This window comes from Actinokineospora spheciospongiae, from assembly GCF_000564855.1.
GTDB lineage: Bacteria > Actinomycetota > Actinomycetes > Mycobacteriales > Pseudonocardiaceae > Actinokineospora > Actinokineospora spheciospongiae.
This window is the reverse complement of the sequence record NZ_AYXG01000070.1, coordinates 1-51,423: the sequence shown is the minus strand read 5'-3', so window position 1 is coordinate 51,423 and position 51,423 is coordinate 1. Positions and strand designations below refer to the sequence as shown.

Genomic DNA, 51,423 nt, shown 5'->3' with positions numbered 1-51,423 from the left:
GCAGGCTTGCACATGATCGCCACCCCCGGCCAAACACATCCACCCACCCGGGCAGAGCCGTAGCCGGGCCGCCGGTTGCGAGGGTGATCGGCCCAAGCACATCTGCCCACCCGGGCAGTTGGGTCGTCGGGCAGGCGGTTTTTGGGGTGGCTGGGGCGGCGGTTTGTGGGGTGGTCAACTTGCTTGTGCGGACAGGCTTGGGGGCCTCGTCTTGTGCGGGTGCGGCGTGACCGCAGGGTCGCGGGCGGTCCGTGGACCGCCCGCGACCTGTTTGTCTACAGTGGAATGTTGCTGTGCTTGCGGGGGGCGACCGCCTCCCGCTTGGTGCGCAGGGCGCGCAGCGCGCGGGTGATGGCCACCCTGGTCTCGCTCGGGGCGATGACGTCGTCGATGCAGCCGCGTTCGGCCGCCACGTAGGGGCTGGTGAGGGTGTCCTCGTAGGCCTCGGTGAAGGTGCGGCGGGCGTCGTCGGGGTCGGGGGCGGACATGATCTCCTTGCGGAAGAGCATGTCCACGCCGCCCTGGGCGCCCATGACGCCGATCTGGGCGACCGGCCAGGCGAAGCAGACGTCGGCGCCGAGTTCCTTCGAGCCCATGACCGCGTAGCCGCCGCCGAAGGCCTTGCGGGTGATGACGGTGACCTTGGGGACGGTGGACTCGATGTAGGCGAAGCCGAGCTTGGCGCCGCGGCGGATGATGCCCGCGTGCTCCTGCACCGCCCCCGGCAGGAAGCCGGGGACGTCGACCAGGGTGATGATGGGGATGTTGAAGGCGTCGCAGAAGCGGACGAACCTGGCCGCCTTCTCCGCGGCGTCGATGTCGAGCGAGCCGGCCAGGTGCAGCGGCTGGTTGGCCACGACGCCGACGCTGGTGCCCTCCACCCTGGCGAAGCCGCACAGGATGTTGGGGGCGAAGGCGGGGTGGACCTCCAGGAAGTCGCCGTCGTCGACCACGCGTTCCACGACCTCGCGCATGTCGTAGCCGTGTTCGGGGGCGTCGGGGATGAGGGCGTCGAGTTCGGCGTCGGTGTCGGTGGTGGTCAGGTCGGTGGTGGCGGCGTAGGTGGGGGACTCGTCGAGGTTGTTGGCGGGCAGGAACGCCAGCAGGTCGCGGACGTAGGCGATCGCGTCGGCCTCGTCGGTGGCCAGGTAGTGGGCGTTGCCGGTCTGGGCGCTGTGGACCTTGCCGCCGCCGAGGGCCTCCAGGCTGATCCGCTCGCCGGTGACCTTGCGGATGACCTCCGGGCCGGTGACGAACATGTGCGAGGTCTTGTCCACCATGACCACGAAGTCGGTGGCCGCCGGGGTGTAGACCGCGCCACCCGCGCAGACGCCCATGATCAGCGAGATCTGCGGGATGACCCCGGAGGCGCGCACGACCCGGCGGGCGACCTGGCCGTAGGCCGACAGCGACAGCACGCCCTCCTGGATGCGGGCGCCGCTGGAGTCGTTGATGCCGATGACCGGGCAGCCGGTCTGCACCGCGAGGTCGAGGATCTTGCCGACCTTGGTGCCGAACATCTCCCCCACGCTGCCGTTGAACGACGTCACGTCCTGGGCGTACACGCACACCTGGCGGCCGTCGACCGTGCCGTAACCGGTGACCACGCCGTCGCCCGCCGGGCGGTTGGCGTCGATGCCGAAGTTGGTGGAGCGGTGCCGGACGAACGCGTCGGTCTCCACGAACGAGTCGGGGTCCAGCAGCAGGTCGATGCGCTCGCGGGCGGTCAGCTTGCCCAGCACGTGCTGGCGCTTCGCCGCGCGCGGCGAACCGGGCTGGCGGGCCACCTGGCGGCGCCTGCGGAACTCGGCGATCCGCTCCGCGGTGCCCGCCCGCCTCGGCACCACCGGTTCCGGCGGTTCGGGTGCCTGCGCCGGGGCGGGCGGCGGCGCGAGCACCGCCGCCCGCTCCTGGTCGGACACGCCCGCGGTCACGTCGGCATCCCCGCCAGGACCCGCGACTGGGCGGCGCGGGTGGCGAACTCGGCCACCTGCCACCCGATCTTGCGCAACTGCACGTCGCACTGGGCGCGGGCCGCCTCGCCGCCGTCGCCCGGGGCGGGCGGGGAGGTGTTGACGGTGATGCCCAGCGGGGTGGGCCAGCCGCGCAGGGCGTGCACGATCGAGCGCAGCGCCGACAGGGTGGCCCCGCCCGCCTGCCAGCCAGCCGCGGTGACGAAGCAGCCCACGGCGCGGCCGTCGAGGTAGGCGCGCTCCCGGTCGGCGAGGTGTTCGAGGTGGTCGAGGGCGTTCTTGACCATCGCCGACACCCCGCCGTGGTAGGCGGGGCTGGCCAGCAGCACCCCGTTGGCGCGGCCGACGGTCTCCACCAGGTCCAGCACGCCGGGGTCGGTGGGCGCCGCGCCGGGGCGGAACATCGGCAGCGCGGCCAGGAACTCCCCGCCGAACAGGCGGACCTCGCAGCCCGCCGCCTCGGGGCTGCTCAGCGCGGTGAGCAGGGCCCGCTCGGTGCTGGAGCCGGGGCGGCCGGTGCCGCCGATGGCGACCACCAGCGGGCGGGGCCTGGTCTCGGTGGTGCTCACGCGCCGCTCCTCAGGCTGGCCGGGCGCATGTCGGTCCACACCCGCTCGATGTGGTCCAGGCAGTCCTGCCGGGGACCGGTGAAGCCCTCCGCGCGCCAGCCCGCGGGCAGCGCCAGGCCGTCCTCCCACACCGAGTACTGCTCTTCACCGTTGACGACCACGTGGAACGCGGTGGACATGCTCTTCTCCTCGATCGGCTCGGGCGCGGTCACTTGCGGGTGTCCTTGACGACCTTGCCGCCCTTGACCACGAGCCGGACGCGGCTGGGGTCGTCGAACAGCTCGGGTTCGGTGAGCGGGTCGAAGTCGACGGCGATGACGTCGGCGAACTTGCCGACCTCGACCGAGCCGATCTTGTCGGCGACCCGCATGATCTCGGCGTTGACCGAGGTGGCGGACTGGATCGCGCCCATCGGGCCGAGCACCTTGGCCTTGAGCGCGAGTTCCAGGCCGCGGCGGTCCTGCTTGGGGCCGATGAGGTCGGAGCCGGAGCCGACCGGGATGCCCGCGGCGGTGGCCAGGCGGATCGCCTCGACCATCCCCTCCATGGTGCCGCAGACGCGCTCGCGGATCTGCGGCGGCAGGCCGTGGGCGTCGAAGTCGTCGGTGAGGACCTGGGCGATGGCCAGCGTGGGCACCAGGGCGACCCCGGCGGCGGCCATCTGCGCGGCGGTGGCCTCGTCGATGCCGGTGCCGTGCTCGACGCACTTCACCCCGGCCTTGACCGCGTTCTGGATGCCGTACTTGTTGTGCGCGTGCACGGTGACGTAGGTGTGCCTGGCGTTGGCCTCCTCCACCGCGACGGCGATCTCCTCGATGGAGAACTGGGTGTCGTCGAGGTCGTCGGCGATGGACACCACACCGCCGGTGACGGCCATCTTCAGGAAGGTCGCGCCCTGGCGGAAGCACTCGCGGGCGGCCTTGCGCACCTCGTCGCGGCCGTCGGAGATGCGGCCGACCGCGGTCAGGCCGCGCACCCGGAACGCGAAGGACTCGTCCGGGGCCTGGAACGGCGAGCCGAGGTGCCCGTGCCCGCCGCACTGCACCAGCGGCGAGGCCGAGGCCCACAGCCGCGGCCCTGGCACCATGCCCTTGCCGACGGTGCGCAGGATGCCGTGGTCGATGCCGCCGCAGTCGCGCACGGCGGTGAACCCCGCCTCCACGGTCTGGCGCAGGGTGCGGAAGATGTCGGCGGCGCGCTCGGCGACCGACAGCTCGTTGTTGAGCACCGCGCGCATCTCGCTGGCGTGTCCCATGTGGACGTGCGCGTCGATCAGGCCGGGCAGCAGGGTCAGCCCGGACAGGTCGACCAGGTCGGCGTCGGCGGGGGCGTCGGCGGTGGAGCCGACCGCGGTGATCCGGTCGTCGGTGACGACGACCGCGCTGTTGGCGGTCGGGTCGCCGCCGAGGCCGTCGATGAGCGTGGCACCGGTGAGCAGCATGGACATGTGGGTCAGACCCCCGTGGTGGTGGCGGGAACGGGCGGCAGGAGCCTGCCCCGGACGAAGTAGTCGAGCATCCTGCGGAAGTACTCGGGGTCGAGCGCGGGCGGGCGGGCCAGGTCGGGCGGGAGCACGGTGAGCACGTTGCCGCAGTCCATGACCGGCATGTCCCGGTCGGGCGTCTCGCCGATCATCGCCATGAGCGGGGCGAGGGCGTTGTCCTCGCCGTCGCGGTCGACGTGCTCGACCAGGGTGGTGCGCCACCGGTCGAACGGGACCAGTTCGACGTCGTGGCCGAAGCGGCGGATCTCCTCGAACAGGACGTTCCACTCCAGCGGCTTCGGGTCGATGGCGTGGTAGTTGCGGCCCAGGCCCCCGGGTCGCAGCGACAGCTCCACGATCATCCGCACCAGGTGGTCGACCGTGCCGACCGACAGCGCGTACCGGCGGCTGGGCGCCAGGCCGAGCTGCACGCAGCCCTGGATGACCTTGGTGACGTAGTCGTCGGCGTTGGTGGCGCCGCTGCGGCTGTCGGCGAGCACCCCGCCCGCGCGGTAGACCGACACCGGGATGCCGCGCGAGCGGGCGATGTCGACCAGGCCCTCGGCGACCCACTTGCTCTGGCTGTAGGAGGTGTCGTGGCCGATGGGCGGGGGCAGCGGGTCGTTCTCGGAGATGACCCTGGCGTCGGTGAGGAATGCCCCGGCCAGCACCGCCAGGGTGGACACGTGGTGCACCGGCTTGAGCCGCACGGTGGTGGCGAAGCGCAGCACCTCCTGCGTCCCCAGCACGTTGGAGGCCTTGAGCGCCCGGTACGGCCGGACGAAGTTGACCCACGCGCCGCAGTGGTGCACCGCGTCGACCTGGCCCGCCAGTTCGGTGAACCGCTCCTGCCCCAGGCCCAGCAGCGGCTTGGACAGGTCGCCGACGACGACCTTGAGCCTGCTCTGCCAGGGTCCGGTGAGCCCGAACGAGTCGAGCTTGGCCCGCACCCGCTCCAGCCCGGCGGCCTCGTCGGCGGCGCGGACCAGGCAGTGCACGGTCGCCTTGGTGCGCTGCAGCAGCTCCGCGCAGAGGAAAGCGCCGACGAAGCCGGTGGCCCCGGTCAGCAGGATTGCCTTGGGGTCCTCTGTGGACATGGGGGCGAGGCCGTCGGTGGTGATCGACTCGTCGAGCACCACCTCGTCCTCCAGCACCGGGCCGGTGCCCACGGGCCTGCCGTCGCCCAGGCCCAGCGCCCGGTCGACCAGCGCGGCCATGGCGGCCACGGTGGGCGCGGACATGACGTCGCGGGCGGTCAGCGAGGTGGCGCCCATCCGGCGCAGCTCCTTGGTGACCTGGGTGACCATCAGCGAGTGCGCGCCCAGGTCGAAGAAGTCGTCCTCCACCCCGACCGACTCCACGCCGAGCAGGTCGCACCAGATCTCGGCGACCTTGCGCTCACGGTCGGTGCGCGGTTGTAGGCGGTTGTCTGCGCCGTTCTCGCCAAGGGCTTCATCACCCAGGACTTCCTCGACCGCGGCGGCGACCGCCGCGACGACGTTCTCCTGGAGGCGACCGGCCTCGACCCAGTGCCGCTTGCCCTCGAACGGGTAGGTCGGCAGCGGGACGCGGGACGGCTCGGCCTCGCCGTGGAAGGCCACCCAGTCGACCGGCACGTTGGCCTGCCACAGGCGGCCCACGGCGGTGACCAGGTGCGCCAGGTCCGGCAGGGTGTCGCGGGCCAGGCCCATGGTGGACACCGCGACCGGGGCGGGGGCGATCCGCTGCCCGGCGGCCAGCGAGGTCAGCGCCTTGCCGGGGCCGACCTCCAGCAGCACCCGGTTCGAGGTGGCCAGCACCTCGCGCACCCCGTCGGCGAAGCGCACCGGCTGCCGCAGGTGCCTGCCCCAGAAGTGCGGGTCGGTGGCCTGTTCGTCGGTGATCCAGGTGCCGGTGGCGCTGGAGACGAACGGAATCCGCGGCGGGTTGAGCGCCAGCGCGGAGACCTTGGCGACGAACTCGTCGAGGAACGGCTCCACCATCCACGAGTGGCTGGCCACCGGCACGCTGACCTTGCGGCAGTCGATGTCCTTGGCGCGCAGCTCCCTGGTGAACGCGGCGATGTCCTCGTCCGGTCCGGCGACCACGGTCAGGTCCGGGGAGTTGACCGCCGACACCGAGATCCGCTCCGGCAGCAGCGGCTCCACCTCGGCCTCGGGGAGCTGGATGACCAGCATCTTCCCCGGCGCCATGCGGGCGAACAGCTCACCGCGGGCCAGGGTGATCTCCAGCGCGTCGGCCAGGCTGAACACGCCCGCCAGGCAGGCCGCGACGTACTCGCCGAGGCTGTGCCCGATCATCGCGGCGGGGGTGATCCCCCAGGCCATGAGCTGCTTGGCCAGGGCGTACTCGACGACGAACAGCGAGGACACCACCCCGGCACCCTGGTCGCGGCCCATCATCACCCCGCCGCCGCTGACGCCCTTGCCCTCCAGCGGGGCGAACGCCGACGGGAACAGCAGCCTGCGCAGGTCGAAGCCCAGGCGGGGTTCCAGCAGGCGGGCGCACTCGTCGACCTCGGCGCGGAACACCGCTTCGCTGCGGTAGATGTCGAGCCCCATGTCCGGGTGCTGCATCCCGCCGCCGGGGAAGGCGAACACGGCCTCGCGCGGCCCGTCGGTGGCGGCCCGGGTGTCGAGCCGGTTGGCTTCCTCGCCGCGCAGCGCGCGGACCGCGTCGGCGGTGTCGGCGCACACGGCGAAGCGCCGGGTGTCGAAGCCGCGGCGGCCCGCCTGGAGGGTGAACGCCACGTCGGCGAGCGGCACCCGGGCGCCGTCGCCGTCGAGGTGCGCGGCGAGCCGGTCGGTGGCGGCGTCGAGCGCGGTGCGGGTGCGCGCCGACAGCGGCAGGAGCTGCCACGGCCGGGCCGGGCGGGCGGCGGGTGCCTCCGGCCCCTCCTCCAGCACCACGTGGGCGTTGGTGCCGCCGACGCCGAAGGAGCTGACGCCCGCGCGCCGGGGGTGCTCGGAGTTGTCCCAGTCGGCGGCCTCGGCGGGCACGTAGAACGGGGTGCGCTCCAGGCCCAGCAGCGGGTTGGGCGCGGTGAAGCCCGCGTTCGGCGGGATCTGCGCGTGGTGCACCGCGAGCGCGGCGCGCATCAGCCCGGCGATGCCCGCCGCCGCGTCGAGGTGGCCGATGTTGGCCTTGACCGAGCCGATGGCGCAGTAGCCGGTGGCCTCGGTGTCGAACGCCTGGGTCAGCGCGGTGATCTCGATCGGGTCGCCGACCTGGGTGGCGGTGCCGTGCGCCTCGACGTAGCCGATGGTGCCCGGGTCGACGTCGGCCACCACGTGCGCGGCCGTGATCACCCGGGCCTGGCCCTCCACGCTCGGCGCGGCGAACCCGGCCTTGAGCTGCGAGCCGTCGTTGTTGACCGCGCTGCCGCGGATGACCGCGTAGACGTGGTCGCGGTCGGCCACGGCGTCGGAGAGCCTGCGCAGCACCAGGGTCACCGCGCCGTTGCCGGGGACGGTGCCCTTGGCGTCGGCGTCGAACGGGCGGCAGTGCCCGTCCGGGCTGAACAGCCCGGAGTCGGCCACCGGGTAGCCGGTCTTGAGCGGCACGTTGATCGACACGCCGCCGACGACCGCGGCGTCGCACTCGTAGTTGAGCAGCGACTGGCAGGCCAGGTGGGTGGCGACCAGGGAGGTCGAGCACGCGGTCTGCACGGTCATCGCCGGGCCGGTCAGGTCCAGCAGGTGCGCGATGCGGGTGGCGAGGAAGTCCTTGTCGTTGAACATCCGGGCCAGCGGCGCCATCGGCGAGCGCTGGAACCTCGGGTTCGTGGCCAGGTTCGCCATCTGGTACTTGTTCATGAAGGTGCCCGCGAACACCCCGACGGTGCCGCCGAAGTCGGCCGGGTCGTGCCCGCTGTCCTCCACCGCCGCCCAGGCGGTCTCGCACAGCACCCGGTGCTGCGGGTCCATCGTCTCGGCCTCACCGGCGTTGAAGCCGAAGAATGCGGCGTCGAACCGGTCGGCGCCCTCGACGTGCCCGGAGGCGGGCACGTAGTCGGGGTCGTCCAGGGTCTCCGGGGCGGTGCCCGCGGCGATCAGCTCGTCGCGGCCGAACCGGGTGATGGACTCGATGCCGTCGCGCATCGCCCGCCAGAAGTCCGGCGGGGTGGTGGCGCCGGGCACCCGGCACGCCATCCCGATGATCGCAATGGGTTCCAGGCCGTCGTCCGGTTCCCCGGTGGGCTGGTTGGTGTCGCTCACTGACCGCTCCGCTTCCCGCGCGCCTTGGCCCGGCGGCCGAGCGCCGCCGCGCGCCGCCCCGCCGCCTGCCGTGCCTCGTCCAGTTCCGTCGACGGTCCCGCGTCCTCGGCGAGCGCCGTGGTCAGCGCGCGCACGGTCGGGAACCGGAAGATGTCCACCAGCGACAGCCGGTCGCCGAGGACGGCCACCAGCCGCATCCGCAGTTGGACGGCGAGCAGCGAGTTGCCGCCGCTGTCGAAGAAGTTCTCGTCCAGGCCGACCCGCGGCGCCGACAGCACGTCGGCGAACACCTCGGCCGTCGCCCGTTCCCGGTCGGTCTCCGGCGCCTGGTAGGCCACCGTCCGCTTCTGCTCGGGGTCGGGCAGCCTGGCCCGGTCGACCTTGCCGTTCGGGGTGAGCGGCAGCTCGTCGAGCAGCACCACCGCGGCCGGGATCATGTAGTCCGGCAGCGACTTGGCCAGGAACGCCTTGACCGAGGTGTCGGTGAGCGCCTGCGCCGCCCCGGGCACCGGCACGCAGTAGGCCACCAGGTGCCGGGCCGCCTCGGTGCCGCGCACGGTGGTGACCGCGGCGCGCACGTCGGGGTGGGCGCGCACGGCGTCCTCGATCTCGCCGAGTTCGATCCGGTGGCCGTGCAGCTTCACCTGGTGGTCGAGCCTGCCCAGGAACTCCAGCTCGCCGGTGCGCCGCCTGCGCACCAGGTCGCCGGTGCGGTAGAGCCGGGCGCCGGGCGCCGCGCCGAACGGGTCGGGGATGAAGCGCTCGGCGGTCAGCGCCGGGCGGCCGAGGTAGCCGCGGGCGATGCTCTCGCCGCCGATCAGCAGCTCACCGGGCACGCCGATCGGGGTGGGGCGCAGGTGCGCGTCGACGACGTAGGCGCTGACCCCGGCCAGCGGCGAGCCGATGACGACCGGCTCGGTGTCGGAGACCTCCCAGGTGGTGGCCCACACGGTGGCCTCGGTGGGGCCGTACATGTTGTGCGCGCCCGCGCTCGGCAGCGTTGCCAGCTTCTCCGCCAGCGGTCCGGGCAGCGCCTCGCCGCCGACCAGGATGCGGCGCAGCCCGCCCAGCGCGGAACGGGAGTCGTCGTCCTCGACGAGCATCGCCGCCAGCGACGGGGTGCACTGCAGGTGGGTGACGCCGTGGCGGCGTAGCTGCGCGGGCACCGGCTCGTCGGCCGCGGCCTTGCGCGCCCGGTCCTCGCTGACCTCCTTGGCGACCGCGAGCTGGTCGAGGGAGTCGAGCACCGCGTCGTGCCCCACGCCGAAGTCCACCAGGCAGGCCACCTCGTCGACACCGATCAGCTTGAGCCGGTCGACGATGTCGGCGCAGTGCTCGGGGGTGCCGAGCAGGCCGGAGGTCTCGAAGAAGCGGTCGAACGCCTGCGCCACCAGGGCGTCCAGCTCGTCCTCCGGCAGCTTCTTGAGGTCGACGTCCTTGCCCATCGCCTGGCCCAGGCCGGAGAGCAGGTCGAAGGAGGACTTGATGTAGGCCGACAGCGGCTCGCGGACGATCTCGCGCACGGCGTCGACGTCGGTGCCGACGTAGGAGTGCAGCATGACCGTGACCTGGCCGTCGCCGGGGTGCCCGCTCTCCCGCCACGCCTGCCGGTAGAGCGCGATCTTGTGCGAGAGCTGTTCGATGGAGTGGCCGAGCAGGTGGGTCAGCAGGCCCGCGCCCGCCTCACCCGCCATCTGGAAGGTCTCCGGGCTGCGCGCGCTGGTCACCCAGACCGGCAGGTCGGCCTGCACCGGGCGGGGGAACACCTTGACCGACGTCTCGGCGTCGACGCCGTTGCGGCGCCGGGCCTCGCCGCCGCGCCAGAGCGCGCGCAGCTCGGCCAACCGGTCCATCATGATCTTCTTGCGGTCGGCGTAGTTGTCCGGGGCGAGCACGAAGTCGTTGGGCTGCCAGCCCGAGGCGATCGACATGCCGACCCGGCCGCCGGAGATGTTGTCCACCACCGACCACTCCTCGGCGACGCGGAGCGGGTCGTGCAGCGGCAGCACCACCGACCCGGCGCGCACGGCCACGTTCTCGGTGACGGCCGCGACGGCGGCGGCGGTCACCGACGGGTTCGGGTAGAGCCCGCCGAACTCGTGGAAGTGCCGCTCCGGGGTCCACACGGCGGTGAACCCGTTGCGGTCGGCGAACTTCGCGCCCTCCATCAGCAGGCGGTAGCGGTCCTCCGGGGAACCGCCCTTGTCGCCGCCGAAGTAGAACAGGCTGAAGTCCATCCTGCGGGTCTGCACCGACGCGGGCACCGGCGCGGAGTCGGCCGCGGTGGTCGCCGTGGGCTCGTCGCCGCGCACGACCACGCGGTAGCCGCGGGCCAGCGTCCACAGCAGCTCCAGCACGGAGATGTCGAAGGACATGCTGGTGACCGCGAGCCAGGTGCCGGGGGCGTCGCCGCCGAGGACGCGGTCCATGCCGGTGAAGAAGTTGAGCGCGTTGCGGTGCGAGAGCACGACGCCCTTGGGCTTGCCGGTCGACCCGGAGGTGTAGATCAGGTACGCCATGTCGTGCTGCGAACCGCGCCCGGCGGCGGGCACGCTGTCCACCGCGGTCTGCTCGTCGTCGAGGCGGACCACGGTGGCGGGCAGCGCGGTGAGCCGCCGGGCCAGGCCGCCGCGGGTCACCAGGACGGGGGCCTGGGAGTCCACGACCATGAACGCCACCCGGTCCGGCGGGTAGCCGGGGTCCAGCGGCAGGTAGCCGCCGCCCGCCTTGAGGATCGCCAGCAGGGTGATCACCAGGTCCGGCGAGCGGTCCAGGTACACCCCGACCGGCACGTTCGGGCCGACGCTGTGCGCGCGCAGCCGGGCGGCCAGCGCCTCGGCCCGCTCGTCGACCTGCCGGTAGGTCAGTGCGTCCGTAGGCGCCTGGTCGGCGCCGAGCAGCGCGGGGGCGTCCGGGGTGCGGGCGGCCTGCGCGGCGATCAGCTCGTGGACCAGCTCGTCGCCGATCGGGGCTCCGGTGGGGTTCCAGTCGACCAGCACCCGGTCGAGGTCCACCTCGGTCAGCACCGGGAGGCGGCCGACGGGCTGCTCCGGGTCGGCGACCGCTGCCGCCAGCAGGGTCTGGAAGTGCTCGCCGAGCTGGTGGGCGGTGTCCTCGGTGAACAGGTCGGTGCAGTACTCCAGCCGGAAGCCGAGCCGGTCGGCGGAGTTGGTCATGCTCAGCGTCAGGTCGAACTTCGCCGTGGCGGTGTCGCCGGGGACCATGACGACCTCGCAGCCGGGCAGCCGCAGCCCGGCGCCCGCGTCGACGTCGTGGTAGCTGAACATGAGCTGGAACAGCGGGTTGTGCGCGGGGTCGCGGCTGGGGTGCAGCTCCTCGACCAGCTTCTCGAACGGCAGGTCCTGGTTGGCCATGGTGGCCCGGGACTCCTCGCGGACCCTGGCCACCAGCTCGGCGAACGTGGGGTTCCCGGACAGGTCGACCCGGTGCACGACGGTGTTGGCGAAGAAGCCCACCAGGTGCTGGATCTCCGCCCGCGAGCGGGCCGAGGCCGGGGAGCCGACGATGGCCTCCGCCGACCCGGTGTAGGCGTGCACCAGCGCGGAGAACGCGGCCAGCAGCACCGCGAACGGGGTCGCCGCGCTCGCCCTGGCCAGCTCGGCGACCGCCGCGGCGACCTCGGGGGCGACGGTGAAGTCCAGGTGCGCGCCCGCGTGGGTCTGCGACGGCGGCCGGGGCAGGTCGGTGGGCAGGGTGGCCAGCGCCGGGGCGCCCGCCAGCTTCTCCCGCCAGTAGCCCAGCGCCTCCTGCAACGGCTCCCCGGTCAGCCTGCCGACCTGCCACTCGGCGAAGCCCGCGTACTGCGTGGGCAGCTCCGGCAGCACCGGCTCCTCGCCCGCCAGCCGGGCCCGGTACAGCTCGGACAGCTCGGCGTCGAGCAGGCCCAGCGACCAGCCGTCGCACACGATGTGGTGCAGCGTCAGGCAGAACCAGTGCTCGTCGGCGCCGAGGGACAGCAGCAGCGGGCGCAGCTTGAGCCCGGAGTCCAGCGCGAACGGCGCCCGCGCCTCTGCGGCGGCCAGCTCGGCGGCCATGGCGGTCGGGTCGTCCTCGCCGGACAGGTCGCGCACCGGCACCAGCACCGGGACCGGCGGCTCGACGAACTGCCGCGGCTCGCCGTCGACGTCCTTGAACACCGTGCGCAGCACCTGGTGGCGGCGCACGACCTCGGTCAGCGCGTGCTCGAGGGCGGGCACGTCGACCGGGCCGCTGATCCGGTGCACCAGCGGCACGAGGTAGACGGCGCTGCCCGGGTCGAGCTGTTCGAGGAACCACAGCCGCTGCTGCGGGTAGGACAGCGGGTGGTGGCGGTTGGCCATCCGCTCGCGCAGCTTCGCCGCCAACTGGGCGCGCCGGTCGGGCGGCGCCGCGGTCACGTCGGTCATCGCTCGGTCTCCGTGTTCAGCTCGGTCTCGCGCAACAGTGCGTCCACTTCCTCGTCGGTCAGTTCGTCGAGCCGGTCGAGCAGCAGTTCCTCCGCGCCGGGTCCCGCGCCGATGGCGGCGGCACCGCCCCCGCCCCTGGTGGCGTCCACCCGCTCGGCGAGCCGGGCCACGGTGGGGGTGTGCAGGAAGTCGCGCAGGGCCACGTCGCAGGACCACATCTCGTTGATCCGGGCGACCAGCCGCATGGCCAGCAGCGAGTGCCCGCCCAGGGCGAAGAAGTCGTCGTGCGCGCCGACCCTGGCCAGCCCCAGCGCCGCGGCGACCAGGTCGGCCACCTCGGTCTCGGTGCCCGGTCGCGGTGCCACGAAGTCCCCGGAGGCGGGGCGCTCGTCGCCGACGGCGGGCAGCGCGCGGCGGTCGAGCTTGCCGCTGGCGGTCAGCGGCAGCTCCGGCAGCTCCACGAACACCGCGGGCACCAGGTGCGGCGGCAGCCGGTCGGCCAGGAACTCCCGCAGCGCGGTCGGGCCGAGCTGCTGCCCCGGCCGGGCCACGGTGTAGGCGACCAGGCGCTTGCCCGACGGCGGCTCGTCCACCACGACCGCGACCTGGGCCAGGCCGGGGTGCTCGCCGAGGGCCGACTCGACCTCGCCGGGCTCGATCCGGAACCCGCGGATCTTCACCTGGTCGTCGACGCGGCCGAGGAATTCGATCGTGCCGTCGCCGAGCCTGCGGACCCGGTCGCCGGTGCGGTAGAGCCGGGAGCCGTCGGCGGCGAACGGGTCGGGCAGGAACCGGTCGGCGGTCAGCGCCGGGCGGTTGGCGTAGCCGCGGGCGACGCCGGGGCCGCCCAGGAACAGCTCGCCGGGGACGCCGTCGGGCACCGGGCGCAGCCGCGCGTCGAGCACGTGCGCGGTGGTGTTGGCGATCGGCCGCCCGATCGGCACCGAGGGGGCGCCCTCGGCGACGTGCTCGATGTGGTGGCACACGGCAAAAGTGGTGGTCTCGGTCGGGCCGTAGCCGTTGACCAGCCGGTCCGGCCGCTGCGCCGGGTCCAGGGCGAGCAGCGCGCGCACCCGGCCGACGTTGAGCGCGTCGCCGCCGACCATGAGGGTGCGCAGCCCGGAGAAGCTGTCCGGGTGCCCGGCCACGACCTCGGTGAACAGCGCCGAGGTCAGGAACATCCCGGTGACCCCGCCCGCCTTGAGCGCCCGCCCGAGGCCGCCGGGGGCCAGCAGCTCGTCGGAGGGGATGACGCAGACCGCGCCGCCGTTGAGCAGCGCGCCCCACAGCTCGAAGGTCAGCGCGTCGAAGGAGGCGTCGGCGACCTGGGCGAAGCGCTCTCCCGGGCCGAAGGCGGCGAAGGTGCTGCCCTTGACCAGCCGGGCGATCGCGCGGTGCGGGACCTGCACGCCCTTGGGCCTGCCGGTGGAGCCGGAGGTGAACATGGTGTAGGCGATGGTGTCGGCGCGGGCGCCGGTCGGCCCGGTCCACGGCGCGGCTTCGGCCAGCGCGTCGGTCCACTCGTCGATGGCGAGCACCCCGGTGCGGGCGCCGAGCCGGTCGCGCAGGTCGGAGCGGGTGACGACCACCGGGGCGTCGGCGTCGGCGAGCATCCAGCGCAGCCGCTGCTGCGGGTAGCCCGGGTCCAGCGGCACGTACGCCCCGCCCGCCTTGGCCACCGCGAGGAGCACGGTCAGCAGCTCGTGGCCGCGTTCGAGCATGACGCCCACCGGGGTCTCGCGGTCCACCCCGCGTTCGCGCAGCAGGGTGGCGATGCGGCAGGCGCGGTCGTTGAGTTCGGCGTAGGTCAGCTCCACCTCGCCGTCCACGATGGCCACCGCGGTCGGGTCGGTGGCGACCTGCTCGGCGAACAGCTCGGCGATGGTGCGGTCGTCCGGGAACGGCACCCGGTCGCCGGTGGCGGCGGCGACCAGGCGGGCCTCGTCGGCGTCGGTGGTGAGCGGGAGCCGCGACGCCGGGGTGTGCGGGGCGGCGACCGCGGCGCGCAGCAGGGTCTGGAACCTCTCCACCATCAACCGCATGGTGGACTCGTCGAACAGGTCGGTCGCGTACTCCCAGATCAGGGTGATCGCGCCCGCGCTGCCGTCCAGGCCCCGGCCCGCGCGCTGTTCGGCGCGCGGGATGACCACCACGTTGATGTCGGTCTTGGCGGAGTTGTTGTGCCGCTCCTTGACCGTGCCGGTCAGGCCCGCGAACTCCAGGCTCGGCACCTGCGAGTCGTGGAAGCTGAACATGACCTGGAACAGCGGGTTGCGCGACGGGTCGTGCCGCAGCGGCAGCGCGTTGACCAGCTTGTCCAGCGGCATGTCCTGCCACTCGTTGGCCCGGCCGACGGTCTCGTGGGTGCGCCGCACCAGCTCGTCGAAGGTCGGTTCGCCGTCGAGGCGCACCCGCAGCGCCAGCGTGTTCACGATCATGCCGATGACCTGCTCGACGTCGGCGAGGCGTCGGTTGGCCACCCCGCTGCCGACGACCACGTCGTCCTGCTGGGCGTAGCGGGAGACGACCGCGGCGAACCCGGCGAGCATGGTGCTGTAGAGGGTGACGCCGCGGGCGTGGCTGTAGGCGCGCAGCGCCTGGCACAGGTCGCCGGGCAGGTCGAGGTTGAGCGCGCGCCCGGCGAAGCTCTGCGACGCCGGTCGCGGCCGGTCGGTGGGCAGGTCGAGCGCGGCCGGGGCACCGGCCAGCTCCTCGGTCCAGAACCCCAGGTAGCGGTCGAGGACGTCGCCGCGCATCCAGTCGCGCTGCCACGCCGCGAAGTCCACATAGGACACGGGCAGCTCGGGCAGCGGCGACGGCCTGCCCTCCACGGTGGCGGTGTAGAGCTCCTGCACCTCGTTGAGGTACACGCCGTAGGACCAGCCGTCGTGCACCAGGTGGTGCTCGACGTGGATCAGCGAGTGGTCGTCGGCGGCCAGCCGCACCAGGACCCAGCGGGCCAGCGGCGGCGCGACGAGGTCGAACGGGTCGGCCACGGTCTCGCGGACGATCTCCTCGGCGCGCTCCTCGCGGGCGTCCTCGGGCAGGTCGGTCAGGTCGAGCACCGGCAGCGGCACCGGCATCGGCGGGTGCACGACCTGCATCGGCCTGCCGTCGATCGGCAGGAACGCGGTGCGGTAGATCGCCTGCCTGCGCACGACCTCGTCCAGCGCGGCGCGGAGCGCCCCGACGTCGAGCGGGCCGCGCAGCCGGATGGTGGCCTGTGCGTTGTAGGCGAGGTTGCCCGGGGACAGGCTCTCCAGGAACCAGATCCGCTCCTGCGGGTGCGCCAGCGCGACCGGCTCGCCCTCGGCGACGGCGCCCGCGGTGATCGGCGGCACCACGGGGGCGTCCTCCCCGGAACCGCCCGCGTCGAGCAGGGCGGCGGTCGCGGCGACCGTGCGGGTCTCGTACAGCCTGCCCAGCGGCAGCTCCCGGCCCAGCGACGAGCGGACCCTGGCGGCGTAGCGGCCCGCGAGCAGCGAGTGGCCGCCGAGGTCGAAGAAGTCGTCGTTCACGCCGACCCTGGGCAGGCCCAGCAGCTCGACCAGGATCTCCGCGAGCGCGCGCTCGGTGGGGGTGCTCGGCTCGACGTAGTCGGCGCCCGGCTCGCGTTCGGGGGCGGGCAGCGCGGTGCGGTCGATCTTGCCGCTGGGGCTCAGCGGCATCTCCGCCAGCACGACCACCGCCGAGGGGACCATGTGCGCGGGCAGCAGGCCGCGCAGGTGCTCGACCAAGTCGGCGCCGGTGACGCCGTCGGCCACCGCGTAGCCGACCAGCCGCTCCCCCGCGCCGTCGTCGCGGACCACGACGACCGAGTCGGCGACGGCGGGGTGCGCGACCAGCTCGGCGGCGACCTCCCCCGGCTCGATCCGGAAGCCGCGCAGCTTGACCTGGTGGTCGACGCGGCCGAGGAAGTCCAGGGTGCCGTCGGCGGCCTGGACCACCCGGTCGCCGGTGCGGTAGAGCCGTTCGCCGGTGACCGGGTGGTCGATGAACTTCTCCGCGGTCAGCTCCGGGCGGTCGAGGTAGCCGCGGGCCACACCCGCGCCGCCGATCGCCAGCTCGCCCGTGGTGCCCGCGGGGACCAGGCGCCCCTGCTCGTCGAGGACGTGAGCGGTGGCGCCGGGGATGACCGTGCCGATGCCGGGCTTGCCGCCTCCGGGCACCACCTCGGCGGTGCTCGCCCACACCGTGGTCTCGGTCGGGCCGTAGGCGTTGAACATCCGGCGGCCGGGCGACCACTGCTCGGCCAGCGGCTCGGGCAGCGCCTCACCCGCGCACACCAGCACCCGCAGCTCCGGCAGCTCCGCCCGGCCGACGGTGGCCAGCACCGACGGCGGCAGCGTCACGTGGGTGACCCGGTGCGCGCGCAGGAAGTCGGCCAGGCCGGGGCCGGGGGCGATGGCGTCGCGCGGGGCCAGCAGCAGCTCCGCGCCCGAGCCCAGCGCCATGGCGATCTCGAACACCGACGCGTCGAAGCTCGTCGGCGCGAACTGGAGCACCCGCGCCCCGGGACCGGCCTCGAACAGGCCGAGCTGGGCGGCGGCGAGGTTGGCCAGGCCGCCGTGGGTGAGCTGCACGCCCTTGGGCCGACCGGTCGAGCCCGAGGTGTAGATGACGTACGCCAGGTCCTCGGGGCCGACCTCGGGGAACTCGACACCCGCCGGGTCCTCCCCCGCCGCAGGCGAGAGCACGTCGACGACGCCACCGGAGAGCACGTCGCCGGTCGGGCCGTCGGCGAGCAGCAGGCCCACCTTCGCGTCGGTGACCATGTAGCGCAGCCGCTCACCGGGGTAGGCCGGGTCCAGCGGCAGCCAGGCCGCGCCCGCGCGCAGGATGCCGAGGATCGACACCGCCAGTTCGAGCGAGGGCCGCGCCGCGACGCCGACCAGGTCGCCCCGGCGCACCCCGCGGCGCAGCAGCGCGGCGGCGAGCCGGTCCGCCCGGTCGGCCAGTTCGGCGTAGGTGAGCGCGCGGTCGCCGAACCGGACCGCGGGGGCGGTCGGGGTGGTCGCGGCGTGGTGGTGGAAGACGTCCTGGAACAGCGGGGACGACGGAGACATGTGCGTCAGTGCTCCCATGCGGTGGGCGGCAGGGTGTTCGGGGGAACGAGGACTGCTGGGTCCGGTGTGGACGGTCAGGCGAAGTGCCAGGTGGCGGCGGTGGGGCCGGTGAACACCAGCCGCGAAGTGGGGCCGAAGACCAGTTCGGCGGGCACGTCGTCGGTCCAGGCGCCGGGTTCGAGGTCGAGGTGGATCTCGGCGACCCGCTCGCGCGGCCAGTCGCCGACCCGCAGGCCGATGGTCAGGCCGGGGCCGACCAGCTCGGTGCCCTCCACGCCCTCGGTCGGCACCCAGCCGAAGGGCGCCAGGGCGGCGGCGAGCGCGGCGGCGCGGTCGGCGCCGACGAGCAGGGTCACCCCCGAGATGTCGCGCAGCAGCGACGCCGGGTCGGCCGGGCGGCCCAGCACGGCGTTGAGGTAGGCCGCGCGGCGCATCGCCCCGTCCGGCTCGGCGACCGCGCCGAGGGAGGCGAAGTACTCCGGGGTGACCTCGTTGAGGAACAGCAGCAGCGGGTTGCCCGCGCCGAGGTCGACGTTGATCAGGTGGTACCAGGGCTGCGGTTCCTCGTGCCCCTCGACCACCCGGCGGACCAGGTCGTGGTGGTGGCGCACGGTTCCGGTCGCGTCCAGCAGCGCGCGGGCCCCCGGCGAGGAACCGGGCTCCTCGAAGGAGAACACCAGCCCGCCGCTGAGCGGGGCCGAGCCGGGCATCTCCGCGCCGAACAGCTCGACCAGGGTGCTGCGCCCGGCGATGCCCAGGGTGGAGTACTGCCCCGCCACCGAGCTGTCGGCCTTCTTCACCTTGATCCGGCCGAGGCGCTCGGCCAGGAAACCGGTCTCCTCGATCGCCCGGTGGGTCTCGGCGTCGAGCAGGACCATCACGTGGTCGAGCCTGGGCACCGGTCGGTTGTCGACCGCCGCGGCCGCACGCGTCATCTTCCGATACTCCGATCGCAGTATGAGCACGAACAATATGTCCGAAAAATCACCTGGCGCCCCGTCCCGAACACCGGGCGCCGGAAGAATTTAAATCGCTTCCGACGTCGCCGCGCGCATTTGTGGCCCCGAATGATTACCGCACCCGACACCCTGGGTCGCACTGGGGATAACCCTGCACACCCCCGGGGATTCCCTGGGATTCCCCAGGTTCCGACACCAGGAGGGAGGCATTCCCTACCGTCGTTCGGCCGAAGGGTACCGCGCGTTCGCAGCAGCGGGCACCCTTCTCGGGAATTCTCACCAAGCTGCCCCACCTGCTCGACAATGATATTCCTCTTGACAGGTTCGATATCGACGTCAACCATTGCGTCGGTGTCGCCGGATCGGCGCCGAGAACATTTTCCATCACCGTTTGTCACCATTGTTATTCGTATGGTCACGAGGAGTGCCGTGCAGATCGAAATCCTGGGCACAGTCACGGTCACCGTCGACGGCGAGCAGCGCCGCATCGGGTCGCACAAGGTGCGCGCCCTGCTGGCGACGCTGGCCCTGGACGTGGGGCGGGCGATCTCGCACGGCGAGCTGGCCGACGAGCTGTGGTCCGGGCACCGGCTGGGCAACTCGCGCAACGCGATGCAGGCCCACGCCACCCGGCTGCGCAAGGTCGTCGACGGCCCGGACCGGCGGGAGAGCAGGCTGCGCGCGATGCGCAACGGCTACCTGCTCGACATCCCCGCCGAGAGCGTGGACGCCAACCGCTTCCTCGACCTCGCCGCCCGCGGCGCGGCCGACGTGCGCGCCGACCCGGAGCGCGCCATCACCGCGCTGCGCGCGGCGCTGCGGCTCTGGCGCGGCCCGGCCCTGCTGGACGCGGGCGACGGCCTGCGCTGCCGCGGCGCGGCGGCGCTGTTCGACGAGCGCAGGCTCACCGCCTGGGAGGACCTGGCCGCGGCCTGGCTCCTCGTCGGCCGCGAGCGCGACGCGGTGGCCGAGCTGAGCCAACTGGTGGAGCAGCACCCGCTGCGCGAGCGGTTCTGCGAGCTGCTGATGCTGGCGCTCTACCGCACCGGCAGGCAGTGCGAGGCGCTGGAGCTGTTCCAGCGCAACCGCCGCCACCTCGACACCGAGCTGGGCCTGGAGCCGTCGGCGGCGCTCAAGCGCCTGCACGCCGACGTCCTGGCCCAGGACCCGGGTCTGGTCCTGCCGTCGGCGATCTGGTGGTCGCAGCGCGAGTCGCTGGCCGCCAGGTGAGCCCCACGGGCTGACCCGCCGGGTCAGCCGGTCGCGGCGGCGGCGGGGGCCGCACCGGCCACCGCCGCGCCGCGCGGCGGCCGGACCATGCTGTGCAGGACGGCGGTGGCGGCGGGCTCGGGCATCCCCTCGACGTGGATGCCCGCCTCCACCTCCAGCTCGGCCACCCCGCGCCTGCTCACCCGCACCTCGGCGAGCCGGGCCATGGCCCGGATGCGGCTGCCGACCGGCACCGGCCGGTGGAAGCGCAGCGCGTCGACGCCGGTGTTGACCACCGACCCGACGCCCCGGATGGCGAACACCTCGTCGAGCAGCGCCGGGAACACCGACAGCAGGTAGTACCCGTGGGCGACGGTGCGCCCGAACGGGCCGGTGGCGGCGCGCTCGGGGTCGGTGTGAATCCACTGCCGGTCCCCGGTGGCCTCGGCGAACAGGTCCACCTCGGCCTGGGTGACCTCGTGCCAGGCGCTGACCCCCAGGTCCTCGCCCGCGGCGGCGGACAGCTCGCCCACGCCCTGGAAGATCCTCATCGCACCGCTCCGGTCTCGTGGAGTTGTCTACATGGGACTGTCCGGCACGGGGGCCGCCACCGCGGCGGGCCCGTTTCCCCCCGGACGAGCCGAATGCTAGGGCCCCGGCGCTGACCGCACGGTGACGGCGGGGTGACGGTGAGGTCGCCCCGGCACTGCGTCACCGCCGCGTCAACGCGCCGTCAGCGCCGGGGCACAGGCTGGACCCGAAACCCCGACCCTGCCCGAAGGAGGACCGACGTGGCAGCACCGCCAGCTCCGGCGCGGGCCGCGGTCCTGTGCGGCACGGGCAGCTTCCTGCCCGCGCGCCGAGTCAGCAACGACATGCTCAGCGCCACCCTGGACACCTCCGACGAGTGGATTCGCACCCGCACCGGCATCGGCGCCCGGCACTTCACCGATCCCGGCACCACCACCTCGGACCTGGCCGCCGCGGCGGGCGCCCGCGCCCTCGCCGACGCCGACCCGTCCGGTGTGGACGCGGTGGACACGGTGGTGGTCGCCACCACCACCCCCGACCGCCCGTGCCCCGGCACCGCCCCGGTGGTGGCCGCCAAGCTCGGCCTCTCCGGCGCCGCCGCGTTCGACGTCTCGGCGGTGTGCACCGGTTTCGTCTACGGCCTGGCCACCGCGACCGGGCTGATCGCCGCGGGCGCGGCGCGCCGGGTGCTGCTGGTGGGCGCGGAGACCTACTCCAGCATCCTGGACCCGGCCGACCGCACCACCTCGGTCATCTTCGGCGACGCCGCGGGCGCGGTCGTGCTGCGCGCGGGCGACCCGGACGAGCCCGGCGCCGTCGGCCCGTTCGACCTGGGCAGCGACGGCGACGGCGTGGACCTGATCACCGTGCGCGGCGGCGGCGCCGAGCAGCGGCTGTCTGGTCGCCCGGCCGAGCCGGGCGATCGCTACTTCGCCATGGCGGGCAAGCAGGTCTTCTGGCAGGCCGTGCGGCACATGGCCAAGTCCTCCCGCGCCGTGCTCGACTCGGCCGGGTGGCGGGTCGACGAGGTGGACCACCTGGTCGGGCACCAGGCCAACATCCGCATCCTCAACCGGCTCGCCGACGACATCGGCGTCCCGCGCGAGCGCAGCATCACCAACATCGCCGAGGTCGGCAACACCTCCGCGGCCTCCATCCCGCTGGCCCTGGACCAGGCCAGGGCGGCCGGGCGCCTGCACACCGGCGACCGGCTGCTGCTCACCGCCTTCGGCGGCGGGCTCACCTGGGGCTCCACCGTGCTGACCTGGCCGAACCTGGCCGGGCCCGCGCAGAGCACACCCACGGCACCACCCCTGTCCCGATCCCAATCCCGATCCGAGGAGAGCACCCGATGACCTCACCCATGTACGACACCCTCGTCGACCTGCTGGTCACCCGCTTCGAGGTCGACCGCGCCGAGATCTCCCCCGAGGTGACCTTCGAGGACCTGGACATGGACTCGCTGTTCCTGGTCGAGCTGCTGGTCGTCATCCAGACCGAGACCGGGGTGGAGATCAGCGAGGACACCGCGTCCCCGCGCGACACCATCGGCCACGCCGCCGAGGCCATCGCCGCGCAGGTCCTCGAGGCCACGGCGGCGAAGTCCTCGTGAACGACGCGTCGATCGCGGTCACCGGGCTGGGCCTGGTGACCGCGGCCGGGATCGGCGCCGAGGCGAGCTGGGCGGGGGTGTGCTCGGGGGTCTCCACCGCCGCGCACGCCCCCGCCCTGGCGGGCCTCCCGGTCGACATCGCCTGCACGGTGCCGGACTTCTCGGCGAACAAGCTGGTGGGTCGGCGCAGCTCGCTCAGCCACGACCGGTTCGTGCAGCTCGCCATCGTGGCCGCCCGCGAGGCCGTCGCCGACGCCGGACTGGACCCGGACACCTGGGACGGCGCCCGGGTCGGTGTCGTGATCGGCTGCGGCCTGGGCGGGGTGAGCACCTGGGAGCAGCAGCACCGCAAGTTGGTGGAGACCGGGGCGACCTCGGTCTCGGCGCTGCTGATCCCGATGCTGGTGCCCAACATGGTCGCGGGCCACCTGGCCATGGACCTCAAGGCGACCGGCCCCAACTTCGTCACCGCCACCGCGTGCGCCTCCGGGGCCACCGCGATCGGCACCGCGCTGTCGCTGCTGCGCGACGACGTGTGCGACGTCGTGATCACCGGTGGCGCCGAGGCCGGGGTCAGCCCGCTCATCGTCACCGGCTTCGCCCAGATGGGCGCGCTCTCGCGCAGGCTGGACGACCCGGGCGCCGCCTCCCGGCCCTTCGACGTCGACCGCGACGGGTTCGTCGTCGGCGAGGGCAGCGGCATCCTGGTGCTCGAGCGCGAGGCCGACGCCCGCGCCCGCGGCGCGAAGGTGCGGGCCAGGGTGGCCGGGTACGGCGCTTCCGCCGACGCCTTCCACATGACCCAGCCCGACCCCGAGGGCCGCGGCGTCAAGCAGGCCACCCGGATGGCGATGACCGCCGCCGGGGTCGGCCCGGACGACGTCGACCACGTCAACGCGCACGGCACCTCGACCCCGCTCAACGACCAGACCGAGGCCGCGGTGCTGCGCGACCTGCTCGGCCACCGGGCCGCGGTCACCTCCACCAAGGGCGTCGTGGGGCACACCCTCGGCGCCGCCGGGGCGATCGAGGCGGCGCTGACCGTGCTGACCATCGAGAACTCCACCGTCCCGCCCACGGCCAACCTGGCCAACCAGGACCCGAAGGTCGAACTCGACGTCGTCACCGGGGCGCCGCGCGCGCAGCGGACCGAGGTCGCGCTGAGCAACTCCTTCGGCTTCGGCGGCCAGAACGCCGTCCTGGTCTTCACCTCCGCCTGACCCCGACAGGAGCGGCACAGTGACCGGATCGACCGCACAGGACCGCTCCCACGACGTGATCGTCGTGGGCGCCGGATCGGCTGGGTGCGTGGTGGCGCGGCGGATGGTCGACCGGGGCGCGCGCGTGCTGCTGCTGGAGGCGGGCGGGCGCGACACCGACGAGACCATCCACGACCCGCGCCGCTTCGGCGAGCTGTGGTTCGGCCCGCGCGACTGGGCCTACCGGACCGACCCGCAGGAGCACGCGGCGGGCCGCCGCCTGCACTGGCCACGCGGGCGGGTCGTGGGCGGGTCGGGCTCGCTCAACGCGATGGTCTACGCCCGCGGCGCGGCGGCCGACTACGACCACTGGGCCTACCTGGGCAACGACGGGTGGGCGTGGGACGACGTGCTGCCGGTGTACCGCGACATCGAGGACTTCGACGCGGGCGCCAGCGAGCTGCACGGCACCGGCGGCCCGCTGCCGGTGCTGAGCAAGTACGCCACCGACCCCATCCACGACGCGCTGGTGGACGCGGCGGTGGAGACCGGCATCGGGTACAACCCGGACTACAACAGCGGTGTCCCCGACGGCGTGTCCCGCGTGCAGTTCACCATCTCCGGCGGTCGCCGCGCCAGTTCCGCGGTCGCCTACCTGCAACCGGTCTACGACAACCCGAACCTCGTCGTGGAGACCGACGCGCGGGCGAGCAGGCTGCTGTTCGACGGCACCCGCTGCGTCGGCGTGGAGTACGTCCGCGACGGGCAGGTGCGCCGGGCCACCGCGGCGGAGGTCGTCGTCAGCGCGGGCGCGGTCGAGTCGCCGAAGCTGCTGATGCTCTCCGGGATCGGCGACGCCGAGCACCTGCGCTCGGTGGGCGTCGCCCCGCTGGTGCACCTGCCGGGGGTCGGGCGCAACCTGCACGACCACGTGCTGGTGCCGGTCGTGTTCACCACCGAGCGCGACCCCGGCCGCCCGTCGGCGGGCCTGGGCCCGGCCCAGACGCACCTGTTCTGGCGCAGCAGGCCCGGCCTGGCGGTGCCCGACGTGCAGCCGCTGCACTTCCCGGTCCCGATGTACCCGGAGGGCGCCACCGGCCCCATGCGCGGCTTCACCCTCCAGGCCGGCCTGGTCCGCCCCACCAGCCGCGGCTCCATCCGGCTGTCCGGGTCGGCGGCCACCGACGAGCTGCGCATCGACCCGAACACCCTGGGCACCGACGCCGACCTGCGCGCCCTCACCGCCGCGGTCGAGCTGTGCCGGGAGATCGGCGCCGCCCCGGGCCTGCGCGCGGAGTGGGGTTCGGTGGAGGCGCACCCGGGCGCAGAAGACCTCGACACCTACGTGCGCCGCACGGTCTCGACCTACCACCACCAGGTCGGCACCTGCAAGATGGGCGTGGACGCCGACGCCGTGGTCGACCCGCGGCTGCGCGTGCGCGGCGTGGACGGCCTCACCGTCGCCGACGCCTCGATCTTCCCCGCGGTGACCACCGGCAACACCCACGCGCCCGCGCTGCTGGCCGGTGAGCGGGCGGCGGCGTTCCTCGGGGCGGCCTCGTGACCGCGGTCGCGCCGGTCTCGGCGCAGCCGCGGGTCGGCAGGCGGTTCGTCGGCGGCATGGCCCTGGCCAGCCTGGGCCTGTGGACCGCGCTCTACACCCCGGTGCAGGTGCTGCTGGCGCAGCAGCTCGCGGTCATCGCGCCCGCGGACAAGGAGTCGGCGCTCGGGTTCGTGACCGGGCTCGGCGCGCTGGTGGCCGTGGTCGCCAACCCGCTGGCGGGCGCCCTGTCCGACCGCACCACCTCCCGCTTCGGCAGGCGCAAGCCGTGGGTGGCCGGTGGCGCGGTCCTGGCCGCGGCGGGCCTGCTGTTCCTGCTGGGCCAGTCGACGGTGGCCGGGGTCGCCGCGGGCTGGGTCGTGGTGCAGGTGGCGCTGAGCGCGATGCTGGCCGGTCTGGTCGCCACCGTCCCCGACCAGGTCCCGGTGCGGCAGCGCGGGGTCGTGAGCGCCTGGGTCGGCGCGACTCAACCGATGGCGACGCTGGCGGGCACGGCGCTGGTGACGCTGGTGGTGGGCGGGTACGCGCTCGTCGCCGGGGTGCTGCTGGTGCTGGTGCTGCCGTTCCTGTTCTGGGTCCGCGACGACCGGGCCGCCGTCGCGCTGCCCCCGCTGCGGCTGCGCGGGTTCCTGGCGTCGTTCACCACCGGCCTGCGCACGGACGCGGACTTCCGGTGGGCCTGGCTGACGCGGTTCCTGATCCAGCTCGGCAACGCCACCGGAACCCTGTACCTGCTGTACTTCCTGCGCGACGAGATCAGGTACGCGGAGCTGTTCCCCGGCAAGCGCGCCGAGCAGGGCCTGCTGCTGCTGGTGCTGATCTACACCGTCGGCATCGTGGTGTCGGCGTTCGTCGGCGGGGTGGTGTCGGACCGGCTGGGCAGGCGCAAGGGCCTGGTGACGGCGGCGGGGCTGGTGATCGCGGCCGGGTCGGCGCCGCTGGCGGTGTGGCCGACGTGGCCGGTGACCGTGCTGTCGGCGGTCCTGCTGGGCCTCGGGTACGGGGTGTACGTGTCGGTGGACCAGGCGCTGATCACCCAGGTCCTGCCGACCGACGGCGACCGGGGCCGGGACCTCGGGGTGATCAGCGTGGCGAACTCGCTGCCGCACGTGCTCGGCCCGGTCATCGCCGCCCCGCTGGTGTCCTCGCTCGGCGGGTACCCGGCGCTGTTCGCGGTCACGGCGCTGCTGGGGCTGCTGGGCGCGGTCCTGGTGCGGCGCATCAAGAACGTCCCCTGACACGCGAACGGGCCGCCTCCGACGCGGAGGCGGCCCGTTCGCGTGTCAGTCGGGCAGGCGGGCGCCGGTGGCGGCGTCGAAGAGGTGCACCGCGCCCGGGACCGGGACGAGTCCGAGCTTTTCGCCGCGCTGCCACGGGGACATGCCGGGGGCGCGGACCGCGATGGGCTCCGGGGCGCCGCCGTCCACCGACACCCGGGAGGTGGACGTGGAGCAGTACAGGTACTGGTCGCTGCCCAGTTCCTCCACGACCTCGACCGTGGCCGGGATGCCGTCGCCGGGGGCCTTGATCTCCCAGCCCTCGGGGCGCACGCCGACGACGACCGCCTCCGAGGTCAGGGCCGCGCGCTGGGCCGGGGTCAACGGGATCGCGGAACCGTCCACCTCCGCCGACTCACCGGACACCGTCCCGACGATCAGGTTCATCGCCGGGGAGCCGATGAACCCGGCGACGAAGAGGTTGGCGGGCTTGCCGAACAGGCCGATCGGCGTGTCGCACTGTTGCAGGAGACCGTCCTTGAGCACCGCCACCCGGTCGCCCATCGTCATCGCCTCGACCTGGTCGTGGGTGACGTAGATCGTCGTGACGCCCAGCCGCCGCTGCAACGAGGCGATCTGCGTGCGGGTCTGCACGCGCAGCTTCGCGTCCAGGTTGGACAGCGGCTCGTCCATGCAGAAGACCTGCGGGGAGCGCACGATCGCCCGGCCCATCGCCACCCGCTGGCGCTGGCCGCCGGAGAGCTTGGCGGGCTTGCGGTCGAGGTAGTCGGTCAGGCCCAGCAGCGCCGCCGCCTCGCGCACCCTGCTCTCGCGCTCGGACTTCGCCATCTTGGCGATCTTGAGGTGGAAGCCGATGTTCTCCCCCACCGTCATGTGCGGGTAGAGCGCGTAGTTCTGGAACACCATGGCGATGTCGCGTTCCTTCGGCGGCAGGTCGGTGACGTCGCGCTCGCCGATGTGGATCGTGCCGCCGTCGACGCCCTCCAGGCCCGCGAGCATCCGCAGGGTGGTGGACTTGCCGCAGCCGGACGGGCCGACGAGCACCAGGAACTCCCCGTCGGCGACCTCCAGGTCCAGACCGTCGACGGCCGGGACGGGGTTGCCCGCGTAGTAGCGCGTGGTGCCCGCGAAGCTGACCGTTGCCATGGGGACTGCCTTTCCCGGTCGGGGCTACTTGCCCGCGCCGAGGGTGAGACCGGTGATGATCCGGCGGGCCAGCAGGACGTAGAGCACGAGCATCGGCAGCACCACGATCGCCACCCCGGCGACCAGGCCGCCGTACTCGGACTGGTAGCTCGCCGCGCTGTTGAACGCGAACAGCGCGCGGGCCAGGGTGAAGTTGGCGTTCTCGTTGAGGAACACGATCGACAGCAGCGTCTCGTTCCACAGGCCGATGGCGTTGAGGATCAGCGCGGTGATCAGCCCACCGCGCGCCAGCGGCAGCATGATGGTGAAGAACGTCCGCGCCGGGGAGGCGCCGTCGATCGCGGCGGCCTCCTCCAGCTCGTCGGGCAGCGACCGGAAGAACCCGGTGAGCAGGAAGACGGTGAACGGCAGCGACAGCGCCACGTAGATCAGGAACAGCCCGAACAGGTTGTTCGTCAGGTCCAGCTCCGCCATGCCGATGAACAGCGGGATCACCACGGTCTGGAACGGGATGCCCATGCCGATCGCGACGAAGTTGGTCAACCCGTTGGCCCCGCGCACCCCCAACCGGGTCAGCGCGTAGGCGGCGGGCGCGGCCAGCAGCACGATCGCCACCGACGACACCGCCACCAGGACCACGGTGATGACGAACGCGCGACCGAACCCGGCGTTGTTCCACGCGTAGGCCAGGTTCCGGAACGCCTGCCCGCGCTCGATCCAGTACGACGGCAGGGCGAACGGCTTGGTGAAGATCTCGATCGGCGACTTGAACGCCGCCATCACCAGCCAGTACAGCACCAGCACGTTGAGCGCGGTGAACAGCCACACCACGGCCATGCCCAGCGCGCGCAGCGGGCTGAACCCGCGCGCGGTCGGCGCGGGCTTGGGCTTGCGCGGCGGCTTGCGGACGGGTCCGCCCAGCCGCTCGTCCACTGTCGAAGTCACAAGGCGCTCCCCGTCAATACTGGATCGTGTCGCGGCGCATGAGCCTGCGCAGCAGGACGACCAGGACCGACACCAGCAGGATCATCACGACCGCCGCCGCGCAGGCCATGCCGTACTGCGGGGCGCCCTGGTCGCCGAACGAGCGGTCGAACACGTAGACGCCGAGGGTCCAGGACCGGATCGGCGGCGAGTAGGTGCCCGGCCCGGCGAGCACGAACACCAGCTCGAAGATCTTGATCGCCGAGATCGTCCAGAGCACCCCGGCCACCCCGACCACGTCCCAGGTCAGCGGCAGGGTGACGTGCCGGAACTTCTGCCACGGGGTGGCCCCGGCGATGTCGGAGTCCTCGTAGAGGTACGGCGGGATGCGGTCCACGGCGGCCATCAGGATGGTGATGTAGAAGCCGGAGCTGGCCCAGATCAGGCAGCCGGTCACCACCCAGGTGATGTTCTCCGGCGCCAGGAACTTCACCGCGTCGATGCCCACGGACTCCAGCAGGTAGTTGGCCAGGCCCTGCCGGTTGGGCCGGTAGACCAGGATGATCCCGAAGAACATCCCCAGCGCCACCGGCGCCACGATGTTGGGGAAGAACAGGACCGCCCGCACGACCTTCCCGCCGCGCATCTCCCGCAGCACCATGGTGAACAGGAACGCCAGCAGGAACGTCCCGACCCCACCGGCCACGATGTAGAGCACGGTGTTGAGGAACGAGTACCGGAACGCGTCCGAGGCGATCAGCTCGCCGTAGTTGTCCAAACCGGTGAACCGCGGCGTGTCCCCCGCCCCGGACCAGGACGTGAACCCCAGGACCACGGTCGCCACGGTCGGCACCAGCAGGAACAGCACGTACAGCGTGACGGCGGGCAGGAAGAACGGGAAGAACAGCCGCTTCTTCCTCGACAGGTGGGCACCCGCCGAGGAGGTGCGCCCCTCGGCGGGTGCGGTCACCGTCGCCATCAGTTGTTCGTCTTCCAGAACTCGGCCTGCTTGGCGGCCAGCCCCTCGACGAACTGCTTCGCGGTCAGCTTGCCCTTGAGCAGGTCGTTGTTGAGCGGGTAGAACACCGACTCCACCCACTTGCCGCCGGAGAGCGCGTCGAGCCCGTCCATGAAGATGGTGTGCTCGGCGTCGGACTCCAGCACGGCCTTGATGTCCTTGAGCGAGTCCGGCACGGCCAGGTCGGCGCGCGGGGTCAGGTTGTCGGCCACCGCCGGGATGCCCGACAGGATGTCCTTGTTCAGCGTGTAGGCGATGAACGCCTTGGCCGCCTCCGGGTGCTTGGCCTTCTTGGTCACCGCGAACCCGAGCGGCAACTGCTCCACGACCTTGTGCTCGGCGCCGTCGGGCTGCGGGAACTGGAAGGTGGCGTAGGCGATGCCCTTGTCCCCACCCTGCTTGCTCAGGTACTCGCGGGTCTCGCTCGGCGCCCAGCTCCCCAGGAACAGGTACGCGGACTCGCCGTCGGCCCACCGCTGCTGCACCTGCGGGAACTTCGCCGCGTCCCACCCGTCGACCAGGTACTGCCCCTTGGCCAGCTTCTCCACCGGCTCGGCGGCCTTGGCCAGGTTCGGGTCCGACAGCCACGCCTGCCCGGACTTGTCCAACGCCACCTTCTCCAGGCCACCCGCGCCCACGTACCGCTCGGCGATCTGGGTGTAGAAGTAGGCGTTGTAGAAGTCGATGTCACCGTCCTGGCTGACGGCGGCGAGCCCGTCGGCCTTGGCCTTGTCGAACAGCCCGAACAGCTCGTCGACGGTCTTGGGCGCCTGGAAGTCCTTCACCAGGTCCTTGTTGTACCACCAGGCGTTGCCGATCAGCTCGTACGGGATCTCGAAGATCTTGCCGTCGGCGTCCTTGTTGGCCGGGAAGTCCCAGGAGGTCGCCGGGATGACGTCCCGCACCCGCTTGTCACCCTCACCGACCTTGTAGTCGAGCACGTCCTCGACCGTCTGCGTCCCACCCGGCGCCACGATCGCCGCCTTCACCTGGCTGACGTCCTGGTCGAACAGGTCCGGCACGGTGTCGGTGTTCAGGGCGGGCGCCACGTTCTGGGTCAGCAGCTTGCGCCCCAACCACTGCACATTCACCTGCACACCGGTCTTCTCGGTGAAGCACCTGATCGCCTTCCCGAGCACCTTCCCCTGCGGCTCGTCGGCGGTCCACATCGACCAGTAGGTGAACTCCTTGTCGGTGGCGGGCTTGGTCCCCACCTCCGGACACGGCGCGTTCAGGTACTCGTCCACACCCGGGAGGGTCAACTGCGCCTCGCCACCGCCGGAACCCGAGTCCGACCCCCCGCCACCACAGGCCGTGAGCACGAGCACGGACGCCGCAGCAAGGGCTGTCAGCCTGGTCGATCGCATCGCCACCACCCGATCCAGTTGCGTGATGTTGCGCAGTTTGGCCAGATGGCAAACATCTGTCAACAAGTCCGGGTAATCCTTCACACGGACAGCCGCACCGCTGGATTGGTTTATACCACCTGCAGCAGGGCGACAGTAAAGGTGGCTCCAAGTTACCGTAGATCGCCGTGTGTAGCGAAATTCCTCGTCGTACCCGGCCGCCTCCTCGATCACCGACGAGGTGGTCGAGAACATGGTCGAGCGGTGGAACCAGCCACTCAACCGGCCTGCCCGACCGCGTTCACCAACGCCGCGCACCTGGAAGTCAGAGACGACCAAGTCGAACGCCGCTGCCGGACCACGCGCAACATGACCGCGCCCCAGGGCTGGTCGGGTTCATTTCCGGAGGCTGCCACTCACCCCGTGTCACCGAGACCAGCGCTTGGTGGTGAGGAGGTCCGTTCCTTCGATCGGTGGCAGCCCATCGTCGAGCCCGCGCATCTGGTTGTAGATGGTGCGCATCTCTCCTCGATCAGCGATCAACTGACCCGCTTGGAGTTCCAAGACGGTCCGCGTGTTCACCAGTTTGATCGTTCCGACAGAGCGACCGCTTGCACGGAGGCGGTCCAGCCTGGCGCATTCCTTGGTCGCCATTCGCGCGCCCTCGCTGTCATCGATGAGGACGATCACCTCCTGGCCTGCCTCGGCCGCGACGACCGCGTGCGCAACGACCATGGTCTCACCCAAGTCTTGGACGTCTTCATGCGCTGGGCCATGGGGAGTTGCGTGATCCTCCGGACCACCGCGGCGAGTTCCGGTGTCTGACTGTCGGACAGCACCTCAACCCACCTGGCGGTCAACTTGGGCCAAGTCGTGAGAACGCGCCGGAACCGGCGATCATGTTCGGCCTTGCGCAGCAGTTCATCCCGGACCGCCTCCGGAGTACTGAGCGGACCGAGCGCCTTGATGAGAATGCGCTCCTTCCCGATTGACAGAAAGTTCAGGCCAGGACCCGCATCGATGATGGGAAGCTGCGTCATTCCCGCTCTCGTGCCGTCTGTCCAGGGACATCGTTGTCAACACGGGCGAGATCGGCGTCAAGAGCGTCAAGGTCGACCCGCACGCCAGGCAATTCATCCAGATCTGCCCAGACCGGCACCGCCTCCACGGGACGAACGCCTGCCTCGCGCAGATCCGCCTCAGCGACATCCAAGGGCGTGCCGCGCAGCGTGGCGATTGTCTGGGCGGAGACCACGCCCTCCACATAACCCCTGATCGCACGCGCCAAGAGGCGCTGCGGCGGTCTCCTCCTGTCGGACTCCTCCTGCAACGCGCGGTACAGATCGATCCAACCGAACCGAGCAGCCAACTGCGGGGCCGTCAGTCCCATCCACGCCTGTTTCGTCGTGTAGTCGATCCACCCGGCTTGGCGCAGAGCGATGGCGGCTATCGCGGGGGACACCATGAACCGCTGCACGACGCTGGAGAGAACAGTCTGGTTGACCGCTCCTGGTCTTTTCACGAGTTCCCCGAGGCCCTCGATCGGCAGCAGCAGGTGGCGCGCGAAAGCGTCGGCACGAACTTCGCCGGGGCTGCGCCCCGTCTCTCCCCCGCTGTCATCCGACGACCACACCCCCCAGTCCTCGAACAGGACGTGTCCGAGCTCGTGGGCGAGCGTGCTCCGTTGTCGCATCGGGTGTCGTGTGCGCGCAACACCGATGAACACCGTTTCGGTGGCGGGATCTCTCATCGTGAGGCCGTGTTCATCCGGCCCCGTGTCCAGAACCGCCACATCGATGCCGGTCGTCTGTTCCACGATGGTGATCAGATCACCCAATGGCTGTGTGCCCAGGTGATTCGCTTGGCGGAAACGCACCGCCTCGGTGCGGCCTTCGCGCTCGGGGTCCACGATGTCTCTCGGCTCGATCAGACGGTGGCGGGGATGGCTTGATCGTTGAGGTAGTCGTTCAATTCCAGGAAGTGCAGCAGCGATCCCCGCATCTGCTCCATGTTCGACCCATTGGTCGACCGCGCCGCGCACTCAGCTCGCTCGGCCACCGTTGCGTCGGCGGTCAGTTGGGCGACAGTGTGACCAGTCGCCCAAGCGATCGCCACCACCTCGGACACCTTCGCCGTACGCTCGCCGGACATGATCCTCGACAGGGTGGACTGGGAAATGCCGGTCGCGGCGGCGAGCTCGCGCTGGCTGAGCCCGGCCACCTCCCGAGCACGGTCGAACACCGCACCGCTCGTCTGTGTCATGACGCCTCCCCCGAAGCTGCTGAATCAAACTTACACCAACTGATTCAGACTACACATCCGGCCGGGTACACACCATGGCACTCGACTGGGTGGTGCGTCAGATGTGGGTGCCCAGCCAGCGCAGGACGTCCGGGAGGACGGCCGTCCAGTACGCCTCGTCGTGGGCGCCGTCGGTGAGTTCCGCCCGTTCGGGTCTCGCCTTCTCGACCAACTGCCGGGCGGCGGGGGCGAAGGGGTCGTCGGTGCCGCACCAGACGCCGAGGGCGGTGCCGTTGAGGTCCTGGGTGTGGCGGAGGGGTTCGGCTTCCTCCCACTGGGCCTTCGAGGCGAAGACCGAGCGGAGCCTCGCCTCGTTCCAGGAGGTGAACAGGGCCGGGCTGATTGCGGCGGTGGCGGCGACGTGGTGGGTGCGGGCGTGGCCCAGGGCACCGAAGGCGCCCATGGAGATGCCCATGAGCACCCGGGGTTCGCGGCGCAGGCCCAGTTCGGCGAGCCAGCCGGGGAGTTCGTCCGACAGCATCGCCCGCGGGTCGTCGGCGGGGTCGGCGGCGGTCCAGTAGCGGTCGCCGCCGTCGACCGAGACGACGGCGTAGGCGGGTGTCCCGGCGGTGACCGCCGCGGTGAGGGCGGCGGGGACACCCAGGTTGGCGAACATGGTGGCGTCGGCGCCTCGGCCGTGCAGGGCGAGGCAGACCGGGAGGTCGCGGACCGGGGTGCTCTCCGGGCGGATGACGACCACGTTCACCGTGCGGCCACGGGCCCCCGACTGGAACGGGGTCGACTGGACCGCGGGGGGCGTGGGGCCGCCGAGGGCCGTTCGGGGCACCGTTGTGGGGGTGACCGGAGTGGCGATGCTCTTGGGCTTGAGGAGCCACCTGCCGAACACGCCGATGCCCGCCACCCCGACGACCGCCGCCGCCGTTCCGGTCAGCACGGTGCGGCGGTTCGGGCGGGGCGGCTCGGCGTCGGGCACGGGCGCGTCGTTGTCGGGCACCGGTCGGGGACTAGTCGTCCTCGTCGTCTTCGTCGTCGTCGGTGGTGCGGGGGGGCTTGTACGGGTCGGGCTCGCCCGCGTGGACGGCGCCGGAGGCGCGGGCGGCGACCTCGGCGTCGGCGGCGCGGGCCTTGGCCAGCAGGTCGTCGATGCCGCGGGCGACGTCGGGGACCTGGTCGGGGACGAAGGTCAGCGACGGGGTGAAGCGGACGCCGGTGCCCTGGCCGACCATGGTGCGCAGCCTGCCCTTGGCGCTCTCCAGCGCCTGGGCGACGCCCTGGTGGTCGGGCTCGACGTCGATCTTGGGGCCGATGACCGTGTAGTACACGGTGGCCTCGTGCAGGTCACCGGTCACCCGGGTGTCGGTGATGGTGACACCGGTCAGCCGGGGGTCCTTGACCTCGTGCTCGATGGCCGAGGCCACGATCTGGGAGATGCGCTTCGCCATCTTGCGGGCGCGGGGTGCGTCGGCCACGACGCTCCTTCTTTCTTTCTCGTACGGGTCAGTCGTCTTCCGGTCCGAGCAGCCTGCGCCGGGCCGAGAGCAGTTCCAGTTCCGGTCGACCGGCCACCAGCCGCTCGCAGGCGTCGAGCACCTCGCCGACGTGGCCGGACTCGGCGGCGACCGCCGCCACCCCGATCAGGGCGCGGCGGTGCAGGTCGAGGTGCCCGGCTTCGGAGACCGCGACGTCGAAGCGCTTGCGCAGCTCGGCCACGACGGGCCGCACCGCGGAGCGCTTCTCCTTGAGGGAGTGGACATCACCGAGCAGGACATCAAGCTCGAGGGCGCCGACGAACAAAGTGACATCACCGTGGGTGTGCTCGTGGAGGACAGGGCGAGGAGACCCCGGGTGGCGCCGGAGCGCCACCCGGGGTCGACCGACTACGCGCGCGGCTTCTCGCGCATCTCGTAGGTCTCGATGATGTCGCCGACGCGCAGGTCGTTGTAGGACCCGAGCGTCAGACCGCACTCGAAGCCCTCGCGGACCTCGACGGCGTCGTCCTTGAACCGGCGCAGCGAGCTGATCGGCAGGCCTTCCTGCACCACGACGCTGTCGCGGATGAGGCGGGCCTTGGAGTTCCGCCGGATCTCACCGGAGAGCACCATGCAACCGGCGATCGTACCGACCTTGGAGGACTTGAACATGTCGCGGACCTCGGCGCGGCCGAGCTCCACCTCCTCGTAGATCGGCTTGAGCATGCCCTTGAGGGCCGCCTCGATCTCGTCGATCGCCTGGTAGATCACCGAGTAGTAGCGGACATCGATGCCCTCGCGGTTGGCCAGTTCGGTGGCCTTGCCCTCCGCGCGGACGTTGAAGCCGATCACGATGATGTTGTCCGCGATCGCCAGGTTGATGTCGCCCTCGGTGATGCCGCCGACGCCGCGGTGGATGACCCGCAGCTCGACCTCGTCGCCGACGTCGATCTTCGTGAGCGCGTCCTCCAGTGCCTCGACGGTACCGGAGTTGTCACCCTTGATGATCAGGTTGAGCTGGCTGGTCTCCTTCAGCGCGGCGTCGAGGTCCTCCAGGCTGATGCGCTTGCGCTTCTGCGCGTTCTGCGCGGCCCGGTTCCTGGCGGCCCGGCGCTCGGCGATCTGCCGGGCGGTCCGGTCCTCCTCGACGACCAGGAACGTGTCGCCCGCCCCGGGCACCGACGTGAAGCCGATGACCTGGACCGGGCGCGACGGGGTCGCCTCGGTGATGTCCTCGTTGAACTCGTCGACCATGCGGCGCACGCGGCCGTAGGCGTCGCCCGCGACGATGGAGTCGCCGACGCGCAGCGTGCCGCGCTGCACCAGCACCGTGGCGACCGGACCGCGACCGCGGTCGAGGTGCGCCTCGATGGCCACGCCCTGGGCCTCCATGTCGGGGTTGGCCCGCAGGTCCAGCGCCGCGTCCGCGGTCAGCAGGATCGCCTCGAGCAGCCCGTCGATGTTGGTGCCCTGCTTCGCCGAGATGTCGACGAACATGGTGTCGCCGCCGTACTCCTCGGCGACCAGCCCGTACTCGGTGAGCTGCTGGCGGATCTTCTGAGGGTTGGCACCCTCCTTGTCGATCTTGTTGATCGCCACCACGACCGGCACACCCGCGGCCTGCGCGTGGTTGATCGCCTCCACCGTCTGCGGCATGACACCGTCGTCGGCCGCGACCACGATCACGGCGATGTCGGTGGCCTGCGCACCACGGGCTCGCATGGCGGTGAACGCCTCGTGACCCGGGGTGTCGATGAAGGTGATCAGCCGCTCGCGGCCCTCGAGGGCCGTCGCGACCTGGTAGGCACCGATGTGCTGGGTGATGCCACCGGCCTCGCCCTCGTGCACGGTCGTCTTGCGGATCGTGTCGAGCAGGCGGGTCTTACCGTGGTCGACGTGACCCATGACGGTCACGACCGGCGGGCGCGCCTGCAGGTCGTCCTCGTCGCCGGAGTCCTCGCCATAGCTGATCTTGAACGAGTCGAGCAGCTCGCGGTCCTCCTCCTCGGGGGACACGACCTGCACGGTGTAGTTCATCTCCGTGCCGAGCAGCTCCAGGACCTCGTCGGAGACCGACTGGGTCGCGGTGACCATCTCACCGAGGTGGAACAGCACCTGCACCAGCGAGGCCGGGTTGGCGTTAATCTTGTCGGCGAAGTCGGTCAGCGAGGAGCCCCGGGCCAGCCGGATGACCTCTCCGCTGCCCTTGGGGAGGCGGACACCGCCGACGCTGGGCGCCTGCATGTTGTCCATGTACTCCTGGCGCTTCTGCCGCTTGGACTTGCGCCCACGCCGCGAAGGACCACCGGGGCGGCCGAACGCGCCCGCGGCACCGCCGCGACCGCCGCCACCACCGGGGCGACCACCGCCACCGCGGAAGCCACCACCACCGGCCGGGGCACCGCCACCGCCACCGGGGCGGAAACCGCCACCGGCACCGGCACCGCCGCCACCACCGGGGCGGAAGCCACCGCCACCGCCGCCGCCACCGGGGCCGCCGCGGAAGCCACCGCCCGCGCCACCGGGACCGCCGCGGGGCGCGCCACCGGGGCCGCCACGCGGGCCGCCGGGGCCACCACCGGGTCCACCGCGACCGCCACCGGCCGGGCGGGCCGGGCGGGGCGGCATCATGCCGGGGTTGGGCCGGGGCGGCATGTTGCCCGGGTTCGGGCCACCGGCCGGACGGGGTCCGCCGGGCGCGCGGTCACCGCGCGGAGCGCCCGCCGGGCGCCCCTCGCCGGGCCGGGCCGGGCGGTCGCCGCCGGGGGCACCCTGACCACCGGGACCACCCTGGCCGCCGGGCCGGGGTGCGCCGGGGCGCGGGGCGGGAGTGCCGCCGCCGACGCCGAAGGGGTTGTTGCCGGGACGCGGCGCGCGCGGACCGGGCTTGGGGGACTGCGTCCGCGGCGGGACCGTCGCGCCACCCTGCTGGGCGGCGGCCGGGCGCTGCTCGGCGGGCTTGGGGCCGGGCTTGCCCGGGGCCGGGGCCTGCGGGGTCGACGGGGTCGACTGCGCGGGCCGGGCCGGAGCGGGCGCGGGGGCCGCCGCGGCGGCGGGGCGCTGCTCCTGCTGCGGTGCGGGCTGCTCGGGACGCGGCGCGGGCTTGGGGCCCGGCCGGGGTCCGGGCGTGCCCGGTCGGAAGCCGGGGGCAGCGGGCGGGGTCGCCTGCTGCGCCGGGGCACTGGGTGCGGTCGGGGTGCTCGCCGCGGCGGCCGGAGCGCTGGGCTCGGGACGCGGTGTCGGCGGGCGCGGGGCCGGCCTCGGGCCGGGGCGCGGGCCGGACTTGGCCTCGCTCCCGCCCTTGCCGGGGTAGGCATCCCGCAACCTGCGGGCTACCGGCGCCTCCACGGTGGAGGACGCGGACTTCACGAACTCACCGAGGTCCTTCAACTTGGCGAGTACATCCTTGCTGGTGACTCCGAGCTCCTTAGCCAGCTCGTGCACACGGGCCTTGCCTGCCACTGCTCTCCTCGTCTGATGAGGCCGGCGGCAAGTACCGTCGACCTCGTCCTATCGTCGCGCGTTCATGTCTTCAGCTTCACGGCTGACTCATGACGGGTCGACCTGCTTCCTGTTTCCTTCCACGGGGCGGGGTTCTCCCGCACCGATTCCACCGCCGAGCCCGCCCCGGCGCGCCAACTCCGCGCGCAGGGCTTCGACACCGACCGCGCCCGCGGACCGCAAGGCCCTGGGGAACGCCCGCCGCTTCTCGGCCTTGGCCAGACACCGCTCGTCGGGGTGCAGCCACGCACCCCGGCCCGGCATCCGGCGCCTCGGGTCGGGGATCGCCTCCCCGGCCGCGAGAACCACTCGCAACAGTTCCGTGTCCGCCGCCCGGACCCGGCACCCGACGCACGTCCGCACCGGGCGGTCACCGCCCCGGGGGGCGGGTTCCGCGGCGCCGACGCCGTCGGGAGCGCGCATCTGACGATGAACCACCAGAAGTCTATCCCGTCCGGCTCAGTCGGCAGAACCGGATACCGGTGCCGCCTGCGCCTCCGCCGCCGCGTCGCTGCGGATGTCGATCCGCCAGCCGGTCAGCCGCGCGGCCAGGCGGGCGTTCTGCCCCTCCTTGCCGATGGCCAGCGAGAGCTGGAAGTCCGGCACCACCACCCGGGCGGTCTTGGCCTTCTCGTCGACGACCGTCACCGAGACGACCTTCGCAGGTGAGAGTGCGTTGCCGACGAACGTCGCCGGGTCCGGGGACCAGTCGATGATGTCGATCTTCTCGCCCGCCAGCTCGCTCATCACGTTGCGCACCCGCGCGCCCATCGGGCCGATGCAGGCGCCCTTGGCGTTGACGCCCGCGACGGTGGAGCGGACCGCGATCTTGGAGCGGTGACCTGCCTCACGCGCCACCGCCGGGATCTCGACGGTGCCGTCGGCGATCTCGGGCACCTCGAGCGCGAAGAGCCTGCGCACGAGGTTGGGGTGCGTCCTGGACAACGTGATCTGCGGCCCGCGTGTTCCCCGCGCCACCCCGACGACGAAGCACTTGATCCGGGTGCCGTGCTCGTACGGCTCCCCCGGCACCTGCTCGACCTGCGGGATCACGCCCTCGGTGTCGCCGATCCCGACGATGACCATGCCCCGGGAGTTGGCCCGGGTGTCGCGCTGCACCACCCCGGCGATGATCTCGCCCTCCTTGGCGGCGAACTCGCCGAAGGTGCGCTCGTGCTCGGCGTCGCGCAGCCGCTGCAGGATGACCTGGCGGGCGGTGGTGGCCGCGATCCGGCCGAAGCCCTCCGGGGTGTCGTCCCACTCCTCGGCGACCTCGCCGTCCTCGCCGAGGGTCGAGGCCAGCACCCGGACCAGGCCGGTGCGGCGGTCGATGTCGATGCGGGCGCGCGGCTGGTGGCCCTCGGTGTGCTTGTACGCGGTCAGCAGGGCGGTCTCGATGGCCTCGATGACCGTCTCGAACGGGATCTCCTTGTCCCGCTCGATGGCCCGCAGTGCGGCGATGTCCACGTTCATCGCGCGTCCTCCTCGTCCTCGGACGCCCGACCATCGAGCATCGCCAGCTCAGCCGCGGGGGGCTGCTTGAACTCCACCTCGACCACCGCGTGCGCCACCTCGGCGTACCCGACCCGGCGCGGGGCGCCGTCCACGAGCAGGGTGACCCCGCCGGTCTCCTCGGCGTCGGCGTCGCCGACCCGGCCGAGGTACTCCGCGCCCTCGACGGGGCGGACCTTCACCAGCCGCAGCCGGTTGCGCTTCCAGTGCCGGGGGCGGGTCAGCGGCCGGTCGGTGCCCGGGGAGGTGACCTCCAGCGTGTACGGGCCGCCGAGGACGGCGTCGTGCTCGTCGAGCACCGCGGCCAGCTCCCGGCTCACCCTGGCGACCTCGTCCAGGCCGACGGCGTTGGCGGAGTTGTCCCCGTCGAGACTGTCGATGATCACCCGGACCAGGCGCCTGCGGCCCGCGGTGGAGACGTCGAGCTCCTCCAGTTCGAAGCCCGCCGCGCCGACGGCGTCGGCGACGACGGGGCGCAGCGCGGTATCGATGCCACCCCCGCCCCCGCCTGTCGTGGGGGTGTCGCCCTGTCCCTGGTTGGCCACCTCGGCCGCTCCCTGTTCTGATCGGTCCTGCGGTTGTCGGCCGGTCGGCGGTACCGCGCCGACCGTGGTCACCTAGCGTATCCCGACCCCACCGGGCCGGTTGCCGCAGGCGATGATCCGGCGGCGTCCGCGCCGCGCGGGCGCCCCTGGCAGGATGACCGGCCGTGACGAGAAGTCCACTCACCCGCCGCGCCGTGCTCCGGGCCATCGCCGCCGGGGCGGTGGCCGCCCCCGTCCTCGCCGCCTGCACCGCCGAGGACGGCCCACCGGCCCCGGACCCGCTGGCCGCCCTCGCCGCCCGCGCCAGAGCCGACGCGGCGCTGGCCACGGCCGTGGCGGCGGCGGTGCCCGCGCTGGCCGCCCCCGCCGGGGAGGTCGCCCGGGTGCGCGGCGAGCACGCGGCGGCGTTGCAGGCTGAGGTGGACCGGGAGCGACCGCCGTCGTCCACGGCGCCCTCGTCCACCCCCGCCACCGCCCCGCCCGCCGCACCCGCGGACCCGGCGGCGGCCAAGGCGGCGCTGGTGGACGGGTTGACGGCTGCGGAGAAGGAAGCGGGCGGGGTCGTGGCGGCGGTGCCGCGCCACCGCGCCGGGATGGTCGCCTCGGTCGGGGCGGCCTGCGCGAGTCTGCGAGAGGTGCTGGCCTGATGCAGGAAGACCCCGGGGCCGACGCCCCCACCGCCGTCCCGCCCGGGGCGGCCCAACCGACGGGCATCCCGGCCACCCGGCCGCCGATGGCCTCCGACACCCTCGACGCGGTGCAGGCGGCCCTGGGCGCCGAGCACGCGGCGGTGTGGGTCTACGGCCTGGTCAGCGCCTTCCTGCCCGCCTCGTTCGACGCGGGCATCGACGTGGGCGCGCTGGCCCACCGGGCCCGGCGGGACGCGACCGAACGGCTGCTGGGCGCCTCCGGGGCGACCCCCCGGGCGGCGGAACCCGCCTACCTGCCACCGCAACCGGTGACGGACCAGGCCTCGGCGCTGGCGCTGCTGATCACGGCCGAACAGGACGCGACGGTGGCGTGGCGGGCCGTCCTGGACCGCACCGACGACGCCGACGTGCGGGCGGCGGCGGCGCAGGCGCTGACGGAGGAGGCGGTGCGGGCGACGAAGTGGCGCATCGTGGCCGGGGTTTCGCCCGCCACGCCGTCGTTCCCCGGCCAGCCGTGAGGTCGCGCGGGGTGCGCTGACCGGGGCTGTGGGCGGCTTCGGGTGCCCCCGTGCCGCCGCTTCCCGTGCGCGGGTGGGGATCAGGCTCCGGTGTCGATCTCCTCGACGAGGCGCAGGGCGTCGTCGCAGATGCTGTCGAGGGTGGCTTCGTCGGCCTTGGTGGTGGTGGACTTGCCGTTGACGGGGGCGAAGTCGGCTTCGACGATGACGACCACGGCCTGGTTCTGCTGGGCGGCGTAGCCGAGGCCGTTGCTCAGCGACTTCAGCGGCGGGGCGCTGACCACGCCCTCGCGCACGAGGTCGCTGACGTTGCCGGTGCCGTCCTGGTCGGTGAGGCGGCGCAGTTCGTCCGCCTTGTCCGCGCCGCTCATGTGCAGCACGCCGACGCCCACCAGGACCGTGCGGTCCTGGACCCGGGTGGTGAACACGGCCTGCACGACCTTGGTGCAGATGCCGGGTTGGGCGAGGAAGGTCTTGGTCTTGCTGTAGGCGTGCGCGGCGCAGTCGGTGTCGGTGCGCGGCGTGGGGACGTCCTTGTACGGCTCGAACCGGTACACGCCCTCCGTCTTCGGGCGGGTCTGCTGCGTCGTCGGGGTCGCGGTGCCGGAGGGGTCGTCGTCGCCGCTGACGTAGGACCAGACCAGGCCGGAGATGACGGCGATGGCGACCAGGGCGGCGATGCGCAAGCCCCAGTTCAGGGCCGGGTTGCCGGGCGGCGGGGCGGGCTCGGGCTGGAACCGGAACGGGTCACCGGGCTGCTCGGCCGCGGGCACCCGCGGAATCCAGTCCGTCTCGCCTTGGCGGGGGTGCTGCCCTGGCCACGGGCCGCGACCTGGCTGTTGGGGGTCCGACACGGCTGCCCACGGTAATCGGTGTCCCCCGACCGTGTGATACCGGCCGACGAACAGGACGAAAACCCCAGTTCAGAGTGCGCCCAGCACGGCGTCGACGTCCTTGGGGGTGTTGTAGAGGTGGAACGACAGCCGGGAGCGGCCCGCGCGCTGGGCGCAGCGGATGCCCGCGGCGGCCAGGCGGTCGGCGACGCCGGGCAGGTCCAGGGCGATGATCGCCGAACCGCGCGGGGGCAGGTCGAGACCGGTCAGCAGGGAATCGGCCAGGCCGACGCAGTGGTCGCGGACGCGGGCGAGGTCCAGCCCGGCCAGCCAGGTCAGCGACTCGGCGGCGCCGACGTGGGCCAACCAGACCGGGGACAGGTCGTAGGCGCGCGCGTTCCCGGCGAGCCGCAGCGGCAGGTCGTAGACGGTCTGCCACGGGTCCTCCCCCGCGTACCAGTTGGCCGCCAGCGGGTGGGTCAGCTCCGCGGCGCCCGCCCCGACCGCCAACCACGCCGCCCCGCGCGGGGAGAGCAGCCACTTGTAGCAGGTGCCGACCACCCAGTCCGCCCACGACAGGCTCAGCGGCAGCCAGCCCACGGCCTGCGTGGCGTCGAGCAGCACCCTGGTGCCCGCGGCCCGCAACCCCTCCAGGTCAGCGATGGCCCCGTCCGCCGACTGCACGACGCTGACCGCCACCAGGTCGAACTCCGGCGCCCTGGCCACCAGCTCCTCCGGCCCGACCTCGACCACCTCCAGGCCGCGGGCGGCGAACGGGAAGGTCAAGCTGGTGAACTCCCCGCGCAGGGTCAGCACGCGGGCCCCGTCCGGGACACCCGAGGCGACCAGCGACACCAACTGCGCGACGTTGGACCCGATCGCCACCGACCCGGCGTCGACCCCGACCAGGCGGGCCCAGGCGGCGCGGGCCACGGCCACCGACTCGTCGAACTCGGGCGGGTTGGCCGCGCCCGAGCGCCACCGGCGCACGGCGTTGTCCACGGCGTCGGCGGCCCTGGCGGGCGGGATGCCGATGCTGGCGGTGTTGAGGTACCCGAACGGGACGTCGAAGTGTTCTCCGAAGGCGGCGCGCACCCCCACAGCCTACGGTGGACGCGTGCACAGCGAGGAGATCGAAATCCGCACCGGCGGCGCGGAGGTGGTGCACGACCTCACCGACCGCTGCGCCCGCTTCCTGTCCGACGCCGACGCCGGGGACGGCCTGCTGCACGTGTGGGTGCCGCACGCCACGGCCGGGCTGGCGATCATCGAGACCGGCGCGGGCAGCGACGAGGACCTGCTGGCCGCGCTGCGCGAACTGCTGCCCGCCGACAGCCGGTGGCGGCACCGGCACGGGACCCCGGGGCACGGGCGCGACCACGTGCTGCCCGGGTTGGTGCCGCCGTACGCGACGGTGCCGGTGCTGGGTGGGGTGATGGCGCTGGGGACGTGGCAGTCGATCTGCCTGGTGGACACCAACGTCGACAACCCGGTGCGGCGGGTGCGGTTGAGCTTCCTCGCCGGTTAGGTCGGCGGTGACCGCGTGGTCGGAGGGGTCAGCCCAGCGCGGCGGCCTTGCGCAACAACACTGAACGTTCGCGTTGATTGGCGCACAGCCGGGCGGCCAGTTCCAGTTCGGCACGCGCTTCCGGTCGCCTGCCGAGGCGGGCCAGCAGCTCCCCGCGCACGGTCGGGACCAGGTGCGAACCGGGGAGCGCACCCGAGGCGATCAGCTCGTCCACGATGACCAGTGCCCGCTCCGGACCCGAGGCCATGGCCACGGCGACGGCCCGGTTGAGATCCACCACCGGTGAGGGCGCGACCCGGCCGAGCGCCTGGTAGAGCAGCACGACCCGGTCCCAGTCGGTCGCCTCGACCGAGGGCGCCGACACGTGGGTGGCCGCGATCGCGGCCTGGAGGCCGTAGGGGCCGAGGCCGCGGCCAGGGCGGCCAGGCCGCGGTGGATCGCCGGGAGGTCCCACAGCCGCCGGTCCTGGTGCTCCAGCAGGACCGGCGAGCCGTCCGGGTCGGTCCGGGCCGGCAAGCGCGCGGCCGTCAGCTCGCACAACGCGAGCAGGCCGCGCACCTCGGGTTCGTCCGGCTGCACCGCGGCAGGCGCGCGGACCAGCCGGATCGCCTCGTGCGCGACGTCGGGGCGCAGCAGCCGGTCGCCCGAGGTGGCCGTCGACCCCTCGGTGAAGATCGCGTGGAGGACGCTGAGCACACCGCCCAGCCGCTCCCGGCGCTCGCGGGCGGGCGGCAGCTCGAACGGCACCCCGGCCGCCGCGATCGCCTTCTTGGCCCGGGTGACGCGGGCCCGCACGGTCGGCACGGGCACCAGGAACGCGCGGGCGACCTCCTCGCTGGACAGGCCGCCGACCACGCGCAGGGTCAGCGCCACCCGCGCCTCGCGGGGGAGCACCGGGTGGCAACTGGTGAACACCAGCGCCAGGACGTCGTCCTCGATGCCGTCGATGCCGTCGATGCGGTCGGGGTCGGGTTCCCCGTCGACCGCCGGGTCGGGGGCCGGCAGCGCGTACCGGTCCTCCAGGGCGCTGCGACGGCGGATCGCGTCGATGGCCCGCCGCCGGGCCGTGGCCATCAGCCAGCCCGCCGGGTTGGCCGGAGGGGTGAGCGGCCACGACGCCAGCGCCTCGGCCACCGCCTCCTGGGCCGCGTCCTCGGCCGGCCCGAAGTCGCCGGTGAACCGGGTCAGCGCGGCGACGATCCGCGCCGACTCGACCCGCCACACGGCCCCGACGTCGACCGCACCCATCAGACCCGCCTCGCGTCCCGGCGCCGGGTCCGTTCCCCGGCGCTCACCGGTTGTCCTGCGGGACCTCGTCGTCCCCGGGCACCCGCCGGACCTCGATCCTGGACCCGCGGACCGCGGGGACCCGCTCGGCCCACTCGACCGCCTCCTCCTTCGAGTTCAGAACCCCCTCATCCGAGGAGGCGAGCGGGGTGCCGGGCGGCTCCGGGAGTGGGGCCAGGTTGTTCCAACGGGTGAGCCGGGCTGCGTTAACGTCGTGCCGGTGGTGGGCAGGCGGCTTGCGGTGGGGGCGACGGCACTGGTGCTGGTCGCCTCCGCGTTCGTGGCCGTGGGGGTGTTCGGGTCCGCCACCGACGACCCGGCGGACCTGCCGAGTGCGACCTCCGTGTCCTCCACGCGGACGCGGGAGGCCGCCTCGGAGGAGGCGCGCAACCCGGGGTGGCAGGTGGTGGTCGACGGGCAGGCGCAGCTCACCTACGAGCTGCCCCCGGAGTGGGCGCTGGCCGAGGACACCGAATCGCTGGAGTCGTCCAACGGGGTGCGGTTGGGGCACCTGGCCGACTTCGGGACCTACACCTGCCAGGGGGCGGAGTACGGGCGGGCGTTCAGCGGCAGCGGGGTGGCCGAGGGGGTGCCCGCCGACGCCGCCGCCGAGTTGGCCGCCGCGATCGCCGCCGACCAGTACAGCGACGCCAACCAGACCGCGCGGGTGACCCTGTCGCGGGCGACCCCGGTGGTGCGGGACGGGGTGCGCGGGAGTGTGGTGCGCGCGGACGCGGAGACCACCACCGACAGCGCCGACGCGTGCGCCGGGGTGCGGGGGACGGTGGTCGTGGTGGCGCTGGCGACCGGGGTGGGGACGTCGGTGGTGGTGCTGGGGGCGGACACGGTGCCGGGTGAGGCGTTGGGGCCGGACACGGTGGAGGCCGGGGACCTGCGGGCGATAACGGACAGCGTTCGACCGCGCGGATGAGCGCGGGCGGTGACCGGCGGGGCGATACCGTCGGGCCGTGACCTATCCGGGTGGGCAGTACCAGGGCCTCGGGCTGTTCGACGAGCCACCGCCGCCGCGGCGCACCGGGCGGATCGCGGCTGTCGCGGTGGCCGCCGTGGTCGTGATCGTGGGTGCGGTGGTGGCGGTGGTGCTGCTGAACCGGGGCGATGACGGCGGCGGACCGGGGCCGACGACCGGCCCGACCACGACCGCGCAACCGACCACCGAGGCCCCGCCGGGCGAGGTGGTGGCCAACGAGGACGCGCACGTCGCCTACACGGTGCCCGACGGGTGGGTGGCCTCGGGCGGGGACCCGATCACGCTGCCGTCGATGTCCGGGTTGAGCATCTCCGCCCTGGCCGGGTCGGGCGAGTACGCCTGCGAGGGCCGCGACTACAGCCGGGGCTTCGCCGGGAGCGGCACCGCGCCCGCCGGGGAGATCAACAAAGTGGCCAGCGACATCGCGCACGCGGTGGGCACCGATGGGTACACCGGGGCCAGCGGCCTGGAGGTGTCCGTGGGCACCCCCAAGGCCGTCAAGCGCACCGGGGACGGCGGTGCGGGGGTCGACGGCGTGCAGGTCGAGGCGACCGTCACCACCTCCGGCAGCGCGTGCCTGAGCACCAGGGGCCTGGTGGTGGTCACCGTGCTGCGGGTCGCCGACGGGCTGCGGTTCGTCGTGGTCAACGGGGACACCGAGGGCGGGCCCGCCGACCCGCCGCCGGTCGACCGGGCCGCCCTGCTGGCCGTCGCCGACAGCGCGCGCCCGATCCCCTGATCGCCGTGCTCCCCTGATTCCCGTGTCACGATGACCGGGTGACACCGCCGACCACCCTCGTCCTGTGGGACGTCGACCAGACGCTCGTGGACTACCGCGGGCTCGGTCGCGCCTGGTACGCCGAGGCGCTGGTGACCGTGCTGGGCATCGACCTGGTGCACGTGCCCGCGTTCGCGGGCCGCACCGAGCGCGGCATCACCGTGGAGCTGCTGGAGGCGCACGGGGCCGCCTGGACCGAGGAGCACGTGCGGCGGGTGCACGCCGAGCTGGTCTCGATCGCCGAGGCGGGGCGGGCCACCATGGCCGAGCGCGGCCGGGCGCTGCCCGGGGCCGCCGCGGTCGTCGCCGCCCTGGCCGGGCGGCCGGAGGTGGTGCAGACGCTGGTCACCGGGAACCTGCCGGAGCTGGCCGCCTGCAAGCTGGCCCCGCTGCTGCCGCACCACCACCTGGACCTCGAGGTCGGCGGCTACGGCGCGCTCTCGGCCGACCGGCACGTGCTGGTGGCCGCCGCGCGGGCGGCAGCGGAGGCGAAGTACGGCACCCGGTTCGCCGCGGACCGGGTGGTGGTCGTCGGCGACACCACCCACGACGTGGTGGGCGCCCGGCACCACGGGGTGGTCGCGGTGGGGGTGGCGACCGGGCGCGACAGCGCCGCGGAGCTGGCCGCGGCGGGCGCCGACGTGGTGCTGGCGGACCTGTCCGACACCGGGGCCGTGGTCGCCGCGCTGCTCGGATGGGCAGGTTCGCCCGCCGGTACGCGGGACGGTCAACTACCGTCTGGGGCATGAGCACCCCAGGGGGTCCGTACTGGCAGGAGCCGCACCCGCAGTACCAAGTGGACCCGATGACCGGCCAACCCTCGCCGTACCACCAGCAGGGTCACCCACAGCAACCGCAGCAACCCGGTGGGTACAAGGGTTTCGGCATGTACCAGCCGCCCGAGCCGCCCAGGGGGAACCGGACGCCGTGGATCATCGTGGCGGTGGTGGTGCTGGTGGTGGCCATCGGCGGGGTGACGACCCTGTTCCTGGTCAACCGCGACGACGAGCAGCCGATCGCCGACCCCGGCACGTCGTCGAGCGCGCCCCCGCCGCCGTCCTCCGGGCAGAAGACCACGTCCTCCGCGCCGAGGACGACCTCGAGGCAACCGTCCACTTCGTCCACCCCGACGAAGGTGGAGGACATCCTGGTCGACTCGGTGGTCTCGGGCTGGCAGGGGGTGCTGTCGTTCAAGGAGAAGGTGGCCTACGACGTCCCGAAGGACTGGGAGGTCGAGACGCCGAGCACGATCGTCGGCTTCGAGGACAACGACGGCAAGCCCACCGCGGTCATGCACGGCGTGACCACGTACAAGCCGGACGCGTGCACGTCGGTGAAGGGCTCCTACCGCGGCCGCGCCGGGTTCGTCACGGCCGGGACCACCGAACCCGCCAGGGCGGCGAGCAACGGCGTGAAGCTGTTCGCCGACTCCGCGGCGCTCAACCCCGACGGGTCCAAGGCGCAGGTGGCGGTCACCGAGGCGACCCCGACGAAGGTCAACGCGGGCAGGATCGAGGCGTTCACCGCGACCGCGACCCTCACCGTGACCCAGCCCGGCGAGTGCCCCTCCCCCACCGTGGTGTTCACGGCCGTGGCGTTCAAGAACGGTGAGAACACCGCGCTGTTCATGATGTACCAGGACCAGGGCGTGTCCGACGCGCTGCCCGCCGAGACCGCGGCGAAGATGGTCGAGAGCATCCGCCCCCACGAGGGCTGAGCGGACGCGGGGGCCGGAATCCACAGTGGATTCCGGCCCCCCCGTGCGCTGTGGGTCAGCCGCGCACCAGCGAGGTGAGGTGCTCGACGACGTCGGTCACCGCGACCTCCGCGCGCTCGCCGGACTTGCGGTCCTTGACCTCGACGACGCCGTTGGCCAGGCCGCGGCCGACGACGACGATCGTCGGGACGCCGATCAGCTCGGCGTCCTTGAACTTCACCCCGGGCGAGGTGGTGCGGTCGTCGAGCAGCACCGACAGCCCGGCGGCGTCCAGCTTCGCCGCGAGGTCCTCGCCGCCCGCCTTGAGCGCGTCGTCCTTGCCCGCCACGACCAGGTGCAGGTCGTACGGGGAGACCTCGCGCGGCCAGTACAGGCCCTGCGCGTCGTGCTGCTGCTCGGCCAGCACGGCGACCAGCCGGGAGACGCCGATGCCGTAGGAGCCCATGGTGATCCGGATGGGCTTGGAGTCGGCGCCGAGGGCGTCGAGGCTGAAGGCGTCGGCGTACTTGCGGCCGAGCTGGAAGATGTGGCCGATCTCGATGCCGCGCGCGGCGACCAGGGTGCCGTGACCGTCCGGCGACGGGTCGCCCTCGCGCACCTCGGCGGCCTCGATGGTGCCGTCGGGGATGAAGTCGCGGCCCGCGACCAGGTCGACCACGTGGTGCTCGGCCTTGTCCGCGCCGGTCACCCAGGCGGTGCCGGTGACCACGCGCGGGTCGACCAGGTAGCGCACGCCGTTGTCCAGCAGCGCCTTCGGGCCGATGTAGCCCTTGACCAGGAAGGTGTTGCGGGCGAAGTCGGCGTCGTCGAGCATGGCGACCTCGGCGGGCTCCAGCGCCGCCTCCAGCCGCTTGGTGTCCACCTCGCGGTCGCCGGGCAGGCCGACGGCGAGCAGTTCCCAGCCCTCGGCCCCGGGCTTGCGGGTCTTGAGCAGGACGTTCTTGAGCGTGTCGGCCGCGGTGAACTCCCGGCCGAGGTCCGCGCCGTTGAGGAAGGCCACCAGCGACTCGATGGTGGGGGTGCCGGGCGTGTGGTGCACCTGCGCCTCGGGCAGGCCCTCCAGCGGCCGGGGCTGCGGGGCGGGGGTGACGACGGCCTCGACGTTGGCGGCGTAGTCGGAGTCGGTGCTGCGGACGAAGGTGTCCTCACCGGTGGGCGCCACCGCCAGGAATTCCTCCGACGCCGAGCCGCCCATGGCGCCCGAGGTGGCCGAGCAGATCACGTACTCCAGGCCGAGCCGGTCGAAGATCCGGATGTAGGTGTCGCGGTGGGCCTGGTAGGAGGCCGACAGGCCCTCGTCGGTGAGGTCGAAGGAGTAGGAGTCCTTCATGGTGAACTCGCGCCCGCGCAGGATGCCCGCCCGGGGCCGCGCCTCGTCGCGGTACTTGGTCTGGATCTGGTACAGCGTGACCGGGTAGTCCTTGTACGAGGCGTACTCGCCCTTCACGGTGAGCGTGAACAGCTCCTCGTGGGTGGGGCCGAGCAGGTAGTCCGCGCCCTTGCGGTCCTTGAGCCGGAACAGGTTCGGGCCGTACTCGGTCCACCGGTTCGTCGCCTCGTAGGGCTCCTTGGGCAGCAGCGCCGGGAAGGAGATCTCCTGCGCGCCCATGGCGTCCATCTCCTCGCGGACGACGCGCTCGACGTTGCGGAACACGCGCAGCCCCAGCGGCAGCCAGGTGTAACCGCCCGGCGCCACGCGGCGGACGTACCCGGCGCGCACCAGCAGCTTGTGGCTGGGCACCTCGGCGTCCGCCGGGTCCTCGCGCAGGGTGCGCAGGAACAACGACGACATCCTGGTGATCACGGTGGGGCTCCCTACGGCCGGAACAGTGCCCTAGAGGGTAGTGACCAGGCTCTCGCCTGCGCATTCGGGTTACGACAGCGAACCCGAGGCGGGCTCGACCACCCGCGCCTCGGTGACGATCGCGGCGACCAGGTCGGCCGGGGTCACGTCGAAGGCGTAGTTCAGCGCCCGGGTGGCGGCCGGGGCGATCCGCTCACCGCGCCAACCGAGCACCTCGTCCTCGTCGCGCACCTCGATGTCCACCGACCGGCCGTCGGGGGTGCCGAGGTCGACGGTCGACTCGGGCGCGGCGACGACGAACGGGATGCCCGCCCTGGCCGCGGCCAGCGCCAGCGGGTACGTGCCGACCTTGTTGACCACGTCGCCGTTGGCCGCGATCCGGTCCGCGCCCACCACCACGGCGCCCACCAACCCGTTGGCGATCACCGACGGCCCGGCGGAGTCGACCACGACGGTGTGCGGCACGCCCAGGCCCGCCAGCTCCCAGGCGGTGATCCGGGCCCCCTGGAGCAGCGGCCGGGTCTCGTCGGCGTAGACGTGGCCGAGGCCGCCGCGCAGGTGCAGCGAGCGCAGCACGCCCAGCGCGGTGCCCCACTCCACGCAGGCCAGCGCACCCGCGTTGCAGTGGGTGAGCGCGTCGACCGGCCCACCGACCCGGTCGAGCAGCCAGTCCGCGCCCCGCTCACCCAGCGCCCGGTTCAACCGCGCGTCGTCCTCCAGCACGGCCACCGCCTCGGCGACCACGGCGGCACCCCCCTCGGGCAGGCGCGCGAGGGCCCGGTCAACACCCCAGGCCAGGTTGACCGCCGTCGGCCGCGCCGCGCGAACCTTCGCCGCCTCCTCCTCGACCCGGTCGGGCGCGGTCAGCACGGCCAGCGCCACCCCCAGCGCCCCGGCCACCCCGAGCGCCGGGGCACCGCGCACGGCGAGGGAGGTGATGGCGGCCACGAGCTCGTCCACGGTCCGCAACTCGGCGACGACGAGGTCGTGCGGCAGCCGGGTCTGGTCGATGATCACGACGCGGTCCCCGCGCCAGTCGATGGTGCGCATGGGTCCATCGTGGCGGAATTGTCGGTGGTCGTGCGTACGGTCCGGGGTACGGGTCAGAACCCGGGCGTGATCGCGGGCAGCGTGGTGCTCGACGACACCGCCCGCACCACCGGGAGCTGACGCACGGACCGGAGCCGCGACTCGCTTCCCCGGACGCGGCTCCCCAACGGGTCGCCGCCCCCCGAGCACGGGGGCGGCGGCCCCACCCGCCTCGACGCCATTCGCAGACCCGACCACCAGCCACCACGCCCCCCACCGGGCGCAGCCACCAGCCACCACCCAACCGCCGACCCGGCGAGCGAACGCCCGGGTGGGTGGATGCGCTTGGCCAGCCACCCAACCACCCCGCCAACCGCCGACCCGGCCACCAGCCACCGCGAACCCCACCAGCGCAGCGGCCCAACCGACCGCCCCGAAAACCGCTGGCCCGGCCAGCAAATGCTCGGGTGGGTAGAAGTGCTTGCCTGGCCGACCACCCCGAGAACCGCCGGCCCGGCGAGCGAATGCCCGGGTGGGTGGAT

Annotated in this window: 41 protein-coding genes and 2 pseudogenes; 14 read left to right on the top strand and 29 right to left on the bottom strand. The window is 73.0% G+C overall.

The features are described from left to right. Positions 1–275: 275 nt before the first annotated feature. The 8 genes from UO65_RS09155 to UO65_RS09120 all read right to left on the bottom strand — a co-directional run bounded on the left by UO65_RS09155 (position 276) and on the right by UO65_RS09120 (position 18,649). Positions 276–1,898 carry an acyl-CoA carboxylase subunit beta gene (locus tag UO65_RS09155; protein WP_152552028.1) on the bottom strand — a complete coding sequence of 541 codons (1,623 nt, stop codon included), beginning with the start codon at positions 1,896–1,898 and terminating at the stop codon, positions 276–278. A gap of 32 nt (positions 1,899–1,930) precedes the next feature. Then, positions 1,931–2,542 (bottom strand): NADPH-dependent FMN reductase, encoded by a 612-nt coding sequence (locus UO65_RS09150; protein WP_052020946.1) that lies wholly within the window; start codon positions 2,540–2,542, stop codon positions 1,931–1,933. Next, on the bottom strand, positions 2,539–2,721 hold the full coding sequence (locus tag UO65_RS09145; RefSeq protein WP_035280649.1) for an MbtH family protein: 183 nt from the start codon (positions 2,719–2,721) through the stop codon (positions 2,539–2,541). Before UO65_RS09145 ends, UO65_RS09150 begins: the two co-directional genes overlap by 4 nt. Before the next feature lie 29 nt (positions 2,722–2,750). Further along, positions 2,751–3,989 carry a metal-dependent hydrolase family protein gene (locus UO65_RS09140; protein ID WP_035280630.1) on the bottom strand — a complete coding sequence of 413 codons (1,239 nt, stop codon included), beginning with the start codon at positions 3,987–3,989 and terminating at the stop codon, positions 2,751–2,753. A 5-nt stretch (positions 3,990–3,994) separates the two neighbouring features. Continuing rightward, positions 3,995–8,242: a type I polyketide synthase gene (locus tag UO65_RS33175; RefSeq protein ID WP_052020945.1), complete on the bottom strand. Its 4,248-nt coding sequence runs from the start codon at positions 8,240–8,242 to the stop codon at positions 3,995–3,997. Further along, complete coding sequence (locus UO65_RS09130; protein ID WP_035280628.1) at positions 8,239–12,648, bottom strand: MupA/Atu3671 family FMN-dependent luciferase-like monooxygenase; 4,410 nt, start codon at positions 12,646–12,648, stop codon at positions 8,239–8,241. Before UO65_RS09130 ends, UO65_RS33175 begins: the two co-directional genes overlap by 4 nt. Next, positions 12,645–17,714, bottom strand: a complete 5,070-nt coding sequence (locus tag UO65_RS09125) for a non-ribosomal peptide synthetase (RefSeq protein WP_052020944.1) — start codon at positions 17,712–17,714, stop codon at positions 12,645–12,647. Before UO65_RS09125 ends, UO65_RS09130 begins: the two co-directional genes overlap by 4 nt. 74 nt (positions 17,715–17,788) lie before the next feature. After that, positions 17,789–18,649 carry a DUF5829 family protein gene (locus tag UO65_RS09120; protein ID WP_052020943.1) on the bottom strand — a complete coding sequence of 287 codons (861 nt, stop codon included), beginning with the start codon at positions 18,647–18,649 and terminating at the stop codon, positions 17,789–17,791. Between the two features lie 453 nt (positions 18,650–19,102). Between UO65_RS09120 and UO65_RS09115 the strand changes: the two genes are divergently transcribed. Next, a complete protein-coding gene (locus tag UO65_RS09115; protein ID WP_035280625.1) occupies positions 19,103–19,903 on the top strand; it encodes an AfsR/SARP family transcriptional regulator in 801 nt (266 codons plus the stop codon). Between the two features lie 23 nt (positions 19,904–19,926). On the opposite strand, the gene UO65_RS09110 is transcribed toward UO65_RS09115, so the two are convergent. Beyond that, positions 19,927–20,433: a MaoC family dehydratase gene (locus UO65_RS09110; RefSeq protein WP_063935914.1), complete on the bottom strand. Its 507-nt coding sequence runs from the start codon at positions 20,431–20,433 to the stop codon at positions 19,927–19,929. 240 nt (positions 20,434–20,673) lie between these two features. Here UO65_RS09110 and UO65_RS09105 point away from each other — a divergent pair, with 240 nt between their 5' ends. From UO65_RS09105 to UO65_RS09085, 5 genes are read left to right on the top strand one after another with little or no spacing between them, the layout of a single operon-like run. Beyond that, positions 20,674–21,768 carry a beta-ketoacyl-ACP synthase III gene (locus tag UO65_RS09105; RefSeq protein ID WP_035280623.1) on the top strand — a complete coding sequence of 365 codons (1,095 nt, stop codon included), beginning with the start codon at positions 20,674–20,676 and terminating at the stop codon, positions 21,766–21,768. Beyond that, positions 21,765–22,025, top strand: a complete 261-nt coding sequence (locus tag UO65_RS09100) for an acyl carrier protein (protein WP_035280621.1) — start codon at positions 21,765–21,767, stop codon at positions 22,023–22,025. The genes UO65_RS09105 and UO65_RS09100 overlap by 4 nt, the downstream gene beginning before the upstream one ends. Next, complete coding sequence (locus tag UO65_RS09095) at positions 22,022–23,245, top strand: beta-ketoacyl-[acyl-carrier-protein] synthase family protein (protein WP_035280619.1); 1,224 nt, start codon at positions 22,022–22,024, stop codon at positions 23,243–23,245. The genes UO65_RS09100 and UO65_RS09095 overlap by 4 nt, the downstream gene beginning before the upstream one ends. 19 nt (positions 23,246–23,264) lie before the next feature. Then, positions 23,265–24,788, top strand: a complete 1,524-nt coding sequence (locus UO65_RS09090; protein ID WP_052020942.1) for a GMC family oxidoreductase — start codon at positions 23,265–23,267, stop codon at positions 24,786–24,788. Continuing rightward, a complete protein-coding gene (locus UO65_RS09085) occupies positions 24,785–26,023 on the top strand; it encodes an MFS transporter (RefSeq protein WP_035280617.1) in 1,239 nt (412 codons plus the stop codon). Before UO65_RS09090 ends, UO65_RS09085 begins: the two co-directional genes overlap by 4 nt. Before the next feature lie 45 nt (positions 26,024–26,068). Here UO65_RS09085 and UO65_RS09080 read toward each other — a convergent pair whose 3' ends face one another. The 10 genes from UO65_RS09080 to UO65_RS09035 all read right to left on the bottom strand — a co-directional run bounded on the left by UO65_RS09080 (position 26,069) and on the right by UO65_RS09035 (position 34,513). Further along, entirely contained in the window at positions 26,069–27,169 is a 1,101-nt protein-coding gene (locus tag UO65_RS09080) for an ABC transporter ATP-binding protein (protein WP_035280615.1), read from the bottom strand. Between the two features lie 24 nt (positions 27,170–27,193). Further along, entirely contained in the window at positions 27,194–28,114 is a 921-nt protein-coding gene (locus tag UO65_RS09075) for a carbohydrate ABC transporter permease (RefSeq protein ID WP_035280613.1), read from the bottom strand. A gap of 13 nt (positions 28,115–28,127) precedes the next feature. Next, the gene (locus UO65_RS09070; protein ID WP_035280611.1) at positions 28,128–29,072 is read right to left on the bottom strand and encodes a carbohydrate ABC transporter permease; all 945 of its coding nucleotides are present in this window, start codon (positions 29,070–29,072) and stop codon (positions 28,128–28,130) included. Further along, positions 29,072–30,358, bottom strand: coding sequence for an ABC transporter substrate-binding protein (locus tag UO65_RS09065; RefSeq protein WP_233427497.1), 1,287 nt, complete (start codon positions 30,356–30,358; stop codon positions 29,072–29,074). Before UO65_RS09065 ends, UO65_RS09070 begins: the two co-directional genes overlap by 1 nt. Positions 30,359–30,883: 525 nt before the next feature. Next, on the bottom strand, positions 30,884–31,192 hold the full coding sequence (locus UO65_RS37975; protein WP_233427496.1) for a PIN domain-containing protein: 309 nt from the start codon (positions 31,190–31,192) through the stop codon (positions 30,884–30,886). Positions 31,193–31,493: 301 nt separating this feature from the next. Next, positions 31,494–32,366 (bottom strand): ImmA/IrrE family metallo-endopeptidase, encoded by an 873-nt coding sequence (locus UO65_RS09055; protein ID WP_035280609.1) that lies wholly within the window; start codon positions 32,364–32,366, stop codon positions 31,494–31,496. 17 nt (positions 32,367–32,383) lie between these two features. Next, entirely contained in the window at positions 32,384–32,719 is a 336-nt protein-coding gene (locus UO65_RS09050; RefSeq protein WP_035280606.1) for a helix-turn-helix domain-containing protein, read from the bottom strand. 97 nt (positions 32,720–32,816) lie between these two features. Further along, positions 32,817–33,713, bottom strand: a complete 897-nt coding sequence (locus UO65_RS09045) for an alpha/beta hydrolase (protein ID WP_052020941.1) — start codon at positions 33,711–33,713, stop codon at positions 32,817–32,819. 10 nt (positions 33,714–33,723) lie between these two features. Then, positions 33,724–34,188, bottom strand: a complete 465-nt coding sequence (gene rbfA / locus UO65_RS09040) for a 30S ribosome-binding factor RbfA (RefSeq protein ID WP_035280605.1) — start codon at positions 34,186–34,188, stop codon at positions 33,724–33,726. Positions 34,189–34,216: 28 nt separating this feature from the next. Continuing rightward, positions 34,217–34,513 (bottom strand): DUF503 domain-containing protein, encoded by a 297-nt coding sequence (locus UO65_RS09035; protein ID WP_035280603.1) that lies wholly within the window; start codon positions 34,511–34,513, stop codon positions 34,217–34,219. Here UO65_RS09035 and UO65_RS37285 point away from each other — a divergent pair. Next, positions 34,466–34,627, top strand: a complete 162-nt coding sequence (locus tag UO65_RS37285; RefSeq protein ID WP_200873346.1) for a hypothetical protein — start codon at positions 34,466–34,468, stop codon at positions 34,625–34,627. The genes UO65_RS09035 and UO65_RS37285 overlap by 48 nt on opposite strands. On the opposite strand, the gene infB is transcribed toward UO65_RS37285, so the two are convergent. The 4 genes from infB to rimP all read right to left on the bottom strand — a co-directional run bounded on the left by infB (position 34,597) and on the right by rimP (position 39,692). Beyond that, positions 34,597–37,650, bottom strand: coding sequence for a translation initiation factor IF-2 (gene infB, locus UO65_RS09030; RefSeq protein ID WP_035280600.1), 3,054 nt, complete (start codon positions 37,648–37,650; stop codon positions 34,597–34,599). The genes UO65_RS37285 and infB overlap by 31 nt on opposite strands. An 87-nt stretch (positions 37,651–37,737) precedes the next feature. Then, positions 37,738–38,112 carry a YlxR family protein gene (locus UO65_RS09025; protein ID WP_052020940.1) on the bottom strand — a complete coding sequence of 125 codons (375 nt, stop codon included), beginning with the start codon at positions 38,110–38,112 and terminating at the stop codon, positions 37,738–37,740. A gap of 36 nt (positions 38,113–38,148) precedes the next feature. Then, complete coding sequence (gene nusA / locus UO65_RS09020; protein WP_035280597.1) at positions 38,149–39,162, bottom strand: transcription termination factor NusA; 1,014 nt, start codon at positions 39,160–39,162, stop codon at positions 38,149–38,151. Then, positions 39,159–39,692 carry a ribosome maturation factor RimP gene (gene rimP, locus UO65_RS09015; protein WP_035280640.1) on the bottom strand — a complete coding sequence of 178 codons (534 nt, stop codon included), beginning with the start codon at positions 39,690–39,692 and terminating at the stop codon, positions 39,159–39,161. Before rimP ends, nusA begins: the two co-directional genes overlap by 4 nt. Positions 39,693–39,910: 218 nt before the next feature. Between rimP and UO65_RS37280 the strand changes: the two genes are divergently transcribed. Beyond that, on the top strand, positions 39,911–40,393 hold the full coding sequence (locus tag UO65_RS37280; RefSeq protein ID WP_035280595.1) for a hypothetical protein: 483 nt from the start codon (positions 39,911–39,913) through the stop codon (positions 40,391–40,393). After that, positions 40,393–40,914: a ferritin-like domain-containing protein gene (locus UO65_RS37275; protein ID WP_233427495.1), complete on the top strand. Its 522-nt coding sequence runs from the start codon at positions 40,393–40,395 to the stop codon at positions 40,912–40,914. Before UO65_RS37280 ends, UO65_RS37275 begins: the two co-directional genes overlap by 1 nt. 80 nt (positions 40,915–40,994) lie before the next feature. On the opposite strand, the gene UO65_RS09000 is transcribed toward UO65_RS37275, so the two are convergent. Then, complete coding sequence (locus UO65_RS09000; RefSeq protein ID WP_152552027.1) at positions 40,995–41,768, bottom strand: hypothetical protein; 774 nt, start codon at positions 41,766–41,768, stop codon at positions 40,995–40,997. Positions 41,769–41,837: 69 nt separating this feature from the next. Then, positions 41,838–42,842, bottom strand: coding sequence for an aminotransferase class V-fold PLP-dependent enzyme (locus UO65_RS08995; RefSeq protein ID WP_035280636.1), 1,005 nt, complete (start codon positions 42,840–42,842; stop codon positions 41,838–41,840). Positions 42,843–42,864: 22 nt separating this feature from the next. Between UO65_RS08995 and UO65_RS08990 the strand changes: the two genes are divergently transcribed. Then, positions 42,865–43,275, top strand: coding sequence for a secondary thiamine-phosphate synthase enzyme YjbQ (locus tag UO65_RS08990; protein ID WP_035280592.1), 411 nt, complete (start codon positions 42,865–42,867; stop codon positions 43,273–43,275). A gap of 28 nt (positions 43,276–43,303) precedes the next feature. On the opposite strand, the pseudogene UO65_RS08985 reads toward UO65_RS08990, so the two are convergent. Continuing rightward, positions 43,304–44,523, bottom strand: a pseudogene (locus UO65_RS08985) (RNA polymerase sigma factor). Between the two features lie 43 nt (positions 44,524–44,566). Further along, a pseudogene (locus UO65_RS38940) lies at positions 44,567–44,677 on the bottom strand (YciI family protein); the annotation flags it as partial. 105 nt (positions 44,678–44,782) lie between these two features. Between UO65_RS38940 and UO65_RS37270 the strand changes: the two are divergent. The 4 genes from UO65_RS37270 to UO65_RS08965 are packed head-to-tail and all read left to right on the top strand — an operon-like array spanning position 44,783 to position 48,048. Beyond that, positions 44,783–45,493 (top strand): hypothetical protein, encoded by a 711-nt coding sequence (locus UO65_RS37270; protein ID WP_181399999.1) that lies wholly within the window; start codon positions 44,783–44,785, stop codon positions 45,491–45,493. Positions 45,494–45,530: 37 nt separating this feature from the next. Continuing rightward, positions 45,531–46,292, top strand: a complete 762-nt coding sequence (locus UO65_RS36660; RefSeq protein WP_035280590.1) for a hypothetical protein — start codon at positions 45,531–45,533, stop codon at positions 46,290–46,292. A 38-nt stretch (positions 46,293–46,330) separates the two neighbouring features. Beyond that, the gene (locus UO65_RS08970) at positions 46,331–47,080 is read left to right on the top strand and encodes an HAD family hydrolase (protein WP_035280588.1); all 750 of its coding nucleotides are present in this window, start codon (positions 46,331–46,333) and stop codon (positions 47,078–47,080) included. Then, the gene (locus tag UO65_RS08965) at positions 47,077–48,048 is read left to right on the top strand and encodes a hypothetical protein (RefSeq protein ID WP_152552025.1); all 972 of its coding nucleotides are present in this window, start codon (positions 47,077–47,079) and stop codon (positions 48,046–48,048) included. The genes UO65_RS08970 and UO65_RS08965 overlap by 4 nt, the downstream gene beginning before the upstream one ends. 55 nt (positions 48,049–48,103) lie before the next feature. On the opposite strand, the gene UO65_RS08960 is transcribed toward UO65_RS08965, so the two are convergent. Together UO65_RS08960 and mtnA are read right to left on the bottom strand one after the other, a co-directional pair. Next, positions 48,104–49,852: a proline--tRNA ligase gene (locus tag UO65_RS08960; RefSeq protein ID WP_035280586.1), complete on the bottom strand. Its 1,749-nt coding sequence runs from the start codon at positions 49,850–49,852 to the stop codon at positions 48,104–48,106. Between the two features lie 69 nt (positions 49,853–49,921). Then, the gene (gene mtnA / locus UO65_RS08955) at positions 49,922–50,902 is read right to left on the bottom strand and encodes an S-methyl-5-thioribose-1-phosphate isomerase (protein WP_035280583.1); all 981 of its coding nucleotides are present in this window, start codon (positions 50,900–50,902) and stop codon (positions 49,922–49,924) included. Between the last annotated feature and the right edge of the window lie 521 nt (positions 50,903–51,423).

What these genes read in the sequence shown, in the direction of transcription:
- UO65_RS09145 (WP_035280649.1), bottom strand. Translation starts at nt 2,721, where the DNA reads ATGTCCACCGCGTTCCACGTGGTCGTCAACGGTGAAGAGCAGTACTCG.
- UO65_RS09140 (WP_035280630.1), bottom strand. Translation starts at nt 3,989, where the DNA reads ATGTCCATGCTGCTCACCGGTGCCACGCTCATCGACGGCCTCGGCGGC.
- UO65_RS09130 (WP_035280628.1), bottom strand. Translation starts at nt 12,648, where the DNA reads ATGACCGACGTGACCGCGGCGCCGCCCGACCGGCGCGCCCAGTTGGCG.
- UO65_RS09125 (WP_052020944.1), bottom strand. Translation starts at nt 17,714, where the DNA reads ATGTCTCCGTCGTCCCCGCTGTTCCAGGACGTCTTCCACCACCACGCC.
- UO65_RS09120 (WP_052020943.1), bottom strand. Translation starts at nt 18,649, where the DNA reads ATGACGCGTGCGGCCGCGGCGGTCGACAACCGACCGGTGCCCAGGCTC.
- UO65_RS09110 (WP_063935914.1), bottom strand. Translation starts at nt 20,433, where the DNA reads ATGAGGATCTTCCAGGGCGTGGGCGAGCTGTCCGCCGCCGCGGGCGAG.
- UO65_RS09100 (WP_035280621.1), top strand. Translation starts at nt 21,765, where the DNA reads ATGACCTCACCCATGTACGACACCCTCGTCGACCTGCTGGTCACCCGC.
- UO65_RS09080 (WP_035280615.1), bottom strand. Translation starts at nt 27,169, where the DNA reads ATGGCAACGGTCAGCTTCGCGGGCACCACGCGCTACTACGCGGGCAAC.
- UO65_RS09070 (WP_035280611.1), bottom strand. Translation starts at nt 29,072, where the DNA reads ATGGCGACGGTGACCGCACCCGCCGAGGGGCGCACCTCCTCGGCGGGT.
- UO65_RS37975 (WP_233427496.1), bottom strand. Translation starts at nt 31,192, where the DNA reads ATGGTCGTTGCGCACGCGGTCGTCGCGGCCGAGGCAGGCCAGGAGGTG.
- UO65_RS09050 (WP_035280606.1), bottom strand. Translation starts at nt 32,719, where the DNA reads ATGACACAGACGAGCGGTGCGGTGTTCGACCGTGCTCGGGAGGTGGCC.
- UO65_RS09025 (WP_052020940.1), bottom strand. Translation starts at nt 38,112, where the DNA reads ATGCGCGCTCCCGACGGCGTCGGCGCCGCGGAACCCGCCCCCCGGGGC.
- nusA (WP_035280597.1), bottom strand. Translation starts at nt 39,162, where the DNA reads ATGAACGTGGACATCGCCGCACTGCGGGCCATCGAGCGGGACAAGGAG.
- UO65_RS37275 (WP_233427495.1), top strand. Translation starts at nt 40,393, where the DNA reads ATGCAGGAAGACCCCGGGGCCGACGCCCCCACCGCCGTCCCGCCCGGG.
- UO65_RS08965 (WP_152552025.1), top strand. Translation starts at nt 47,077, where the DNA reads ATGAGCACCCCAGGGGGTCCGTACTGGCAGGAGCCGCACCCGCAGTAC.
- mtnA (WP_035280583.1), bottom strand. Translation starts at nt 50,902, where the DNA reads ATGCGCACCATCGACTGGCGCGGGGACCGCGTCGTGATCATCGACCAG.